This is a genomic window from Fluviispira sanaruensis (assembly GCF_004295685.1).
GTDB classification, from domain to species: Bacteria; Bdellovibrionota_B; Oligoflexia; order Silvanigrellales; family Silvanigrellaceae; genus Silvanigrella; species Silvanigrella sanaruensis.
Genome location: NZ_AP019368.1, coordinates 1,930,732 through 1,988,402 on the forward strand (window position 1 = coordinate 1,930,732; position 57,671 = coordinate 1,988,402).

At 36.5% G+C, this 57,671-nt stretch carries 50 protein-coding genes (2 of these 50 only partly in view); 27 read left to right on the forward strand and 23 right to left on the reverse strand.

The window, feature by feature from the left end:
* A protein-coding gene (locus EZS29_RS08115) for a FliG C-terminal domain-containing protein (RefSeq protein WP_130608634.1) crosses the window boundary here: on the forward strand, positions 1-546 show its 3' portion. Its footprint begins 438 nt before the window's first position; the window shows 546 of its 984 coding nt (coding positions 439-984); its start codon lies beyond the left edge, outside the window; its stop codon occupies positions 544-546.
* 47 nt (positions 547-593) lie between these two features.
* Complete coding sequence (locus EZS29_RS08120) at positions 594-1,568, forward strand: CobW family GTP-binding protein (RefSeq protein ID WP_216678654.1); 975 nt, start codon at positions 594-596, stop codon at positions 1,566-1,568.
* An 11-nt stretch (positions 1,569-1,579) separates the two neighbouring features.
* Here the strand turns inward: EZS29_RS08120 and EZS29_RS08125 are convergent, their stop codons facing one another.
* Positions 1,580-2,680: a hypothetical protein gene (locus tag EZS29_RS08125; RefSeq protein WP_130608641.1), complete on the reverse strand. Its 1,101-nt coding sequence runs from the start codon at positions 2,678-2,680 to the stop codon at positions 1,580-1,582.
* Positions 2,681-2,920: 240 nt separating this feature from the next.
* Between EZS29_RS08125 and EZS29_RS08130 the strand changes: the two genes are divergently transcribed.
* Together EZS29_RS08130 and EZS29_RS08135 are read left to right on the forward strand one after the other, a co-directional pair.
* Positions 2,921-3,475, forward strand: coding sequence for an SOUL family heme-binding protein (locus tag EZS29_RS08130; protein ID WP_130608644.1), 555 nt, complete (start codon positions 2,921-2,923; stop codon positions 3,473-3,475).
* Positions 3,476-3,665: 190 nt separating this feature from the next.
* Positions 3,666-4,751, forward strand: a complete 1,086-nt coding sequence (locus EZS29_RS08135; RefSeq protein WP_130608647.1) for a hypothetical protein — start codon at positions 3,666-3,668, stop codon at positions 4,749-4,751.
* Positions 4,752-5,093: 342 nt separating this feature from the next.
* Here the strand turns inward: EZS29_RS08135 and EZS29_RS08140 are convergent, their stop codons facing one another.
* Together EZS29_RS08140 and EZS29_RS08145 are read right to left on the reverse strand one after the other, a co-directional pair.
* On the reverse strand, positions 5,094-5,741 hold the full coding sequence (locus tag EZS29_RS08140) for an EcsC family protein (protein WP_130608650.1): 648 nt from the start codon (positions 5,739-5,741) through the stop codon (positions 5,094-5,096).
* Between the two features lie 111 nt (positions 5,742-5,852).
* The gene (locus EZS29_RS08145; protein ID WP_130608653.1) at positions 5,853-6,584 is read right to left on the reverse strand and encodes an MIP/aquaporin family protein; all 732 of its coding nucleotides are present in this window, start codon (positions 6,582-6,584) and stop codon (positions 5,853-5,855) included.
* 283 nt (positions 6,585-6,867) lie between these two features.
* Between EZS29_RS08145 and ruvA the strand changes: the two genes are divergently transcribed.
* Positions 6,868-7,569: a Holliday junction branch migration protein RuvA gene (ruvA, locus tag EZS29_RS08150; RefSeq protein WP_130608656.1), complete on the forward strand. Its 702-nt coding sequence runs from the start codon at positions 6,868-6,870 to the stop codon at positions 7,567-7,569.
* Between the two features lie 11 nt (positions 7,570-7,580).
* Positions 7,581-8,597, forward strand: coding sequence for a Holliday junction branch migration DNA helicase RuvB (gene ruvB, locus EZS29_RS08155; RefSeq protein ID WP_216678655.1), 1,017 nt, complete (start codon positions 7,581-7,583; stop codon positions 8,595-8,597).
* On the opposite strand, the gene EZS29_RS08160 is transcribed toward ruvB, so the two are convergent.
* Positions 8,590-9,345, reverse strand: coding sequence for a substrate-binding periplasmic protein (locus tag EZS29_RS08160; RefSeq protein WP_130608659.1), 756 nt, complete (start codon positions 9,343-9,345; stop codon positions 8,590-8,592). The genes ruvB and EZS29_RS08160 overlap by 8 nt on opposite strands.
* Before the next feature lie 76 nt (positions 9,346-9,421).
* The gene (locus EZS29_RS08165) at positions 9,422-9,943 is read right to left on the reverse strand and encodes a hypothetical protein (protein ID WP_172603848.1); all 522 of its coding nucleotides are present in this window, start codon (positions 9,941-9,943) and stop codon (positions 9,422-9,424) included.
* Between the two features lie 122 nt (positions 9,944-10,065).
* Between EZS29_RS08165 and lepA the strand changes: the two genes are divergently transcribed.
* From lepA to EZS29_RS08180, 3 genes are all read left to right on the forward strand, one after another.
* Positions 10,066-11,886, forward strand: coding sequence for a translation elongation factor 4 (gene lepA / locus EZS29_RS08170; RefSeq protein ID WP_130608665.1), 1,821 nt, complete (start codon positions 10,066-10,068; stop codon positions 11,884-11,886).
* Positions 11,883-13,076, forward strand: a complete 1,194-nt coding sequence (locus EZS29_RS08175; protein ID WP_130608668.1) for an MFS transporter — start codon at positions 11,883-11,885, stop codon at positions 13,074-13,076. The genes lepA and EZS29_RS08175 overlap by 4 nt, the downstream gene beginning before the upstream one ends.
* 79 nt (positions 13,077-13,155) lie before the next feature.
* Positions 13,156-14,139, forward strand: coding sequence for a DUF7986 domain-containing protein (locus tag EZS29_RS08180; protein ID WP_130608671.1), 984 nt, complete (start codon positions 13,156-13,158; stop codon positions 14,137-14,139).
* Between the two features lie 47 nt (positions 14,140-14,186).
* Here the strand turns inward: EZS29_RS08180 and EZS29_RS08185 are convergent, their stop codons facing one another.
* Entirely contained in the window at positions 14,187-15,050 is an 864-nt protein-coding gene (locus tag EZS29_RS08185) for a metallophosphoesterase (RefSeq protein WP_216678656.1), read from the reverse strand.
* A gap of 356 nt (positions 15,051-15,406) precedes the next feature.
* Positions 15,407-16,399 carry an extracellular solute-binding protein gene (locus EZS29_RS08190; protein ID WP_172603851.1) on the reverse strand — a complete coding sequence of 331 codons (993 nt, stop codon included), beginning with the start codon at positions 16,397-16,399 and terminating at the stop codon, positions 15,407-15,409.
* Positions 16,400-16,508: 109 nt separating this feature from the next.
* On the opposite strand from EZS29_RS08190, the gene EZS29_RS08195 reads away from it, so the two are divergent.
* The 3 genes from EZS29_RS08195 to sppA all read left to right on the forward strand — a co-directional run bounded on the left by EZS29_RS08195 (position 16,509) and on the right by sppA (position 20,851).
* On the forward strand, positions 16,509-17,810 hold the full coding sequence (locus tag EZS29_RS08195; protein ID WP_130608681.1) for a 30S ribosomal protein S1: 1,302 nt from the start codon (positions 16,509-16,511) through the stop codon (positions 17,808-17,810).
* Between the two features lie 159 nt (positions 17,811-17,969).
* On the forward strand, positions 17,970-19,733 hold the full coding sequence (locus EZS29_RS08200; protein ID WP_130608684.1) for a 30S ribosomal protein S1: 1,764 nt from the start codon (positions 17,970-17,972) through the stop codon (positions 19,731-19,733).
* A 113-nt stretch (positions 19,734-19,846) separates the two neighbouring features.
* Positions 19,847-20,851, forward strand: a complete 1,005-nt coding sequence (gene sppA / locus EZS29_RS08205; RefSeq protein ID WP_130608687.1) for a signal peptide peptidase SppA — start codon at positions 19,847-19,849, stop codon at positions 20,849-20,851.
* 34 nt (positions 20,852-20,885) lie between these two features.
* On the opposite strand, the gene EZS29_RS08210 is transcribed toward sppA, so the two are convergent.
* Positions 20,886-21,185: a YggT family protein gene (locus tag EZS29_RS08210; protein WP_130608690.1), complete on the reverse strand. Its 300-nt coding sequence runs from the start codon at positions 21,183-21,185 to the stop codon at positions 20,886-20,888.
* A gap of 154 nt (positions 21,186-21,339) precedes the next feature.
* Here EZS29_RS08210 and EZS29_RS08215 point away from each other — a divergent pair, with 154 nt between their 5' ends.
* The 4 genes from EZS29_RS08215 (at position 21,340) to EZS29_RS08230 (ending at position 25,614) form a co-directional block, all read left to right on the forward strand.
* Entirely contained in the window at positions 21,340-22,377 is a 1,038-nt protein-coding gene (locus tag EZS29_RS08215) for a cyclic nucleotide-binding domain-containing protein (protein WP_172603852.1), read from the forward strand.
* A gap of 60 nt (positions 22,378-22,437) precedes the next feature.
* Entirely contained in the window at positions 22,438-23,451 is a 1,014-nt protein-coding gene (locus tag EZS29_RS08220) for a chemotaxis protein (RefSeq protein ID WP_130608696.1), read from the forward strand.
* A complete protein-coding gene (locus EZS29_RS08225) occupies positions 23,448-24,407 on the forward strand; it encodes a Crp/Fnr family transcriptional regulator (protein WP_130608699.1) in 960 nt (319 codons plus the stop codon). Before EZS29_RS08220 ends, EZS29_RS08225 begins: the two co-directional genes overlap by 4 nt.
* A 121-nt stretch (positions 24,408-24,528) precedes the next feature.
* Positions 24,529-25,614 carry a trypsin-like serine protease gene (locus EZS29_RS08230; protein ID WP_130608702.1) on the forward strand — a complete coding sequence of 362 codons (1,086 nt, stop codon included), beginning with the start codon at positions 24,529-24,531 and terminating at the stop codon, positions 25,612-25,614.
* Here EZS29_RS08230 and pstB read toward each other — a convergent pair.
* Genes pstB through pstS form a run of 4 tightly spaced genes read right to left on the reverse strand, consistent with a single transcriptional unit; the run spans position 25,611 to position 29,397 of the window.
* A complete protein-coding gene (gene pstB, locus EZS29_RS08235; RefSeq protein ID WP_130608704.1) occupies positions 25,611-26,471 on the reverse strand; it encodes a phosphate ABC transporter ATP-binding protein PstB in 861 nt (286 codons plus the stop codon). The two genes, EZS29_RS08230 and pstB, sit on opposite strands and share 4 nt — an antisense overlap.
* Positions 26,468-27,316, reverse strand: a complete 849-nt coding sequence (gene pstA, locus EZS29_RS08240; protein WP_130608707.1) for a phosphate ABC transporter permease PstA — start codon at positions 27,314-27,316, stop codon at positions 26,468-26,470. The genes pstB and pstA overlap by 4 nt, the downstream gene beginning before the upstream one ends.
* A gap of 2 nt (positions 27,317-27,318) precedes the next feature.
* Positions 27,319-28,236, reverse strand: coding sequence for a phosphate ABC transporter permease subunit PstC (pstC, locus tag EZS29_RS08245; RefSeq protein ID WP_216678657.1), 918 nt, complete (start codon positions 28,234-28,236; stop codon positions 27,319-27,321).
* Between the two features lie 51 nt (positions 28,237-28,287).
* Positions 28,288-29,397, reverse strand: a complete 1,110-nt coding sequence (gene pstS, locus EZS29_RS08250; protein ID WP_425460367.1) for a phosphate ABC transporter substrate-binding protein PstS — start codon at positions 29,395-29,397, stop codon at positions 28,288-28,290.
* Positions 29,398-29,703: 306 nt separating this feature from the next.
* On the opposite strand from pstS, the gene EZS29_RS08255 reads away from it, so the two are divergent.
* Both EZS29_RS08255 and EZS29_RS08260 read left to right on the forward strand, forming a co-directional pair.
* Positions 29,704-30,366, forward strand: a complete 663-nt coding sequence (locus tag EZS29_RS08255) for a Dph6-related ATP pyrophosphatase (RefSeq protein WP_130608716.1) — start codon at positions 29,704-29,706, stop codon at positions 30,364-30,366.
* A gap of 89 nt (positions 30,367-30,455) precedes the next feature.
* Positions 30,456-32,291, forward strand: coding sequence for a M3 family oligoendopeptidase (locus EZS29_RS08260; RefSeq protein WP_130608719.1), 1,836 nt, complete (start codon positions 30,456-30,458; stop codon positions 32,289-32,291).
* A 10-nt stretch (positions 32,292-32,301) separates the two neighbouring features.
* Here the strand turns inward: EZS29_RS08260 and EZS29_RS08265 are convergent, their stop codons facing one another.
* Positions 32,302-33,303, reverse strand: a complete 1,002-nt coding sequence (locus tag EZS29_RS08265; RefSeq protein ID WP_130608723.1) for an ABC transporter substrate-binding protein — start codon at positions 33,301-33,303, stop codon at positions 32,302-32,304.
* A gap of 342 nt (positions 33,304-33,645) precedes the next feature.
* Here EZS29_RS08265 and EZS29_RS08270 point away from each other — a divergent pair, with 342 nt between their 5' ends.
* The 5 genes from EZS29_RS08270 (at position 33,646) to EZS29_RS16215 (ending at position 39,035) form a co-directional block, all read left to right on the forward strand.
* Positions 33,646-34,419, forward strand: a complete 774-nt coding sequence (locus EZS29_RS08270) for an amino acid ABC transporter ATP-binding protein (RefSeq protein WP_130608726.1) — start codon at positions 33,646-33,648, stop codon at positions 34,417-34,419.
* A 21-nt stretch (positions 34,420-34,440) separates the two neighbouring features.
* Complete coding sequence (locus EZS29_RS08275) at positions 34,441-35,967, forward strand: ABC transporter substrate-binding protein/permease (protein WP_130608729.1); 1,527 nt, start codon at positions 34,441-34,443, stop codon at positions 35,965-35,967.
* Positions 35,968-35,979: 12 nt separating this feature from the next.
* The gene (locus EZS29_RS08280; RefSeq protein ID WP_130608732.1) at positions 35,980-37,476 is read left to right on the forward strand and encodes a M17 family metallopeptidase; all 1,497 of its coding nucleotides are present in this window, start codon (positions 35,980-35,982) and stop codon (positions 37,474-37,476) included.
* A gap of 144 nt (positions 37,477-37,620) precedes the next feature.
* On the forward strand, positions 37,621-38,772 hold the full coding sequence (locus EZS29_RS08285; RefSeq protein ID WP_130608735.1) for a hypothetical protein: 1,152 nt from the start codon (positions 37,621-37,623) through the stop codon (positions 38,770-38,772).
* Between the two features lie 131 nt (positions 38,773-38,903).
* On the forward strand, positions 38,904-39,035 hold the full coding sequence (locus EZS29_RS16215) for a hypothetical protein (protein ID WP_281276247.1): 132 nt from the start codon (positions 38,904-38,906) through the stop codon (positions 39,033-39,035).
* Between the two features lie 249 nt (positions 39,036-39,284).
* On the opposite strand, the gene EZS29_RS08290 is transcribed toward EZS29_RS16215, so the two are convergent.
* Both EZS29_RS08290 and EZS29_RS08295 read right to left on the reverse strand, forming a co-directional pair.
* On the reverse strand, positions 39,285-40,655 hold the full coding sequence (locus EZS29_RS08290) for an NHL repeat-containing protein (RefSeq protein WP_130608738.1): 1,371 nt from the start codon (positions 40,653-40,655) through the stop codon (positions 39,285-39,287).
* 134 nt (positions 40,656-40,789) lie between these two features.
* Positions 40,790-41,095 (reverse strand): hypothetical protein, encoded by a 306-nt coding sequence (locus tag EZS29_RS08295; protein ID WP_130608741.1) that lies wholly within the window; start codon positions 41,093-41,095, stop codon positions 40,790-40,792.
* A gap of 248 nt (positions 41,096-41,343) precedes the next feature.
* Between EZS29_RS08295 and gltX the strand changes: the two genes are divergently transcribed.
* Genes gltX through EZS29_RS08310 form a run of 3 tightly spaced genes read left to right on the forward strand, consistent with a single transcriptional unit; the run spans position 41,344 to position 47,039 of the window.
* Complete coding sequence (gene gltX / locus EZS29_RS08300) at positions 41,344-42,795, forward strand: glutamate--tRNA ligase (protein WP_130608744.1); 1,452 nt, start codon at positions 41,344-41,346, stop codon at positions 42,793-42,795.
* Positions 42,796-42,804: 9 nt separating this feature from the next.
* The gene (locus EZS29_RS08305; RefSeq protein WP_130608747.1) at positions 42,805-45,558 is read left to right on the forward strand and encodes a M16 family metallopeptidase; all 2,754 of its coding nucleotides are present in this window, start codon (positions 42,805-42,807) and stop codon (positions 45,556-45,558) included.
* A gap of 8 nt (positions 45,559-45,566) precedes the next feature.
* On the forward strand, positions 45,567-47,039 hold the full coding sequence (locus EZS29_RS08310) for a PAS domain-containing sensor histidine kinase (RefSeq protein ID WP_130608750.1): 1,473 nt from the start codon (positions 45,567-45,569) through the stop codon (positions 47,037-47,039).
* Here EZS29_RS08310 and EZS29_RS08315 read toward each other — a convergent pair.
* The 7 genes from EZS29_RS08315 to crcB form a co-directional block, all read right to left on the reverse strand.
* Complete coding sequence (locus tag EZS29_RS08315) at positions 47,034-47,648, reverse strand: 3'-5' exonuclease family protein (RefSeq protein WP_130608753.1); 615 nt, start codon at positions 47,646-47,648, stop codon at positions 47,034-47,036. The two genes, EZS29_RS08310 and EZS29_RS08315, sit on opposite strands and share 6 nt — an antisense overlap.
* Before the next feature lie 3 nt (positions 47,649-47,651).
* Positions 47,652-49,274: a beta-ketoacyl synthase N-terminal-like domain-containing protein gene (locus EZS29_RS08320; RefSeq protein ID WP_130608756.1), complete on the reverse strand. Its 1,623-nt coding sequence runs from the start codon at positions 49,272-49,274 to the stop codon at positions 47,652-47,654.
* Positions 49,275-49,546: 272 nt separating this feature from the next.
* On the reverse strand, positions 49,547-50,578 hold the full coding sequence (locus tag EZS29_RS08325) for a L,D-transpeptidase family protein (RefSeq protein ID WP_130608759.1): 1,032 nt from the start codon (positions 50,576-50,578) through the stop codon (positions 49,547-49,549).
* Between the two features lie 31 nt (positions 50,579-50,609).
* Entirely contained in the window at positions 50,610-51,629 is a 1,020-nt protein-coding gene (locus EZS29_RS08330; RefSeq protein WP_130608762.1) for an adenosine kinase, read from the reverse strand.
* 68 nt (positions 51,630-51,697) lie between these two features.
* Complete coding sequence (locus EZS29_RS08335; protein ID WP_130608765.1) at positions 51,698-52,681, reverse strand: hypothetical protein; 984 nt, start codon at positions 52,679-52,681, stop codon at positions 51,698-51,700.
* Between the two features lie 55 nt (positions 52,682-52,736).
* Positions 52,737-55,172 (reverse strand): TonB-dependent receptor, encoded by a 2,436-nt coding sequence (locus tag EZS29_RS08340; protein WP_130608768.1) that lies wholly within the window; start codon positions 55,170-55,172, stop codon positions 52,737-52,739.
* A gap of 98 nt (positions 55,173-55,270) precedes the next feature.
* On the reverse strand, positions 55,271-55,654 hold the full coding sequence (gene crcB, locus EZS29_RS08345; RefSeq protein ID WP_172603853.1) for a fluoride efflux transporter CrcB: 384 nt from the start codon (positions 55,652-55,654) through the stop codon (positions 55,271-55,273).
* A gap of 338 nt (positions 55,655-55,992) precedes the next feature.
* Here crcB and EZS29_RS08350 point away from each other — a divergent pair, with 338 nt between their 5' ends.
* The gene (locus tag EZS29_RS08350) at positions 55,993-57,507 is read left to right on the forward strand and encodes an ArnT family glycosyltransferase (RefSeq protein ID WP_172603854.1); all 1,515 of its coding nucleotides are present in this window, start codon (positions 55,993-55,995) and stop codon (positions 57,505-57,507) included.
* A 34-nt stretch (positions 57,508-57,541) separates the two neighbouring features.
* Here the strand turns inward: EZS29_RS08350 and EZS29_RS08355 are convergent, their stop codons facing one another.
* Positions 57,542-57,671 carry the end of a hypothetical protein gene (locus EZS29_RS08355; protein ID WP_130608779.1) on the reverse strand. 275 nt of this gene lie beyond the right edge of the window, so the window shows 130 of its 405 coding nt (coding positions 276-405); its start codon lies beyond the right edge, outside the window; the stop codon is at positions 57,542-57,544.

Here is a 57,671-nt window from a genome sequence, read left to right on the forward strand (position 1 = left end):
ATGCCTGAATCCATCCGTTCTGAACTTATATTACGCATCAGTCAGATGAACCATGTCGATACTTTAGAGCTTGAAAATCTCCATGAAGAACTCGAAAAGTTAAACAAAAATTTTAAAACGGTCATCACCTCGGCAGGTGGGTTCGAAAAAATTTTGGCTGTACTCCAGGCTTCACCTGTTGAGCAGAGGCAAAAACTGCTAGAAGGAATCACCCTCAAGGATCCCGACCTTGCCCAAAAACTACAATTTGAACTTATTTCAGTTGCAAAAATTTCCGAACTGGACCCTAAGCATTTAGGGGTATTGTGCAGCAGTCTCTCCGATAAAGTCTTAAATTTGGCTCTAAGACTTGAATCTTTTGATATTAAAGAGAAATATCTACGTGCCGTGTCCAAGAAGAGACGGCATTTATTAGAAGAGAGTCTCAATGAAGGAAAAGTGAGCAAAAAAGAGGCTGAAGAGTCTGCCTCTTTGCTCGTAAAAAAAGCATTATCTTTGAAAGATGAGGGTAAAATAGTGTTTCCATGGGAAGAGACTTTGATATAAAAGAGCATTGCTGCTTGATGCACTTATATTAATTGATGGAGAACACTATGAGTCACAAAGAATATCCAGTCACCGTTGTCACTGGATTCCTCGGTTCAGGAAAAACAACCCTTCTCAACCGAATGCTATCTGAAAATCACGGAAAAAAAATTGCGGTGATTTTAAATGAAATTGGTGACGTCAATTTAGATTCAGAATTAGTTGTGCAAAGTATTGGTGAAGAACTTAAAATTATGAATAACGGCTGCGTATGCTGCACTGTCCGTGGAGATCTCACTAAAATATGTCTCGATCTCATTGCTAAAAAAATAGATTTTGACCATCTTGTCATTGAAACAACAGGTATGGCCGATCCAAGCCCCGTTGCACAAACATTTTTTATGGATGAAAATCTGCGCAAACATTTTTTTCTAGATGCCGTTGTAACTGTTGTGGATGCAAAACACATCGATCAAAATTTATCCGAAATTAAAGAAACACAGGATCAAATCGGTTTTGCCGATGTTATTTTATTAAATAAAATAGACACGATTAAAGAAACAGAAATTGCTGTAGTCGAGAAAAAAATAAAACAAATTAACTCAATCGCTCGCATTTTTAAAACAATTAATTCTAATATTCAAATACCAGAAGTGCTCGGTATAAATGCATTTGATTTGCAAGCAAGAGCAGAGCTTAATCCAGACATCACTAAAGAATATCATGAGCACAATCATGATGATGCCATTCAAAGTATTTATCTCGAAGAAACACGTCCCCTCGACATGGAGCGTTTAAATAGATTTATGCAGCTCGTTATTGCTGAACTTGGCAATCAAGTCTTACGTTATAAAGGGGTCTTAAACGTAAAAGACGAACCAAACCGCATTGTCTTCCAAGGCGTACATACAACGATGGGAAGTAATGAAGACAGACCTTGGGGAGCGAGCGAAGAGAGAAAAACAAGAATGGTCTTTATTGGTAGACACCTACCAAAAGAAGTTTTAGAAGAAGGTTTATCACTCTGTGTTGCTAAACAATAAAGTCTAAAAAATCATTGACTTTCTGAGGATTTGAATTGAACGATATTATAAATAGCTTCATTGGCTTTCTTATAATATTGAAATCCATCTATTTGTGTTGGTTTTACATATCTATCATCGTCATTGATTATGAAAACATTTTGTTTGTTTATTATGGTTAAACCTTCTGATTTATTATTAAACTTTAAAGGAACAGAATTATGTGAGACAAGTTGTGGTGCATTTCCTTGAATGATATCTTCTCGATTGAGTGTCCACAAATAAGCACCAATACTCCCACTTTTTGACTCAAAACTTGTTAATAATAAAAGTCTATTATTGAATTTATCCCACTCAATACTTGATAAACTAATTTCTTCATTGACAAATTTCTTTGTATCATTAAATTCGTAAACTATTTTAAAATCATCATTTAAATAAATTTCGGCATTCTTTTCTCCGTAACTCACAGAGATAAATTTAATGGTATAATTAAAATCTTTATAACTGTTACCTTGCTCTCTCACGCCGATTAAAAATTGATTGTCTGGCATAATAGCTAAACCTTCAATTTTAAAATATTTTGGACTGCCAAGTGCATCGGAGATATATTTACGAAGATCTTTTGTTGGACCTTCTGTTGCTTTTATTTGCATATAATTTACTTTGTTAAAATCATTCGAACGCCAATAAATAAGAGTGCCATTTGTATCGAATTCTTCTTTTTTCTGATAATCAAACGCTGTAATAGCGAAAAGATACTTCTCATCAAAAGATATTGTTATATCTTCGATTTTTCTTGGTTGAGTAAAATGACTCTGTGTGTGGTATGTAACTTTTTGCTTTTTTGTATGTCCAATAGAATTATAATCAATTGAAAAAACAGGTGAAAATGGAGGATTTAAGGGTTTATCATTGCCAAAAACCAATTTGTTATTATAAAAGGAGACAGCAGAAGCTTCACAGTGAGCTATTTTATGGTCGGCGGTTCTTGTTCCTTCTGGAAAACACGTGATGATGCCACTTTTTGAAATTATAGCTTGATCATTTACAATTCTTTGCTGATTATTATTATTTATTGAAATACAAGAAACAAAAGTTAATAAAGAAAAAAAAATGAATTGAATCCTCATGCTCTCTCCGAAAATAATTTTTTAATTGAAAATGATGGCTCAATATAAGTTCCAAATAAACTTATATAAATTTGCAGCTCAAAGATTGCGTCAATATAATAAAAATTGCAAACCTCAAAACAACAAGTTCAGATACCCCCCGTATAGTTCCTATTTGCCAGTTAGTCAAAAATCCTCTGAGGATTTTCAATTGAATGTTTATCCTATTCCATTTATTCTTTCTGTGTATTGGGGGTTTCCATGGCAAAAAGCGAAGAAGCAAAGTATAAAGTCACAATCTCTGATGGTGCCTTTGAAATCCGTGATTATGCAGAAATGATCGTGGCACAAGTTGAAACTTCGGGCGAACAAAAAGATGCATTACAGGAAGGTTTTTTTCTACTAGCGAATTACATTTTTGGGAATAACACAACCCAGAAAAAAATTCCAATGACGGCTCCCATCAGCCGCCGAAGTGAAAAAATTCCAATGTCCGTTCCTGTCATTCAAAAAAGATCGGGTGATTTCAATTGGCAAATTGAATTTATAATGCCCGCATTTTTTAATTTAGATAACATTCCATCGCCTAACAACTCGCGGGTACAATTGTTTGAGAGAGACATAAAAAAATTTCTCGTTGTCAGATACAAAGGAAGAAATACTAAAAAAAATATACAAATTCATTTAGATAAAATTATATTATATGCACAAGAAAAAAATATTAAAATAAAAGGTCCATTTTTATTAGCATATTACAATCCTCCATGGACCCTTCCCTTTTTTCGCAGAAATGAAATCATGTTCGAAATTGTATAGTTCGTATTGATTCATCTATAGAATGAATGCTTAATTTGGCAAAATTCTCAAATTTGAGACTCTAATTTTGACATGGCTTTGACGCTTTTTAAAATATAAACCTTGACCATTTCGCAAAATAAATAATTCATATATGCTCAATAATAAGTCTCTAAAATTTTTTGTAAAGCACCAATAAATCGAGGTTAAAATGTTTGCATCAATTAATAAGATTAAAGTTGCTTTTTTATTCGTCACTTTAATTAGTTTTTCAACTTTTTCTTGCAAAAATCATACAGAAAATGCAATTGATACAAGACAAGCTAAAAAAATTGCATATTTGATAAATACTAATAATGGAGATTTAGTATTCTGCGATATAAATATTGATGAGTTTAATAACTGTAATTTTTTAAACAGTGGGAACAGTGCCGTAGATAAAAAACTAAAAGAAATATTTACTGACTATGTAAGTACAGTATATTATAATGAGCATATATATGTTATTAATGAGAAATCGGATACAGGTGACATTACAGAAGAAAATAAGTTTTATGCTTTAAGTATAGAAAAAAATTCTAGAAATTTACAAATAAAAAAACAATTTAGTCAATTTAAAAATCCTTTAGGTCTAACAATACACAACAATCAATTATTTGTAGCACATAATCCATTAGAAATTGGTAATATTATTTCATATATTAATTTAGAAAACATCGAAGATAATCCTAAACCTATAAAAGTTAAAGGCTTAGATTCTTATAATAATTATCCACATGATGGTATATATTTTTATCAAAATAAAATATATTTAATAAATCGATATAGCAACTCTTCAACAAATAATGCTAAAAAAAATACTGAAAATACATATAAATTTATTGTTTCATGTGATTTCGATGATAAGTCAAATATAGCTATAAATTGTAAAGATTTTAATAACAAAGTTAAATATGAAAATATAAATGGGAAGTCAGCTTTATTAAATTTAGATAAAATCGTAATAAATAAAAACCATATTTATTCAATAGCTACTTTGGGTGGAAATAAAGGATTTGTTTCAAATATTAAAACAAATGAAGCTAACTTTATATTCTCATCATATGAGAAAGAATACGAACCAACTGATATAGCTTTTATCAACGAAAATACATATGTGTTAAATGGAAAAGATCCTATGTTAAAATGTAAAGCAAATGAAGGTAGCGGAATTTTAGAAAAATGTGAAAAAATATATTTTTACAATACTAAAATATCAGGCAAAATTTTTAACAAAATAATTTTTGTAGATATTTGATCTTGATGTGCTATTCAGATCGCTTATAATCCCAATTTCAGATATAGAAGATAAAAACCACAAGAAAAAGCGACCGATCCCATTCCCGTCTATAGATATCTTACGAAACCCCAATCATAAGTTTCATAAATACTCTTTGGAATTATCCATTCGTAATAGTAAAGCTATTTGAAATATTATCATATGTAGGAGCTGCTGAAAATATTAAGACTAAATAAAGATTTTTTCATTCCATCTATAGTATCTCATTAAATGATCACCTAAACTTTCTTAAATGATTTTTTAATTTTATGCGAAAGTTTTATAAAAATTTTAAATAAAAATATATTTGACTTTGATTCATTATGAAATGATTTCAGGATCTACGTTTAAAAAAGCTTTTTTTGCAACTTCACCAATAATATTCGTCGTCACAGCATCGAATGTTCCACCAATAACAGCACCGATTAATGGAACGGCTTTTCCTATATTGACCGCGCTTTTTTCACCAAATTTAGTCAAAAGACGAAAACCAACCGCTTTGTTAATTTGCTGAATAGTTTCTAAACTCAATTTATGAATTACTGTATGTAATAATTTTGAACCAATGTCGATCCCAACATTTTTTAAAATATCACCACCCGCGGATCCGCACATACAGGCAAAGATCATAGTTTTTACTCTGTCGTCTTTTACATCATATCCATTCATAATTGCTATGGCAGCTATCATCCGCACTTGGACAAACATCACGCTGGCTAAATTAACAGGGATGGCTACAGGCACAGTGACAAATCCACCTAAACCTGAAGCAAAGCCAAAAGCAGCAGCCTTCGTGTTCTGCCAACGGATTAAGGAATCTACTTTTTCTGCGAGCGTCCCTTTTTCTTTTAAATAATCTTCTGCAAGTGAATATGCACTGTCTAAACCTGGCAAGGATTGAGTAATAGCTTTGCTATAAGCCCAATCGAGTGCCTTCATAATAAGAGATTCATTTAACTTTTTTGACATAAACTCACTTTCTCAATCACTGCAAAGATTTACAGCATTTCCAAACTCAGGAAAATAAATGCTCGATACCACACTCAATGCAGAAAAAGCAGTTTAGCTCAATTTAGCAAATTACAAAAATGCTCGCCAAAGCAAAGCTCCAAAAATGCCGCCGACAATAGGACCTAATACAGGAATCCAAGCATAACTCCAATCTGAATTCCCTTTTCCTGAAATGGGCAATAGTGAATGAGCTATACGCGGAGCTAAATCCCGTGCAGGATTGATCGCACAACCTGTTGCTCCCCCTAAAGATAGAATCACTGCCCAAACGAGTAAACCGACGAAATAAGGCCCCATAGCCGGTGAAATCTCCCCATTGTTTGTAGCTTTACCAAAAATGGCGCCAATGCCAAAAACAAGGACACAAGTGCCAATCACTTCATTTATAAAATTTGCTCCTGAGCTACGAATGGCAGGTCCTGTTGAAAAAACGGCTAAAATAGTAGAAGGATCCTTAGTTTCTTTCCAGTGGGAGTAATAGGCAAGCCAAACAATAACAGATCCAACAAAACAACCAAGAAATTGTGCGAGAATAATAGGAGTGAGTTGCCCTAAAGTATAAATACCACCTAACAAATACTTTGCGAGAGTCACAGCTGGGTTGAGATCGGCTTGGGCGGAACCAGTGGATTTAGCAACAAAAACAGCACCCATAACTGCAAAACCCCAGCCGATCGCGATTGCCAACCAACCTGCATTTAAACCCTTTGACTTAGTTAAAACACAATTAGCGACGACACCTCCACCAAAAAGCATTAAAAAAATGCATCCTAAAAACTCACCCAGTACGATATCTTCCATGATATGAGCCTCCTGCTGTCTTAAAAAAGAAATATGCCAATGAATTCAAATAGAAACACCTTTATTACATGATTTAAAATTCATGAGTGTTTCTAAAAAACACTATTTTAATTTATTTGTCCATAACACATTTAAAAAATTAATCTTTCCATCACATACTTTACACATACCAAATACAAGAGTTAATACAAAATTGATTGCTTTATGTATGATGAATGCTGAAGAATCTTATTCAGCATTGTATGAATGAGAAATCATTGTAATACAAGAAAGGAACAAATAAATGATAGGTTCTTTGCGTGGAATATTAATTAACAAAAATCCAGAAAGTATTCTTTTAGATGTGAATGGAGTTGGCTATGAATTAGAAGTTCCTGCATCAACCTTATGTTTACTTCCACCCTCAAACCAAGAAACCTATATCTATGTATTAACACACGTGAGAGAAGATGCTATTCGTTTATTTGGATTTATTACTCAATTCGACAAAAAAGTCTTCCAAGAACTTATTTCTGTTTCAGGAGTCGGACCTAAAGCAGCGCTTGCTCTTTTAGGCTCTATGGATGGACACGATCTTTGTGAAATCATCAACTGTGGTCAAATTGCGAAATTAACTGCTACCCCCGGAATTGGCCCAAAAACAGCAGAACGCCTTATTCTCGAGCTTAAAACAAAAGTGCAAAAATTATTGGCACGACATAAAGATGATGTGGAGATACAAAAATCAATTATCACAAAAAATATTGCTGGATCTATAGTAACAGAAAATAAAATCACACAGAAAATTGAACAAAAAATAATTCGCAGACAAATTGTAGAAGATCTAAAAAGCGGACTGACAAATTTAGGCTATAAAGATAAACAATTTACTGAAGTTGTAAATAGTTTTGAACAGCGTATGCAGCTTGGTGAAGAAATAACATTAGAAGTTGCATTAAAAGAAGCGCTTTGTAAACTCTCTGAAAGAATTCTCCAAAAAAACTAAGGTAACAAACAATGGAAACGAGTGTTCATGCAAATTTGGAAAATACACTTACTATGCAAGAACTTGCTAAAGAAATCATTGAACCACATATCAACTTAAGACCGAAAAGTTTCGAGGATTACCCTGGACAAGAGCGGATCTGTGAAAATTTAAAAATATATACCAAAGCCGCTAAAATGCGGGGCAAAATGCTTGATCACTGTCTTTTTCATGGCCCACCCGGTCTCGGCAAAACAACTCTGGCAGGTATAATTGCAGAAAATATGGAATGTCAGATAAAAATAACTTCTGGGCCTGTCATAGAACGGGCTGCCGATCTTATGGGAATTCTTGCGAGTCTTGAAAGCAAAACAATTTTATTTATCGATGAAATCCATCGTCTACCTGCAAATGTCGAAGAAATTTTATATTCTGCAATGGAAGACATGCGTTTAGATATTTTAATCGGACAAGGGCCAACGGCGCGGACTGTGAAGTTTGATCTCCCACCTTTTTGTTTAATAGGCGCTACTACACGTGCAGGTTCTATATCTGCTCCTTTAAGGGATCGCTTTGGTATACAAGAACATCTAGATTATTATTCCGATGAGTCTCTTTGCAAAATTATTATGCGGAGCGCACGAATAATGAATACAATAATAGAAGAAAATGCGGCCCAATGTTTAGCAAAAAGATGTCGAGGAACACCTCGCATTGCCAACCAACTATTACGCAGAGTGCTTGATTTTGCTTTAGTTGCCAATAAAGCGACCATCGATGTTGAGATTATTGATAGAGCGCTCGAGCGATTGGGAGTAGATTGCGAAGGGCTTTCGCATATGGATAGAGATTTTCTCAGAATAATGCATGAACGATATAATGGGGGGCCTGTTGGTTTAGAAGCTATTTCTTCTGCGCTCAATGAAGAAAAAAGCACTTTAGAAGATGTATATGAGCCATATTTAGTTTATCGTGGATTTATCTTGAGAACAGCAAGAGGGCGTTTACTTTCTCCCACAGGAAAAGAACATTTATTAAAATTTATTTGATTTTTAATTTTGTGTACTTATCTATGATATCTTTATATTCTTGGCTATTAATTACGCTTTTCAACCCTTGTTGAAAAACGATTGATTTATTCAAATTTTTCTTAGAAAAAGCAACGTAACGAGGGACTTTTTTAATAGAACTAGGTAAAAAACGAACTTTATTAAATACCTCATGTTCCTTTGCTTCAAAAGTTAGGGTAGCAAGATCTCCAATAATTACGTCTACATCTTTTTCTAACAATTTATGTATAAGTTTGTGGTTATTTGTGAATTCAACTTTGTTTAGATTTTTATTTTGATCAAATTCTTTTGTATAGTTAAAGCCTTTTACCACTCCGATTTTTTGTAATTTAAAGTCCTCTAATTTTTTCCAATCCATCAAGTTTGATTCTGTTCTCACCATAAAGACCATAATTCCTTCGCGAATTGGTCCTACAAGAATAAATTTATTCCTTCTCTCTTTGGTCTCTACCATTTGCCAAACAAAATCGATGTCGTTATCTTCTAAATAATTGACCACTGTTTGCCACGGATAAGTTTCTTTAGTGTATTTTACTCCAATATTATGCATAATTAAATCTACAATTTCTGTATCCATTCCAACCATTTTACCATCCTCAAAATAATTGTATGGAGGAAAATTCGCTTCACATGCACCTTTCCAAACTTCTTCGGAGTAAACAGGGATAAAGCTAATAAAACATAAAATTAAAATATTTTTTATTAATTTAATTAAACAATCAAGCATATCACCCTCAGACAGGCTCAACAGCTTTTCCAATCTGATTTAATTCCCCATCGCTATCGGAATTATAATTAAATTATTAATTTTTTATAATTTTTAAGCAAATGACGTTGCCAAGAACAAACCAAGGGCGTTTTGGACTTTCGACTATTTCAAAATCTTCTTTAGGCACCCCTACGTATTGCATATTATTAACAATTCTCGCTATGGCACGAAACTCTCCGCCTCCACAGGTTGGGAGGAGATCGATGAAATCTTCCGCTTTTGCCACGGAGCTAAAAGGCAGATAAACGTCCGTGTTACGAAAAGCCACTCTATCGGCTTTATTAAAAGTAAACGGTAAAGATTCACTTGGATTGGGGTTGTCTAAAACGACTATTTCTACGGGCATAAAATCCATATACCAGATAGCTGCAAGGGAACGTAATTTTTTTCCATCAATATATTCAACCTCTTGAACAACAAAACGCCATTTTTCCAAATCATAATATTCAAACCAAGTGCGTTTTAAAGGAATAAATATCGGTTGAATAAAATTGTTTCTTCCTGTATTTACTTGGTTTTTTGTGGATTGGCACGAAATAAAAAATGAGAGTAGCATATAAGTCAAAAATTTTGCTAATGATGGATGGTATCGTATGCACATAGTACCTTTGTGATGACCTCGCTTGGGAAACCTTTTGCGCTATCGGATTGAAACGAATTTAATTAAGGCAGAACAGAATGAGCAAAACAGCAAATGCAGAACCGAGTTTAATAAGAAATTTTTGTATAATTGCGCATATTGACCACGGTAAATCAACCCTCGCAGACCGCTTACTCGAAATGACTGGTGCGGTCGCTGATAGAGAAAAACAAGCTCAAATTCTCGATAGTATGGATCTCGAACGCGAGAGAGGTATAACCATTAAAGCACAGACGGCAACTGTAGATTACAAAGCAAAAGATGGACAAATATACACATTAAATCTTATCGATACCCCCGGTCACGTGGATTTTACTTATGAAGTGAGCCGCAGTTTAACAGCCTGTGAAGGTGCTCTGCTCGTCGTAGATGCCACTCAAGGGGTTGAAGCACAAACGGTTGCTAATGTTTATTTAGCTGCTGATAACAAAGTAGAGGTTCTTCCTGTCATTAACAAAGCAGACTTACCGAGCGCTGATTATGAAAGAGTTTGCCTACAGATAGAAGAGGAACTTGCAATAGATACAACAAATGCAATAAAATGCAGTGCAAAAACAGGCATGGGCGTTCCAGACATACTTGAAGCCATTATTCATAATATACCCGCCCCAGAAGACACCCGTGAAAAACCTTTGCGAGCACTGATATTTGATAGCTGGTTTGATACCTATCAAGGAGTAATTGTGCTTGTCCGTGTTGTAGATGGACAAGTCAAAATCGGCGACCAAATAAAAATGATGCACTCAGGTAAAAACTTTGAGGTGCAAAAACTCGGAATTATGTGCGTCAAAGCCTTTCCAAGAGAAAGCCTCAGTTCAGGTGAAGTGGGATATATTATCGCCAACGTTAAAGACGTAAAAGATTCTCGCGTTGGTGATACAATCTGTCATGCCAATGACCAAGTCGATGCTTTACCTGGTTTTAAAAAAGCAAAGCAAATGGTGTTTGCAGGAATTTTCCCTGTTGAAACCAATCAATATGAATCTTTAAAAGATGCCCTCGCTAAGTTAACCCTCAACGACAGTTCTTTAAGTTATGAACCGGAAACCTCTGTAGCTTTGGGTTTTGGCTTCCGCTGTGGTTTTCTGGGACTTCTCCATATGGAAATCATTCAAGAACGCCTTGAACGTGAGTACAATATGAACGTTATTTTCACAGCACCAACCTGTGTTTACATTGTGGAAACAACAAAAGGGGAAGAATTAAAAGTCGATAACCCTGCAAATTTACCACCACCAACAAACATTGCTAAATTTTCTGAACCCGTTGTAAAAGCCACTTTCCATATGCCGCAAGAGCATTTAGGCGCAGTTATGTCCCTACTCGTAGAGCGCAGAGGCGTGCAGACAAAAATGGAATATTTGACCCAAAGTCGCGTTATGCTTCAATATGAACTGCCTTTAAATGAAATGGTCTTTGACTTTTTTGACCGCTTAAAAAGTATTTCCCGTGGTTATGCCAGCATGGACTATGAATTCCTCTGCTATAAAGAGAGTGAACTTGTGAAACTTGATATTCTTGTCAATGGAGAAGCCCTCGATGCCCTTTCTTGTATCGTTCACCGCAGCAACTCTTTTGAACGGGGCCGCTTGCTCGTTAAAAAATTAAGAGGAGTGATTCCACGTCAACAGTTTGAAGTGGCTTTACAAGCAGCTATAGGTTCGAAGGTGATCGCCCGAGAAACATTGAGTGCAATGCGTAAAGACGTCACTGCAAAATGCTATGGTGGAGATATTTCACGTAAGCGCAAATTGCTCGATAAGCAAAAAGAGGGCAAAAAGCGTATGAAACAAGTTGGTAGTGTCGAAATTCCACAAGAAGCATTTATGGCAATACTTAACCTATCAGATGTGGAATGATGAAACAGAACAGCAAAAAAATTTTCTTTCTTATTTATTTAGTATTGTTTGAGTTTGCTGTTTATTTATCTAACGATATGATCCTTCCTGCGTTGACCATCGTAGTGAAGGATTTCAACGCACCTACGAGTCTGATCCCCCTTTCTCTTGGAATTTTTTTAGTAGGATCCCTCTCTATCCAACTCATTGTAGGCCCTTTTTCTGACCGATACGGCAGAAGACCCACAATGTTTTTTGGTGGCTTAATTGTATTAATTGGTAATATTCTTGGAGCAGTTGCGCCAAATATGCCCCTCTTTTTTGTTGCCCGTATTATGCAAGGCATGGGTCCATGTTTTATCGGTGTGGCAGGTTATGCTTGCGTGCATGAACTGTATGAAGAAAAAGAAGCTGTGCATGTGATATCCTGGATGGCATCCGTTGCCTTATTAGCACCCATGATGGGTCCTATTTTAGGCAGCCTAATCATGATATTTGAAGGCTGGCGGATGATATTTTTCACCACATTTATTTTATGTTTCATAGGCCTTTTGGGACTTTGGTTTTATATGCCAGAAACCTTAAATAAAACAAAAGCAAGACCTATTCATCTCATGAGTATTCTTAAAAACTATATTGAAATAATAAAAGTAAAAAGATTTTTATATGGCAGTTTAAGCTATGGATTTTTATTTGGTGCATTGATGATTTGGATATCGAGCTCTCCGCTTATTTTACAAGATATGCTAGGACTTAATGCCATTGAATTTAGTTTGGTGCAAATTCCAATCTTTTTATCTTTTATTATGGGGACTTTTATTCTTCGTTACCTTACGAATTTACTGACTATCGAAAGATGTATGTTTATTGGATTGATAATATGTTCTTTTGGTTTCTTAACCTTAATTGGTATGACTTTCTTATATCCTACAAGCATATTGCTTCTCATTATTTCTATCGCAATATTTGACTTCGGTTATGGTATTCTTGCTGCCCCACTCAATCGGATTGTGCTTGACTCAACACATCATTCGAAAGGAATTGCATCGGCTCTATTTTATTTTATTTCCTTTGCAATTGGTTCATCGACATGTGCTATTTATGGTGAAATTTATAACGGAAAAATGTTTTCATTTACATTTTTTATCTGTGTCGTAATGCTCATTTCATTCGGACTTCTGTTAAAGATGAGAAGAGAAAAACCAGAATGATCTAAGCATTCTTTGCCCCTTTCTTTGCTTCCGCATATCGCTTACTATGAGCTATAAACCCGTAAGAATGAGGTTGAATATGTCCGCTTTGCGTTGCCAAGAAATTCTTCGCATATTATCAGAATACTCATTAAAAGCTGAATTTCAACACGAAAGACAGATCGCTCGCGAACTCTATTCGATTGCCACAGGTAAAGTAAACGATGATGATCCCTTTTTTGAACAAAGAATGTCTTCTTTTCAAGAATTTTTTATTTTTGAATACAGACTTTCAGAAGGATTTTCTGGCTCAACCGTTTTCGAAACATTTTTATACAATGGACAATCCTGTTTTAATCTTGATGATATTATTAAATATGAACAACTGAGAACTTTCCGCCACTCCTTGTTTCAAGTGGAGTCACATAAAGATGAATCACTTATCGTAACAGATTTACTTGCTGACCGTGTTGATGTCGTATATCCATTGCCAGAATATTCCTTTGCGGGCTTTGATATCAAACAGATATTTGAAGGCCGCTTAATAACTTTTGACAATGTTAATTATTTTACCAAAGCTTTTATTCTTCATTCTAAACTGGTAAAACATATTATAGAGAAAAATATAAATGAATTCTTAAAAGGAACGAGTTTTTGTCAAGCAAAAAATAGAATAGATTGGCGCGAAGAGCTCGGTAGAAGAAATGGATTACTTTATTCTGTAACAGAACAAAAGTTACAAATTCAAAATGCAGAAAGAAAAAAATCGATCGATTTATTAAACGTAACAAAAAAATTAGCCGAAATGCCACGTATAATTAGTTCGCGCAACCTTGTCATGGCATTGGGAACCCAAGAAGAAATCTCGCCTTTTGTTCCAGAGACTCCATTTTATGATGTTTTACCTCTTTTGCATGGACTCGCTTACTGCGAAATAAGAAGTTATCGTTACAAACACATCGACCCAATAAAAGTTTATGAAATGGGTACAGATAAATCTCTTGATATCCCCGGAATACCTAAAGTAACTAAACCTGCGATAGATGACGATGATGTCGGAAAATACAGTCTTAAAACTCTGTAATTTTGTGAAATATGAATTAAAGATTTATCTTTCACAAAATTAAATATTTAAGCCCGCTCAAAAGAAATATGAGTGATTTCTGAATCGGCATCCAAGCGCACCGGCGGCCCCCAATACCCTGTCCCTCTACTGACATAGACCCACATTTTCTGATACATTGTCAAACCTGGATGAAAAGGTTGAATAAGATGAATCAACCAAGTTCCCGGCCAAAGCTGTCCACCATGGGTATGGCCTGATAATTGTAAGTTGTAGTAATCAAGATCAGCGGAATCATACGCTGTGATAGGCTGATGCGCTAATAAAACCTTCAAATCCGCAAGTTTTGGTGCACCAATGATCGACTTTTTCGGACTGCATTTTTGTGCACGATTAAAACGCTCTGCATGCAGATCGGTGACTCCACCAATAACAACAAGAGAGCGCCCTATTTTTATCAAGCGATGTTCATTTTCTAAAAATGTAAACCCGATTTCTTCCATATATCGTGCCCAACCATTTGCTCCCCAGTAGTATTCATGGTTGCCATTGACATAAAAGAGGCCTCTCTTTGCTTTTAAACGTTCAAGTGGTGAAACCCAATCCTTCAATTTGGAGACATAGCCATCAATAAGATCACCTGTTATTACAATAATATCGGCATTTAATTCATTTACTTTTTCGACCACCCGCTCAACATATTCTTTATCAATAGTAATGCCAATATGAAAGTCGGTTAATTGTACAATGCTAAAAGATTTTAAATCGGGATGAAGTTTCTCAATTGGGACTATAACATTTTTTACATTTGGTGTGCGACGGGCATTAGTATATGCTCGCCCAAATAAACAAAATGCAACAACGGAAGCCATTGTAAATAAAAAACGCCTTCTCCCATTATGAATGTTTTCATCATCACTTTGCTTTTTCAATTCATCTATATAATTTTTTCTTTTAAAAAAATATATTATTCGTCTTATAATTAAAAGACTGTCTGCAATGAAAAATAGGGTCACTAATACTAATAATAAACCCAAGAGGAAATAACTCATCCACTCTAGTTGTGAAAAATTATCAGGTAAAGTTATTTTTTGCATTCTCGTTAAGCGATTACCGAAAAATCCTGACACAATTAAAATCATATAAAAAAACACGCTAGACCAAACGATGAATTTATTTTTTGGCTTAAAAATGAGAAGAAAACAGCGAACCAAATAAAAAAATGTAAGAATAAAAAATACAGAAACAAGCAAAAGAAAAATTGTTATTTGCATGATCGAACCTTTAATTATTTTTTATAAAAATCATTGAGAATATTTTCAATTCTTCTCGGCAGAGGAAAATCATCGTCATATAAAACCCAATTCTTGGCAGTTGAACCTTCAAAGCTTTGTGTCTTATAACTCAAATAGTTATCATTTGAAATCAAATAATCACGTTTTATTTTTAAATATTTAATAAAACTTTGTGCTAAATTATCTTGCACAGTATCTGCTACGACGGCTGCACCAATGCGATCATAAAATGTGATTTGCTTTGGTATTATAAACTTTAGGTCAGGCACCACTTTTTTATACTTTAAATAATCCGATCTAAAGACAGCTGCTGCTTCTATTTTATTGCCTAAAAATGCTAATTCTAATGGATAATCAATATTTGCACTTTGCAATTTTAAACTCTGCAGCCATTTAAGACTTGCTTCTGGAATAAACCAAGACGTACTTGTAATTTCTTTACCAGTTGCAAGTAATGCAAGTAAAAGTTGATGTTTCGGTGAGTTTGCCACAAAAACTCTTTGCCGCCAGAAAGGATTTTCATCTTGATTTATCAACATATCCCAACTTAAGTCATTCCCTTTTAATGTTATTGATTTTCGATTGTAAGCAATTCCCATGGGATCAATAAGCAGAGTTAAATAGGATCGTCCATCAGCATTTAATTTGGATCGCTGATCGAGTGGGTACTGTGACTTCACCGCAACTATACTTTCATCAGTCAAAGAACGGAGAAGACGCTGAAGAAATAGCCTTTGGAGAATTCTTTCATCCGCAATGACCACGTCGTAGTTTCTTAAGCCTGCTTTGAGTCTGGAATCATATTCAAACCGACTTCCAATAAATTCCATACGCACATTTGAGTGGCTCTCTTCTTCAAATTGCGCTATAATCTTGGGAGTTAAAACTCCAATTGGAGCCAGCACATTGAGAACAGGTTTATAAGCAACTGCCCAGCTCATATTTCCAACAAAGCATAAAACTGCAATGAAATATAAACGAAACAAAATATCTTCTCCTTTCATCTGCAATTGATCTTACTGTGACATTATGGCACAAAAGCACTCTTGATGCTTGATGAACAGGTTAAAGCAACCAACAAGGATAAATTGAGAAATGGCAAAGTTTAGATATATCGATGCAGAAGAAAATAGCCGTGATCCTTTCGCAAGTGAAAGCGACACAGCCAATGAATTCGAAGAATTGCTTAAAGATGACAAAAACATTCCAACAGCCCGTCGCTACCGTATGGGCGAGTCTGTAACAGGCGCAGTAATTTCAGCAAGTTCTGAATTTATATTTGTCGACCTTGGCGGGAAAAGCTCTGGCTCCCTCTCAACCGAAGAGTTTACAAGCGCTGGTCTATCCACTCCAAAAGTGGGTGAAAGCATTTCCGCTTTTGTTCGCTCCGACAATGGATCCGAGATTTTATTGACGCGCACACTCCGCCGCAATGAAGCGGATGACTCCCTTTTAAGAAATGCTTACGAAGCACGTATTCCAGTGGAAGCAAAAGTGGAAAAAGCTATCAAAGGAGGTTTTGAAGCGACTATTGGGGCAAAACGTTGCTTTATCCCACTTGGACAAATGGATATTGTGCATTTTGACAATCCTGAAGTCTATGTTGGCAATACCTTCAAATTTTTAATTTCGGAATTCAAAGGCCGTAATGTTGTTTTGACCCGCAAAGCAATTTTACGCGAAGAGATGGACGGCAAAATTCAATCCGTTCTCCAAGGTCTTGAAATTGGTCAAAGCCACGTTGCAACGGTCACACGTCTAGTCGATTTTGGTGCCTTTGCATCCATCGATGGGGTTGAAGGCCTCATACCATTAAGTGAACTAGGCTGGAAACGTGTAAAAAAAGCCGATGAAGTCGTTCGTTTAGGTGAACAAGTTACAGTTAAAATCATACAAATTGAGCGCAGTCCAAAATTAAAAATTGCATTCAGTCTCAAGGATGCTGGTGAAGATCCTTGGATTGCCAACGCCACACGCCTCCACCCAGGCGAAGTTTTACAAGGGACAGTCGTGCGTATGATCGACGGTGGTGCTTTTGTCAATGTGGCTGAAGGTGTGGACGGACTCGTTCCAATTAGCCAAATTACTTGGGAAAAAAGGATTAACCACCCTAAAGACATTTTGCAAGTTGGCCAAGCTGTCAAAGTGCATGTTCTCACAGCGGACTTGGGAGCTCACCGTTTAAGCCTATCTATCAAAGGCCCAATGCCTGAAGAACTTGCAAATAAATTCAAAGGCAAAAAGCGCGATGAATCTTCACTCAGTGAAGAAGAAAAAAATCTTATGAAACAGTGGGAAGATTATAGAGCAAACGAAGCAAAAGTCTTTACACCTGCGAATAGAGAAGATACAAGTATTTTTGCTGCTGCTTTCAACAAAGCAAGCAAGAAAAAGTAACAAATCCTATACAGTTTTACATAAACATGCTAGGTTTGTGCGGGTTCGAAACTCGCACAGTTTTTTATTATTTAACATAGCCAAATTATTGGCTTTTCCCGTAGAATTGAACGTTTCAAACTTCAGTTTGTACGGCCCATAGAAAGGTATTTTGCTCATATGGCAAGTCTTCACTCCGACGTCTCAAAGAAAAAAGTTAATTACAACTCCCTCGAATGGCTTGACGAAGACGTAGATTTCTTATCTCAAGAAGAAATTCCTGATGGTTTTGCAGCTCTTTTTAAAGCACAAGAAGAGTCACAAAATGTTGTTAAAGAAGGCCAAGTTGTTAAAGGCCGTATTATCGAAATCAAAGACGAAAATGTTGTTATCGACATTGGTCACAAATCTGCAGGCGAAATCCCAAAGAGCGAATTCACAGCAGAAAACTCTGTTTTCTCACTCAAAGTTGGTGATGTTGTAGACGTTTTTGTAGACGTTTTTGAAGACGACGAAGGTGAGCTTGTTCTTTCTAAAGACAAAGCAGATATGCTTAAAGCTTGGGATCGTATCTCTGAAGCATTTGAAAAAGACGAACTCGTTGAAGGCAAAATCGTTGGTCGCGTTAAAGGTGGTCTTTCTGTCGATATCGGCGTGAAGGCATTCCTTCCTGGCTCCCAAGTTGACCTTCGCCCTGTACGCAACCTTGAAAAACTTCTTGGTCAAGTTCTTCAATTCAAAATCATTAAATTTAACAAAAAACGTGGAAACATCGTTCTCTCCCGTCGCGTTCTCCTTGAACAAGACCGTGAACGCATGAGAAGCGAAACACTCAAAGGTCTTCAAGTTGGGTCCTCTATGATCGGTATTGTTAAAAACATTACAGATTACGGTGCATTTATTGACCTCGGTGGAATCGACGGACTCCTTCATATCACAGATATGTCTTGGGGACGCCTCAACAGTCCATCTGAAATCCTTAACGTTGGTGACGAAATCAACGTTAAAGTTCTCAGCTTTGACCCAGGCAGCAACCGCGTTTCTCTCGGCTTAAAACAATTACAAAATGATCCATGGGTTTCTGTTGCTGAAAAATATGCTTCCGCACAACGCCTTCGTGGAAAAGTTGTCAGCTTAACTGATTACGGCGCATTTGTTGAACTCGAGCCAGGCGTTGAAGGTCTTATCCACGTTACAGAAATGACTTGGAATCGTCGTATCAAACACCCAAGCAAAATCGTTAACATCGGTGACGAAGTTGATGTTGTTGTTTTAGCTGTTGATCTCGAAAACCACCGCATTTCTCTTGGCATGAAACAAACTGAACCAAATCCTTGGGAAATCGTGACACAAAAATACCAAGTCAATGACGTTATTCGCGGCAAAATCCGCAACATCACTGATTTCGGAATCTTTGTTGGTATCGAAGAAGGTGTTGATGGCCTTATCCATGTTTCTGACATCAGCTACACAGAGCGCATTAAGCACCCACAAGACCTTTATAAAAAAGGCGACGAAGTGGAAGCTAAAGTTCTCCAAATCGACGTTGAAAACATGCGCTTCTCCCTTGGAATCAAACAACTTGGCGAAGATCCATACGAATTGGCTGCTAAGAAATTTGTTCCAGGCACAAAAGGCAAAGGCAAAATCACACGCATCGCTGAATTCGGCGCATTTGTTGAAATTGCTCCAGGCGTAGAAGGTCTCATTCACACAAGTGAACTTGAAAACCCAAATGCAACTGTTGACACTGAAATCGACTATGTTGTTCTCAGCGTAGACTTTGCAGAACGCCGTTTTGAACTTTCGCAAAAAGCTGCGACACGCGGCCTAGACGAAACTCACAACAAGGCAATTCAAGCTGCTCTTAACAACGAAGCTGCTCCACAAAACAGCTTTGCAGAAGCATTTGCTCGCGCAAAGGCAACTAAAGACAGCAACTAAAAAGTTTGCCTGTTCCAGTCTTTAAAGCTCTCACATGATTGTGCTATGTTCACATGATTGTGAGAGCTTTTTTTTAAGCTTTTTATTTTAAATCAAGAATAGAAAGAACGAGTATGGATGAGAACCAAATCAATAAACGCCCTCGAATTATTTTAACAGTTTTAGCGACAATTGGCTCTATTTCGATTATTTTTGTTATTTTATTTTTTTCAATGATAGCATATACAATTCATTCTATTTCCGGTGGAATGAAAAATTTATCGAGTTCTTTTAATAACCCTTCAACAAGTTCGGGTGCGAATTTTACCGTTCCCGCAGGATCATCAGAATATATCGCTGGGGTAAAACTCACTGGCGAAATCTCCGCAGAAACAGCCAATGAAGTGCTCGAAAAACTCAACACTGCCAAAGAAGACAAGAATGTTGTGGGCGTGTTATTTGAAGTGAGCAGTCCTGGCGGCGCTGTGGTCGCAAGTCAAGAAATGTATGACGCAATAAGTGAAGTGCGCAGCAAAAAACCTGTGGTTGTTTATGTTCGCGATATGGCAGCTAGCGGTTCCTATTATTCCAGCGCTTCAGCAGATAAAATAATTGCAAATAGAGGGAGTTTAATCGGCAGTATTGGGGTGATTCTCAGCAATATAGAAACAGATAAACTTATTTCATTCCTTAAATTAAATCCAGTGACTTTAAAAACGGGCGCACTCAAAGATGCAGGCTCCCCTCTTCGCCCCATGAATGAAAACGATAAAAAATACTTACAATCCTTGATAGAAAATATGCGTTCACAGTTTGTTGCCGACGTAAAAGCAGGGCGTAAATTGCCCGACTCCACTCTCAGTTATATGTCCGATGGACGGGTTGTACTCGCAACTGAAGCTTTAAAATTAAAATTAATCGATGGGATAGGCACAAAACAAACTGCACTTGAGGAAATTACAAAAATTGCTCAACTCAAAAAGACCCCTAATTTATTTTATTATGAAAATATTCAACCCTTTTCAGAATTATTTTCGCAAAAATTTATTGGTGGAACTTCTAAAATTCTAAGTGAAACAGCCAAAAATCTCATTATAAACACGGAAAAAAATACAGAATTGCCAAAAGCTCAATTTTAAATAAAGAATCTGGTGTTAAAAACAGCTCTCAATTTTAAATATAAAACCCGAGCGAACTTCCTACAGTTTGAATCACAATCATTAAGCAACCAACAGCAAGGATGAGGACCATAGGCGATAGATCGTAATAACCTTGCTGGTTTCTCACTAAAAGTTTAGGAAATTTTTTGACCAAAGCCCGGCAGGGAGGAGCTGTTATTGCATTGAGAAAACCGACGATCGGGTTAGAAGGATTTGCACCCACTAAACTCAACACACCTGTAATAACTAAACAAAGCATATAAAAATAGAGCAAATAATAAGCTATTTTAAAAATAATTTCGATTAAAAGCATAATTTCTCCACAATAAAGCGCAATCAAAAAAATTATAATTAGTTTTAAAGACAATGAAAAACTTTTAGAGTCAAATTCTTCTCAATTTAGAATTAATCGATAACTCCGAAAAGCAATTTAGATCATAGTCACTTAAAGAATGGACTCAATAAAAGTGAAAACAGCAAGTATTGTATTACCACCCAAAACAACTGTAGTTCAAGAAGGAGACGAGACAAAAGGTATTTATGTGATCCAAGAAGGAAAAGTTGAGCTAATCAAAACAGTTGAAGGTTTTGAAATCAGTTTAGGGGAAATATCACGTGGTGATATTATCGGGATGAACACGCTCATGAGCCGTGAGAGGCACGTCTTGACAGCACGGACAATCGTTCAAACAGTCGCTCTTTTTTATTCTACAGATTCCATTATTCCGTTTTTTAATGACGCAAATCCAATTGTGAGTACATTCATTAAAGCAATTTGTGAACGAGTCAATTATTTAAGTGACTTGGCAATTGAAGGAAAAATGAATGAAAAAAAACTCGAAAAAAACTCGGGCACAGCTCATCAACATGCCGCACAACTCGCTCATTTACTTGCTGCTTTTGTAAGACAAGGGACTATAGAACATGATGATAATAAAATTTACCCACTCAAATCATTTTTAATTAATGGTGAAATCATTCTCTTTAGAAAGTTTGATTATTTGGAAAAAATTTTTACAGCCTTCTCAACAAGTGGATTGATTAAAGTTGTATTCGATAAAAAATATGGAAATATTATACTAAAACCCAATGTGCAATTGATCGAAGATTTCGCCATATTCTCAACAAATGTAGGAAAAAAAGGCATTGCTGCATTTGTCCCTATCAAATGCCATAATTGGATGAGTGGACTCATACGCATTCACAAACGAAATAAAGATAACAATGGTGCTTTTCCGAAGAAAGATTTTCCAAATATGATCAATCGTGAACTTGGTCGCCAGGATGGCGAAGAGATAATGCATAAATTAATGGGTTATAAGCTCTTAACAGAAAAAGGGGCAGATGAGGGGAGCAAACGTATTTTCTATAATGCCATTCAATTACAGAAAAGAATTATCTTCGAAAGCATTTCACGAGCCGTCAACGACCTCGACAGCGGCAAAGCTGCTGAGAAAAAAGAAGGAGGAAAAACCGAGGAGAAAAAAGGTTCTACTCGGAGTTGAGTGAAGATTACCTGAAGAATCCCGATAGGAATTGAAAAGTGAAACATTTAGGGAGTTGAAGTGGTAAATATCGGCAGACCCATGTTTCAAGTGGGTAGCAACATTTTTGAACTTATTGAATTCACTGCGACGAAGACGGGTGTCCCCGGGGCTTCGGACCGCAAGACACCGATATTGTATGGTGTCAATGTTGCTAAAGTGAGAGAAGTGATTCGACTCCCCACAATCGTCCCCTGCTTGACCAATGCACCTGAAGTGCTTGGTGTCTTTAATCTTAGAGGACTACCCATCCCCGCAATTCATCTGGCAAAAGCCCTTGGGTATGATGAAGAACCCGTGACCCCCACTAGCCAAGTTATAGTGACAGAATTTTCAAGCCGCCGTGCTGGTTTCGTGGTAGCTGGTACTCGAAGAATTCGGCGGGTGAGCTGGGATAAGGTTTTACCTCCCTCGAGCGATGCTTTTAATACGATCACAGGGATGATGTTGATCGAGAATCAAGACTTTATTTTTATTCTCGATTTTGAACGCATCCTTTTAGACATTGAAGGCCGGAGCACTGGCCAAGGATCTTCTGGTTACAGTGCAAACGAAGGCATGATCCAACCTGCAGGAGGAGGATCACAAGCTCCACCCGCTCAGCAAGGAGGAGCACCGGCAGGAAAAGGAACAAAACCACTTATCCTTGTTGTGGATGACTCACCTACCGCTCGGCGCGCGATTTGTGATATGCTGCGGGGTATGCAGCTCGATATAATAGAATATACAAATGGTGAAAGTGCTTGGAAAGACTTACTCAATGCAGAAGAAGGTTCGGATCTGAGCAAAGTGCAGCTTATTGTCAGTGATGTGGAAATGCCAAAACTCGATGGCTATTCGTTAGTGAAACGTATCCGTGGCAACGAAAAACTGAAGAAAATGCCAATCATACTTCATTCCAGTTTAACAGGAGATGTAAACCGGGATCGTGCGAAGCAAGCAGGAGCAGATGCTTATGTTGGTAAACTCAATCGCAAAGAAATTGTGGAAGCCCTCAAAGCAGCACTCCCACCCACTTGGACTGGCGCAGCATGAAACCAGATACCTTAACCTTTGCCCCTCAACAAATTATATTCAATGAAGGTGAAGAAAGTAATGGTATTTACCTAATTCAAGAAGGGATTGTCGAAATTTTTCGTGTGCGTGAAGGAACAGAAGTTAATTTAGGCACTCTTAAGCAAAATGATGTTTTAGGTACACTCACTGTTTTGTCAAAAGAACCAAGAACAGCGTCTGCACGAGCGACAGCAAAATGTACAGTGCTTTTTTTTCAAAGCCAAGGTCTTAAGGAATCTTTTAAAGAAATTCCTCTTTGGAGCCAAGCAGTTATAAAAGATGCCATTGGGCGAGTTAAACATGTCAATGAATTACTTATAGAAGCAAAATTAAATGAAAAGAAACTGTTACGCACAGTAGGATCTTCTCATCACCATTCCGCACAGCTTGCTTATTTATTAGCTTCTTTAGTGCGCAAAGGAGCTATTTTAAATGATACTCAAGTTTCAATTTTCCCAACCAAAGATTTTATAACTTGTGCCGAATTAATATTAATGAAAAAATACAATTATCTGGAACAAATATTTAAAGCTTTTAATGAATGTGGTTTGATAAAAGAAATGGATGATAAAAAATATGGCAAGATATTAATGAAACCAAACCCTGGATTAATGGAAGAATTTGCAGCATTTTCACTTAATATTGCAAAAAAAGGCTCACTTACCTTTCTCTCACAAAAATTTTATCCCTGGATGAGTGCTGTCGCAAGAATCAGCAAAAAAAATAACAATCAAGAAAATTTTAAACGCGCTGATTTAGCTCTATTATTACAAACTGAGCTTGGACGTGAAGATGGTGAGTTTATCGTTTCAGAGTTAATACAACACGGAATATTAAGTGAAAAAGACAATATTGTGAATTTCTCTACCAATAAATTACAAAAAACAGTTGTTTTCGAAAGTCTTTCAAGGATTTTAAAAGATATTACACTTTAGTTTTATGATTTTTTCAATTCTATCTCACTTGCTTTTTTATAATTAAATATTTAGATTAACTTCTCAAAAAATAATTTTTGAGGAATAGATTTACTCTCATTTATATAATATAAGGTAACACATGAAACATCAAATAAAATTAATTACGTTTGCTTCAATTGTTTCTGTTTCTCTTGTTGGCTGTGGAAAAATATTGTATAAATTACGTACAGAAAAAAAATGCGACCCAAATAATATAGAAAAAGGTATCTATGGTGGTTGTGAAATCACTCCAGAAGTCGAAAATAAACTACTCGAATTAAATTCAAGCGTTTTGATTAATACAAGTTTTTATGGTGCGAGTTTTGGTAACACATGCACAGGCAATTTTATTTCAGAAAATATAATATTAACAGCTGGCCATTGCATTACAAAAAAAGACAAAGCAGATAATAATTTACCAATTATGCAAATAGCAATCGAAAATGAAAAAAAAGTTCATACTCATTATATGGAAAAAACGATAAAAAATCCTACTTACGTAGTTCATCCGCATTACAAAGCCAATGCTAAATACGTCGAAGAGACTAAAAGTGATAAAAATACTGCGCAATCAAAAAATGTAGAAGAAAAAGGAAACCCATTTTCATCAGATGATTTTGCAGACTTAGCTCTTATTTATTCTCCCATCAGTGCGACTGAATTAAATGCAAAAATTATCCGTCTAAGTGAATCCACAAAAAAAATTGAAAGAGTGTACTTCGTTGGATATGGTCAATTGTCTAATATAGATGATTTATCAAATATAAAAGAAAAAAGATGGGGAACAGCATTCATAACACAATCCGTAAATAAAGATCTAAATTCAACGATATTTAAGGATCAAAATAAGAAAGTTTGGCATATAAATGATTTTTGGTATACATATTTCGCTAACAAATACATATCAGGTCAATATAAAACAAAAACTCCCGCAGAGAGCTTTCTTGTTACCATAGGGCTGCAAAATGAAGAAGGAGTATGCAGTGGTGATTCCGGCGGAGTTATTTTTATCAAACGGGATAATGAATTCCTCGGCGCAGGAGTGGTGCATGCGTCTTCGGGAAAATGCTCTGACAAAGTGAGCTACAATATGAAAATTGGTGCTTACAAAGATTGGATTTTGAGTGAAAGTGCTGAGATAGGTCAGTTAAAAAATAATCTTCAGAAGATAAATTTCGTTCCTTAACCAAATTTACCGTGAACATAATCCAAAGATTTTTTGTCTTTTGGATTTGAAAAAAATGTTTTGGTATCTGAAGCTTCTACTATTTCCCCACCAATCATAAAAACAGTGTCATCACTGGAACGCATAGCTTGCTGCATATTGTGTGTTACCATAACGATGGTAAAATCTTTTTTGAGTTCTGCAAGCAGCTGTTCAATCTTTTGTGTCGAAATAGGATCGAGTGCGGAGCAAGGTTCATCGAGTAAAAGGATATCAGGTTTAACTGCAATTGTACGCGCAATGCACAAACGTTGTTGCTGACCTCCGGAAAGTCCAAGACCAGAAGTGTGTAAGTGATCTTTTACTTCATCCCACAATGCGGCTGCACGCAATGCCCATTCCACTCTCTTTGCCAGATCTTTTTTATTTAATTTCTCATGCATTTTAATTGCAAAAGAAATGTTTTCAAAAATAGTCATTGGAAATGGAGTTGGTTTTTGAAACACCATGCCCACTTTTGTTCTCAGCTCAATCAGATCGACTTTTGGATCAAGTATATTTTTGCCATTGATAAGGATAGTTCCGTAAGCTTTCTGTTCTGGATATAGGCTATAAATACGATTTATTGTCCGCAATAAAGTGGATTTACCCGAGCCAGAAGGACCAATCAGTGCTGTGATTTTATTTTTCTTAAAAGCTATATTTATATTTTTTAAACGGTGTTTGTTACCATAATAAAAGTTAACATCTTGAAGTGAAATATGAGCACTGTCGCGTAAAACGACAATATTGTCTAAGTCTGAAGGTGAGTTTGTTAGAGCAGAACTGGCTTGCCCAGCAAATTCTAATTGTTTCGACTTTCGAGAAAAAATACTCATGAACGATTTCCCCCAGGTTTTGCAAAATAGCGTGTTAAGATATTTAAAAATAAAACTATGACAGTAATAAGGAGCGCCCCACCCCATGCGAGCTCTTGCCAATTGCTATATGGACTCATGGCAAATTGATAAATTGTCACTGGTAAATTTGCGATGGGTTGAACAAGACTCGTGCTCCAAAACTGGTTATTCAAGGAGGTAAAGAGCAGAGGTGCTGTTTCTCCAGAAATACGGGCAACAGCAAGCAAAATCCCTGTTAAAATCCCTTGTTTTGATGCCTTCCAAGCAATGTGGATAATGACACGCCATTTTGGTAGGCCAAGAGCAATTGCAGCTTCACGCAGTTCATTGGGAACGAGATTGAGCATATCTTCGGTGCTTCGAGTGATGATGGGGCATGCAATCATTGCGAGGGAAATAGCCCCCGCAAGTGCAGAGTAATTGCCCATAGGATGGACAAAAACTGTATAAACAAATAATCCAACTATAATAGATGGAGCGCTTAACCAAACATCATTTACAAAACGAATTGTTGATGCAATTTTTTTACCACGCACATACTCGGATAAATAGGTTGCGGCAAAAATACCAACAGGAGTTGCTACTGCCACAGCTAAAACTGTGATTATAAAGCTTCCCACAATGGCATTGCGCAATCCCCCTCCTGTGTGTTCAGGTGGTGGGGTATCCATCACAAAGAAATTCCAATTCAGCGCTGGTAAACCTTTCATCAACAAAGCATAAAAAATAGAACTTAATATTGTAATACCAAAGAGCACTGCTAAAACACATAAAAACGTAAAAGTATTATTTTTTATTTTTCTTAAAACCTGAATTCTTTTCATATTTACGCTCCCGCACTTTTTTTATTAATTTTTAATAAAAAAAGCCTAGCAAAGCCTAAGATAAGACAAGATAAAATAAAAAGAATAACTCCAAGTTCAAGTAGCGATGCTGGGTACAAACGACCCGTTGCTTCATTAAATTCATTGGCAATAGAAGCTGAGATTGTAGTACCTGGCATGAATAAAGAAGCAGTTAATTGCTTTGCGTTACCGATTACAAACGTAACAGCCATCGTTTCACCGAGAGCTCTGCCTAGACCAAGCATAAGACTCCCAATCATTCCTTTTCGCACGTAAGGAAAAATAACTTTGCGGACAACCTCAAAGCGGGTTGCACCTATGCCATAAGCAGCCTCTTTCAGAACAGGTGGCACGGAGCGGAACATTTCAATAAGAGTTGAAGAAATATAGGGGATGATCATGATGGCTAAAATAAGACCCGCTGTGAAAATACCAATGCCGAGCGGAGGTCCTCCAAACAAAATATTAATATATGGAATATCTTGCACGAAATCACTGACTTGAGGTTGAATATAATCGGCTAAAAAGGGTGCTAGAACTAAAAGGCCCCACATACCATAGATAATGCTTGGAATACCTGCCATGAGGTCAATCAGCGTTCTCACGATTTTAGCTATTTTCCCTTTGGAAATTTCTGAAATAAACACTGCGATACCAATACTTAAAGGCACTCCGATGAACATAGCAATAATAGAAGTCATGAGGGTGCCACTGATGGCACTCAGAGCCCCGAAATCTCCATTTACGGGATCCCAGGAATCGCTGATCAGAAATTGAAAGCCAAAGGCATGCAAAGCAGGAGCACTTGCAACTATCAAGGATAAAAAAACACAAATTAACAACAAAAACGCGAGCCAAGAAAAAGCTTTTGTTAAGTTAGAGAAAACCAGATCGCCCAATTTCAATCTCCATTTTTATAACGCAAAAAGACAACAAGTATTGAACTTGAATTAAGTTCCTTGCTTTACCCAAATAGGTGATTTGTCTTTACTCGCTTTTATCTCTTCAGACCATTTTTTTTCAATAAATTTGTAAGTCTTTTCAGGAATAGGTATATAGTCTAATAATTCTGCTGATTTCGACCCATGATAAAAGACATAATGAAAGAATTTTAATACATCTTTGCCCGTTTCCACATTGTCTTGATCTTTATGGAGAAGTACAAATGTGGAAGCTGTAATAGGCCAAGAGTGCTCACCTTTTTGATTGGCAAGCAAAATATACATTCCAGGGGTTGTTTCCCATTCAGCATTGAGAGCCGCAGCTTGAAAAGATTTCTTAAAGGCTTCGCTTACTTTAGCAGAATTCTCGAGATCGCTCGTTTCGATCTGTGGAACAACTTTTCCAGCTGCATTCTTTAGGCGAACCCATGCAAGTTTGTTTTGCAAAGCATAAGCATATTCAACATAGCCAATAGAGCCAGGCGCTCTTTTCACCATAGAGGTTACGCCTTCATTGCCTTTACCACCGAAGCCTGTTACGCCAGCGGGCCATGATACAGCTGTCCCTGTACCTGCTTTCCACTCACCTTCGCTTGCTTTATCAAGAAAATAAGTGAAGTTAAAAGTTGTACCGGAGGCATCGGATCGATACACAACTGTAATGGCTTTATTGGATAATTTAACGTTGGGGTTGAGATCTTGAATGCGTTTATCATCCCATTTTTTAATTTTGCCACTGTAAATTTCTGCTAAGGTTTTTGCGTCGAGAACCAATTTGCCTTTTGTTATACCGTCAATATTTACTACAGGAACAATACCACCAATAACTGCAGGAAATTGCAATAAGTTTTTCTTTTCAAGTTCTTCATTTTTGAGAGGCATGTCAGAAGCACCAAAATCTACTATTTTTGCTTCGATTTGTTTGAGTCCGGCGCCTGATCCAGTGGATTGATAATTTATCTTTATTTTTGTTTCTTTATTGTATTCAGATGACCATTTATATAAAACTGGGGCAATAAAAGTTGAACCAGCTCCGGTAACAAGATTTGTAGCATGTGCTAAGAATCCGCTCGAACAAGCTACTGTCAATGCAATTAAACGTGTTACATTAGAAAAAATAGGTCTCATAAAAACTAAACCTCACAAAAAATGAATGAGCTTGTTTGAGAGTATTAAACTCAAGCGCCTTACCATTTAAGAGATAGTATAAATTTATCGGAATTTATATTTATTTGTTGTTAAAAGAATTTGGCTAAAATGTGCCAATTTATAAAATGTGAAACAAAAAAGACACACAAATGTCACAGAAAAAGTGGTATTTTTCAGCAAAATCCCAATGATTGTCAAAATTAAAATTTTTGCTATATTTAATTTGCTTTTTTCGATTTTTCTTTTTTCACATTGTCTTTTAAAGGAAATACCGTTTTGGAACAAAAAAACCTTTTTTGTATGTGGTCTGGAGGCCATGACAGCTGTTTAGCACTTTATTATGCACAAAAAACAAATCATGTTAAATGTATAATTACACCCATTATGGAAACTAACGTTGGCTATCGATCTCAAGGTTTGTCTCCGCATATTTTACGGGCGCAAGCAGATCTACTCGAAATTCCTTTGCTCATTTTTAATACATCTTTTCAAGAGTTTGAAAAAAATTACGAAATGACAATCGCTTCCTTAAAAAAACATAAAATTGAAGGTGGATTTTATAGCGAAATAACTCAAGAAGAGCGCAAACATTTAAATGAAATTATTTGCGAGCGACAAAATATGAAAGGTTTTTTCCCTTTGTGGCAAAAAAGCAAAGAAGCAGCCCTCTCGGAATTACTTGAATTGGGCTTTAAAGCAAAGATCATTGCCATCAATGAAAAAAATTTAACGAGAGATTTTCTCGGCAAGAATTTAGACAAAGATATAATTGAAGAATTTCGCAATCGAAAAATAGATATTTGGGGAGAAAACGGAGAATTTCAAACAATTTTACATGAAGCACCTTTCTTTAAAGAAAATCTTATATTAAAAGAAGGTGATATCAATTTACGCAACGGATATTGGGCATTGGATATTTCTATAGTAAATGCAAATTAATTTCTTGCATTTATTGCATGCATTTTTCCAATGTCTTATAAAGAAAAATACAAGTTTTAATTCGGGCAATTATAATTGGAGTGCAAACAATGATTCAAGGACCAAGTTGGGATAACTCACAAGAATATCCTGCAATTACGAGTAAAGAATTTGATCATGATCTTCAGACTGTTCTGCAAGCAATCACGCAGATTGAAGAGTTATCGAAAACGATTTCCGAGCATATAAAAGATATCGAAAAAATCTCCCTAGAAAAATCAAAAGAAATTATCAAAAATGCCCAAGAAATATACAAAATATATGACATGGCCAATAAACTGGCAATGAATTTGTCTACATATACGCATTGTATTTTATCTGTAAATGGTAAGGATGAACTCGCTAAACAAATGATGGTAAAATGCCAAGGGCTGCATGCACATCTTGCTCAGGCTTACAAACCTTTAGCTCTTTTTCTTATTTTAGCACCTGATAATTTGATCGAAGAGTATTTAAAAAATGAGAAAACTAAAGAACAAAAATTTCAAATTGAACATGAAAGAAAAACAAAAGAAACTCTTTTAAGTCTCGAAGAAGAAACTCTGATCACTTCACTTGCCACCGATGGACACACTGCATGGGATAATTTGTATAATAATATATCTACTCTCATTGAATGCGATGTTCATTTTCCTACAGGCAACGAAAAAATGGGTGTGGCCAAAGCCAACGCATTGTTACAAGACGCAGATAATAAAGTGAGAAGAGCAGCTTACAATGCCATCCAACATGGGTGGGAAAAAAATGCTGAAGTCTGTGCACAGGCACTCAATTCCCTTGCGGGCTGGCGGCACACCTTGTGCAAAAAACGTTCTACTAAAGTCCCACAAAACTTTCTCAGCACCCCACTTCACGACAACAGAATGAGTGCTGAAACCCTCGACACAATGTTCTCAGTCATTCACGAAGGCAAGGAATTAGGGCAGAAAGCCTTGCGCCTGAAAGCCAAAGCAGCAGGACTAAAGCAGCTACACCCAAGCGATCTTTTTGCCCCGCCCCCCAAATATGGCATTGCAGAAGCGCAGACAAAATTTACGTTTGAGGAAGGTCTGCAAATCGTCATCGATGCTTTTGCAGATGTCGACCCCAAAATGGGCGAATTTGCTGAAATGATGCATAAAAATAAATGGATTGAAGGCCGTGTGGGTAACAACAAATGCCCAGGGGCTTACTGTACAACCTTTGAAAAATCGACAACGCCGCGGGTTTATATGACCTATATGGGTGGTCTGGGTGATATCTCGACCCTTGCCCATGAACTGGGCCATGCATTTCATAGCTGGGTGATGCGTGATTTGCCACAGGTACAAACAGCTTATCCAATGAATCTTGCAGAAACTGCAAGTCTTTTTGCAGAAACAGTCGTCAGCAACGCTCTGATGAAAAAAGCCAAAACCAAGGAAGAGCAATTTCCCATTGCCTTCAATAATGCTGAAAATGCAGCTTCTTTTTTACTCAATATCCCAGCACGTTTCCGTTTTGAAAAAGAATTTTATGAAATGCGTCTCAATCAGAACTTAAGTGTTGATGATTTTAAGCAATTGATGGAAAAATCTTGGAAGTTTTATTATGGCGACACTCTCAGCGAAATGAATACGTATTTTTGGGCAAGTAAATTGCATTTTTATATATCAGATTTAAGCTTTTATAATTTCCCTTATTCATTTGGTTATTTGTTTAGCTTAGGTGTTTATGCTCAAAGAGAAAAGCTTACCAAGGATTTTTATAAAAATTATATAAATTTATTGCGAGATACTGCTCGTATGACAACAGAAGATTTGGTTAAAACCCACCTGAATGAAGACATTAAAAAACCTGAATTCTGGCGAGGCAGCTTAAAAATAATTGAAAATCAAATTGCGCATTTAGAAAAAATATTAAATTAAAAATTATTTTTTAAGGTAAAAATTTATTATTGATATAGCTTTCTGTTTTTGGGATCTCTTTTATAAGTTCGACATCTTGCATCCATTTAGCATAAAGATTGAACTTTTTCATATCTTGCGTTCCCCATTTATCAGCATTTGCTTTATATAAATTCGCTAAAAATTCTGCCGATTTTTTTACTAAATTAGGGTCGAGCTCTGGCACGGCTTGCAAAAAATCAGCTGCGGCTTCGCTTGGCTTTTCAATAGCAATATTAAATCCTTCAGCAGTGGCTTGGAGAAAAGCCCTTACTTTTTCTGGATTTTCTTTTATCATTTTTTCGCTAGTGATTATGAGTGGAGATGGTTTATCGAACACAGGAAATTGATCGGCAGGACAATATGTCTCTATTTCTACATTTTTTAATTGGGCTGCAAGGATATTCCAACCTAAATACTCCCAGGTAAAATCAACATTTTTTACAGTCGCTTGCAGAAAATCCTGCGTCCCTGTCGTGAGCATTTGCACTTTTGAAAAATCAGCGCCGTTATTTTCCATTACATATTTTAATGTTGCATTTTCTTCGGGGCTTCCCCAACCTCCATACCTTTTCCCTTCAAACCCTTTAATATCCGAAATATTCGCTGATTTTCTCCAAACAAAGCAGGAAGTATTCGCTTGAATAATAGCAGCAATTGATACGACTGGAACGCCCATATTTCGCGCATAAATTATATCATTTGCATAACTAATGCCAAAATCGGCTTTGCCTGTTCCAACCAATGTCGTCGCTGTCGTTTGGGTTGGATTTAAAATTTTTAGATCAATCCCCAATTTCTCATAAAAACCCCTTATTTTTCCAACATAAAATCCAGTATGATTTGTATTGGGCATCCAATCCAACAGCAAAGTAACAGACTGAGACCCTAGCTCCACACTTGCACTAGGCTTTTTATTCTTAATGAAAATAAAAAACAGAACAAACAAAATGACACTGGCGCAAGCAATAATTAGGATATATCTTTTTGACATTAATCCTCCACTTATTCATATTATATAATAATTTCTAGACATAATTAAAACTTCCAATAGCTTATTGGAAAGCACATTATAAAGGATATAGATACACTGATTTCAGAAAAAATATAAGTCCTCATGCGCATTAAAATTCAAAGGTATTTTGCTTCTCAGAGAAAATGCTTTGTCAATCGATTCACTCGCCAGACAAAAAAAATGAGGCCAACCCTTAATTTTATCATTCTTTCATTTCCAAATCTGATTATTATATGTTACCTGCATGCTCGGCAATTGATGCCTTCCTATTGTTACCTTTACTTCGTTCGTCTTTTAGATTTTAGGGGGTGCTATACCATCATGATAAGTGCAACTGGCGCATATATTTCAGTAAAAAATCTGAAAAAAAAACATGGTGATCTTGATGTGTTGTGTGGAATCGATCTCGAAGTCACACCTGGAGAACTTACTGTTTTAATTGGTCCTTCTGGATGTGGTAAATCCACTTTGCTCCGATGTCTAAACGGGCTCGAGACGCTTGACTCTGGGTCCATAGTAATAAATGGCGTTGCACTTGAACGAAGTGAAAATACAAAATCCAATATGAGAGATTTTGATAAAAAAGCTCGTGCTATTCGTGAAAATGTTGGAATGGTTTTTCAAAGTTTTAACCTCTTTCCACATCTCACTTTATTAGAAAATATTACAAAAGCTCCTGTCGTTGTAAAGAAAATGAATGTTGATATGGCTCGCAAAAGAGCAAAAGAACTCCTAATCAAAGTGGGTTTAGAACGTCATGCCGATCATTATCCTTGTCAACTTTCCGGTGGTCAGCAACAAAGAGCAGCTATAGCGAGAGCATTAGCTATGTCGCCAAAGGCCATACTTTATGATGAACCTACATCTGCACTTGATCCCGATCTTGTCCATGAAGTTCTTCAAGTTATGCGCACATTAGATGACGAAGGGATGACACAGATTGTGGTCACCCATGAAATGCGTTTTGCGCGCGATGTTGCAGACCATATTGTCCATATGCAAGAAGGTCGCATCGTTGAAATGGGGACCCCTGAAGAGATTTTTTCATCGCCCAAAGATGAAAGAACCCGTCGTTTTCTAAGAAATTTCCTTTAAAAGAAAGGTGATTAAACGCACATGCTGAAAAATCGAAACTTTGTTGTTACTTTATTTTGTTTATTCTTTTCGCTTCAAGCATTTTGTACTGAAAAAGAAATTCTTCGCTGGGGAAGCGATGCAAATAGCGGCGCCCCGTATGTGTTTCGTGATGCTAAAAACCCTGAAAAAATAATTGGACTTGACGTTGATATTATTGAAGCAGTTGCTAAAAAACTCAATATGAAACCAGTCTTTGTGCAAAATCTATGGGATGGACTCATTCCTGGTCTCAATGCGGGAAATTACGATTTGGTGATTGACGGTCTCGAAATAATCGATGAGAGAAAACAATCTATCAGCTTTTCACTTCCTTATTATATCACTTACGAACAGCTTGTCGTCAATAAAAACAATCACGAGATTACAGAATTAAATGACTTAAAAGGAAAAAGAGTCGCCACTCTCCCTGCATCTTTAGCTTATAAAATTCTTGAAGACGTTGGCGGGGTTAACATTAAAAAATACGGTGAAGAGGTTAACGCTTATGCAGATCTTGCAGCAGGTGATCGTCTCGATGCTGTTTTACTCGATGCACCCATTGCGAAGTATTATGCAAAACACAATGCAATGCTCAAGTTTGTAGGTCCTCCAATCGGTTATATGAAATATGGAATTGCCTTTAAAAAAGATAATATTGTTTTAAAAAACAAAGTGAATAAAGCATTAGATGCACTTATTAAAGAAGGTAAAATTCAAAGCATTCTTGAAAAATGGGGACTTTGGAATTCAAAAATAGCAGAAGCTTGGGGAGCAGATCCTGAAGCAAAAAGTGAAGATATAGGTTATAAAGAATATCTTAGAAGTATGAATCTTGAGCGTACATTTATCGATAAAGTAAAACTCTATATTGATTTTCTCCCATTGCTCGCAAAAGGTGCTGTACGTACTTTAGAAATTTCAATATTAGCCATGGTCGTTGCAGTCGTTTTTGGTCTTTTTATAGCGCTCATAAGACTGTATGCACATCCTATTCTTTCAAAAATAGCCTTAACTTATGTTGAAATCATAAGAGGAACCCCTCTCTTAATTCAGCTTTACCTTATATTTTATGGTTTACCAAACCTAGGTATTAAATTAGATCCTTTCTTTGCAGCTGTCATAGGGCTTGGTATGAATTACGCGGCAAGCGAAGCGGAAAATTATCGTGCCGGTATTTCTTCAATCCCACATAGCCAAATGGACGCAGCCTTTGCCCTTGGCATGTCGCGCTTAGAATCTCTCCGTCATATCGTCATACCGCAAGCAATGCGTGTGGTTATCCCTCCTGTAACCAATGACTTCATTGCACTGATCAAAGATTCATCCCTGGTCTCTGTCATCACATTGGTTGAGCTCACTACAGTGTATGGACAACTTGCATCAACTTATTTCGATTATTTGGGAATTGGACTTCTCACAGCAGCTATGTATTTTTTAATTGGTTTGCCTTTTGCACGCCTTTCCAGAATGGCAGAAAAATACTACTCTGTGAATTATAAAAAACAGCTCAAGGGTGTTCAGTCTTAAGGAAGAGCAATTATGAAGACAAGAGTGACTATCGATTTATTAAATAAAATACCTGATAACTGCGATACGATTTTTAATATTTTTTGTGAAGAAAGCGAAAGTGATACAGATTCTAGAAAAATAATTGAGAAATACAGAGAAGCGCATTTCGTTGGAAAAGTAGGAGATAAAAAAACTTTATCTCAAGACAATCAAACATATATTTCATTTGGTGCAGGTTCTTCAGCTAAAAATGATAATTTATCTGGTTTTCGCAAAGCGATTGGTAAAGTCATTGGAGAAGCAAAAGAACAAAATTTGCACGAAATTATTGTTGAAATCACTCCGAGTAGAAATTCAGATATAAATTATATAGCTTATGTTTTTGCTGAAACCGTTACTTTGACTCTTTATTCATTTGAACATATTTATTCTAATCAATCATTTCCACAAAAGAAAATGATTTCCGTTGAAAATATTAAGTTAAAATTTTCAATTAAAAACATTGAGCATATAATTGTTTCTAATTCAATTATAAAAGGTATTCACCGAGGACAAAGTTTAAATTTCGCAAGATATTTAAGTGACCTTCCTGCCAATCAACTGCGACCAAAAGAATTGGTGCATTTAACCAGTGAACAGCTCTTAAAATTTAAAAATATTCAGACCACTTTATTAGATAAATCTGAACTTGAAAAGCAAGGATTTGGTGGAATTATTGCTGTTGGCAAAGGCAGTATTCATGATCCTTATTTAGCCATTTTTGATTACAATCCACCCAACGCAAAGAAAACCGTTGTGGTGATTGGCAAAGGCGTTACTTTTGACACAGGTGGATATTCTATCAAAGGTAAAAAGCATCACAATGAAATGAAATATGACATGTCGGGTGCTGCCAACGTTTTCTCAGCCGCATATACCGCCGCTGCTGAAGAAATTCCTATCCGTGTGATCAGTATGATCGTCTGTGTCGAAAATGCGATTGGCGATCATGCGCAAAGACCGAGCGATGTATACAAAGCTTGGAATGGTAAACTTGTTGATGTCTTTAACACGGACGCTGAAGGGCGATTGATTTTAGCCGATGCCATTGCTTTTTCTGCTTCCTTTTCACCAAGTTTAATTATTGATATTGCTACATTAACTGGAGGTGCGAGCCAAATAGCTGGCAATTTAGCAGCTATAGTTTGCTCAAACAATGAACAAATGATTCGCCAAGTGAAAGAAGCATCAGCCCTAGCTGGAGAAAAGTTTGTCCAGCTCGAAATTTTACCGGAAGCAATTGACAATATTAAAGGCACAGTGTCCGATTTCACAAATATGAATAACAAATGGAGCGAAGGCGCAGCCACTATGCATGCGGCTGCATTTTTGCAAGCATTTGTCCCAAATAATACGGATTGGGTTCATTTTGACATTGCCAATGTTTCCGAGAACTCAAAAGATAACGGTTATTTAGCCTTAAACTCTTCTGCAGCCTATGGTGCACGGACAATTGTAAATCTTTTAGAAAAGCTTGCCGAAAATTAGAAAATATTTTCAAATGTTATGTCAACTTTTATAATTTTTAAAATTGATTCTTCAAGAAAAAATTTCTAACATATAATAAAATACACATAAATATTTGTAATTTCTATTTTTTATAACAATAAAAGATGTTTTTTTAGGACTAAAATGCTAATTTATTTTAAATTTATAACATTATTTTATTTCATGTTTTCAACACAATACACTTTTGCTATTTATTATGCATCGGATAGATATACAAACAGTGGTGATCCAGAATATATTGGACTAGCAGGTGCTTCATCTGCATCAAGAGATGTCAGTTTTACTTATTACAACAATCCTTCCATTTTAGGTTTAAAAACCGATGCTGTCGATCCAACATTTATTTTTTATCAAGGGGATGACAACCTACCTGTTGTGCACAACTCTATTCCAAATGGATCTAATAACATATATGGTGTTGGTTTGGGCATATCGGCGAAATTCACCGATCGTTTTGGTATGTCCATTTCATATTTTTCTGAAAATGAAGGCTATTCGAGCAATCTTAATTTTGATACCGTTACCATTAGTACAGGTTTTTTAAATTTAAATGCAGGGTATAAAATCATTGACAATTTGAGTCTTGGCTTTGGTTTTTCAAAAGTTGATAAAACACTAAATAGAGAAAATAATCTAGGTGAATTTATATCATCTTACGAATCATATCGAATTATATCCTCGCTTATTTGGAATGTTTATGATGATTTACTTATTAATGTTATTTATACCCCCGACTTAATTTTAAGAAAAAAAAATTTTAGTAACAATTTAAATCCAAATGAAGACATTTCTTTTATTGAACCTGGAAAACTGCAGATTGGTGGATTGTATTCACCAAATATGGATTATTTTTATTTTTCAAAGATGGATATAATGACTCAATTGCAAATCTATTATTATAATACGGAAATTACCATTTTTTCACCATACTCTTTATTAAATGAAAATACATTAAATACTCAACTGCTTTCAACAACATTGTCTGAAAATAATTCTCGTTATTCGCATACCCCCCGCTTCGTACCAAAAATTGGCATACGGATGCTAAAAGAATATTCCAAACATTATAATTACAAACTTCTTGTCGGCACTTATCTTGAACCTGCAACCCAAGATAATACACTTTCACGCCCTCACTTGACTTTTGGGGTTCTTAACAAACTGAAATACATCAATCTTGGTTTTTCGACTGATTTTGGTTATTCAAATCATGATTTTAGTAATTATTTTATTTTTTGCTTATCTTTTGGACTTAATTTCGATGAAATTTTTTAATTCATCTTTAAATCATTTTATAAATCACTCTCCATTCTCTGCATCTCCGACAAAATAAACCAATTCACACCTGGATATCCTCTAGAAGAAATCGTATTCGATGGGACATATTGCGCATAAGGGGCAACCTAATGAATTCTTTTGGATACAATACTCAAGTTTCTAAGAGAGCGACAATCAGCGTTGCTGCTGCCAATAATGTAAGAATCACAATAAATGGGATTAACGCGCAGGGGGTTGATTCCAATAGTCAGCCTATATGAGAATATTCAATTTCATCCAACGCTTTAAGCCTATCGATGAATTCAAGGACTGGAGTAAAAACAATGACCAGCGGTACCCTAACTACAACCCATTGCGGTTCATAAACAGGCACAGAGGCCATGACATTTACTTTTGATTGCGGTGTTGTTACCTGAGTAAAGAGTGGTAAAACTAGGAAAATTCAATGAACTGATGTTTATTGTTTATTTTTTGGTGTTTTTTAATTTTAATTAATGTCTATTTATTAATCATTTATATCGAGCAAGCGCAAAAGCAACACGTCCCAATTTTTCTGCATAGCCACTTGCAACGACTGTTCCATCCTTTTGTAAAGATAAACTCTGTAAATAAGAATAATTGCCTATTTTAGTTTGTACCATTCCGTTGATACCAAAATTACTGTTCACGTTTCCATTAAGATCATATTTATACATAGTAAAAACAGAAGATATATCGGGCCCTGTAGCATAACCTCCTGCTAAAATTGCCCCTTCTGGTAAAATTATTACTGAGCATGTGTAGGCAGAACGATTTGTGTTTGGGGTTATTTGATTTAAAATTAAACCATTGTCACCAAAGTTAGATTGTAAATTCCCCCTAAAATCAAACTTAGCAATCGTAAAGAAACTAATACGCGCAACACCTTCTGAATATCCTCCCGCAATGAGTGCTCCATCAGCAGTAGCCGCTAAAGAGAGCACATATGAAGACATTCCAATTGGAGTTAAGGACATACCATTCGTGCCAAAACTAGAGTCAAGTTGCCCTAAGGAAGTATATTTTGCGAGGGCATATACTTTAGTAAAAGGATCAACATTGACATAGCCGCCAGCAACAATAGAATTATCTGGCAAAGTGATAGCAGTGAAAAATTGGCTTGAAATACCTGCTTGAGTGAGAACAATTCCTTCATCGCCAAACTCTTCGACTAAAGTTCCATATCCATTGTATTTTGCTAAGGTCATTAATGGTAATTTTTCGTCCTGCAGAGAATATCCCGCTGCTAAAATATTTCCATCATTTAAGACTGTCAGACTGCGAATCATGGATGAAGAATTGCCAATTAAAGTTTGTACAATACCGCGTGAACCAAAAGCATGATTAACTCTCCCATCCGGTTTGTATTTAACTAATGTAAATAAAGAATTATTTGCACAGTTTTTAGAATACCCACCTGCAATGATAGAACCATCCGGAGTAACAACGAGTGCATTGATGGCGGCCTCTCCACCGATGGGAGTTTGCACAACACCACCTGTGCCAAATCCGCTATTTAAAGTACCATCTTTATTATATTTAGCTAAGGTAAATACACTCGTTCCATTGCTTAATATTGAAAATCCACCTGTTATCACTGAGCCATCAGCTAACACCACATGTGAAGAGATTTGTGATTTTGTATTGATCGTTGTTTGTACATAGCCTTTTTTTGCAAAAGTCTTATCTAATATTCCATTAAATATAGAAAAATCTAAATTATCTTTATTCAAAAAACTATAACGTGCTGAATATATATCTTTATTGATATTCTGAAAGATATTATCATTCTGTCCACAACTCGAAAGAAAAAAACAAATACTCAAGAAAGCAAAAGAAATTTTTGTATAAAATTCTTTCATAATTTTTCCTTTATTTTTTTTTAAATCAATATCTTATTATCTTATTTTAAATCTTAATTAAGAAAAAAAACACCTTATGTCATTTTTTTGACTATCGATGTTTGAACGGAGATGCAATATTTAGAAAAAAATGCTTAACTTTTATGATTATCTCTTAAATATGCAGGTATTTCAGTTTCGAGTTCCTGAACCAATTCCGTTTTATATTTACATTCATAATTATAAATGCCTTTTAATATAAATTCACAATCAAGCTCAGAAACTTTTTTTAGACTGTGGACTTGGTCGGTTTCTTGGCAATAGGCTTCGGTATAGATTTCAGCTGCTTGCTGAGAGTTTAAGGCAAAAACGACAGCTTCTTTGAGCCACAGATCTCTTTTAAAAAAATCCTGCTTTAAAATTAAAAAATAGTGTCCCGTTTTTATTTTCTGATAACCCATAAATACAATACTCAAATTCACTTTAATTCATTATAATTTCGCATAATCGTATGCAGGAAATGAATTTAGATGTACTCAAAAGCTTCATGTTCCAATTGCAGTATAAGGAGAGCTTCTTATTTTGCAACTTAATTATTTCTGAGCTCCTTTTCAAACCATTTATTTAAGTCGTTGCCAAAAGAACTCAACATGTTGTAAAGCCATATGGAACAGGGACACATTTTTCCCACGTATACAGGAGTTCTTTCATGACACAAGCGCACAAAGAAGTGCGGGTTCGCATTGCACCTAGCCCAACTGGAGATCCGCATATTGGGACTGCTTATATAGCATTATTTAATTATGTTTTTACTAAAAAGCACAACGGAAAATTCATTATCCGAATAGAAGATACCGATCAAAAACGCTATCGTGCTGACAGTGAAGCCATGATCCTCAGTGCCCTCAAATGGGTAGGTATCCAATGGGATGAAGGTCCTGACATTGGTGGACCTTACGCACCTTATAAGCAAAGTGAAAGAAAAGACAGCTACAGAGAATATGCCGAAGTTTTAGTCAATAAAGGCCATGCTTATCGCTGTTTTTGTACGCCTCAACGCCTTGACGAATTGCGGAAAGCACAACAAGCGCAAAAATTACCTCCTGGTTATGACAGACTTTGTCGTGATTTACCTAAAGAAGATGCTGATAAAAAACTTGCACAAAACATCCCACATGTTATTCGCATGAAAATGCCAATGACAGGTAAAACTATTTTTAAAGACACATTACGCGGAAATATCGAGTTTGAAAACGATGGTGTAGATGATCAAGTCCTTTTAAAAACCGATGGTTTTCCAACTTACCATCTTGCCGTTGTTGTCGACGACCACCAGATGAAAATCACCCATGTTATTCGTGGTGAAGAGTGGATATCTTCAACTCCTAAGCATGTTATGTTGTATGAAATGTTTGGTTGGGAACAGCCTGAATTTTGTCATTTACCGCTGTTAAGAAACTCCGACAAATCAAAAATTTCGAAGCGGAAAAACCCTACGTCGATCAATTATTACCGCCGCAAAGGGATTCTTCCTTCTGCTCTGCGCAATTTCCTTGCGCTTATGGGTTGGAATTTTGGTGACAACCGCGAAATGTTCAGCACAAATGAAATGATTGAAGGCTTTACCTGGGACAGAATGACCCTGGGCGGACCCGTGTTTGACCTTAAAAAACTAGCTTGGTTAAATGGACAGTATTTAAAACAAGATAGCAATGAGAAATGGCTTGCAAACCTGAAAGAAGTTGTCTTTAATGACGAATATTTATTAAAAATAATTCCACTTATTAAAGAGCGAGTTGAAAAATTCGAAGATTTTATCGACAACACAGCTTTTTTCTTTCAAGGTGATCTCAGTTATAACAATGCGCCTCTTATTCCTAAAGGTCGGACTGCAAGCGAAGTCATGGGCTATTTAAACGACCTTGTGTTAAAACTTGATGTCTGTGAAAACTGGAAACATGATGAAATACACAACATATTCAACGAATATCTTTCTGAAAAAGGCTTAAAACCAAAAGATGTTTTTATGCCAATGCGTGTTGCTGTGACGGGTAGTAAAGAAACACCACCTTTGTTTGAATGCATTGAAGTCTTAGGCAAAGATATTGTCCAAAGAAGAACTCGACTCGCAATTGATTATTTAAAAACAATAAAAGAATAACGAGGAAAAATGCTCAATTCAAAAAACAAGATCATTCACCGCTATTTATCCAACGGGATGGAAATTTACCTCCATCCTTCGGATTTTGCTCCCATCGTTTCTATACAAGTGCTCGTCAAAACAGGCTCATTGGATGAAGAAGAGTTTGAAGGTGGTGTAGCGCATGTTCTTGAGCATATGTTATTTAAAGGAACAAAAAAATTTCCTGAAACTGGTCAAATCGCATCCACCGTTGAATTTGAAGGTGGAGATATCAATGCTTATACCACATTCGATCACACAAATTACCACCTCACAGCACCTGCCACTTTTGCTAAAAAAGGTGCTGAACTTCTTCTCGATGTCGTGCAAAATAGCCTTCTTGATAAAGATGAACTGGCTCGTGAACTCGAAGTTGTCGTCGAAGAAATCAGAAGAAGCAGGGACAACCCCAATGCCATCGTGTCCCACAATTTATTTTCCCTCTTTTATGAGGGTACCAATATGGCAAGACCGGTTATCGGCTACCAAGAAGTTGTTGAAAAATTCTCCCGAGATATTGTCCATAATTTTTATAAAAAATGGTACACACCCAATAACATGATTTTTATTGCTTCGGGTGATTTTGATGCGCAAGATATGTACAATCATCTTGAAAAACTCAGTGAAGAATTCCCACCTAAAACTGTGCCACAACGCTCACGACAAGCACAGTTAAACCTCACGCAAAAAAAGAATCCTACGGCAAAAATAGAACGAGGCCCTTGGCAAGAAGCACGCTTACAATTGGCAACTTTAGCTCCTAACTTAGAACACTTTGACATGCCAAGTTGGGATGTTTTCGCTTCAATATTAGGCGAATCCGACTCCTCTCGTTTAATCCGTATGTTGCGTGAAGAAACCCAGCTTGTCACAAGTATTGATTGCTCCTGTTACACACCAAAATACCCCAGTGGTCTTTTGGGAGTTGGCTTTTTTGGGATGGCTCACAACTGCTTAGCAGCCTTAAAAACGATCGTACAGGAAATACGCCGCTTAGCTGAAGTCCCACCAACCCATGAAGAGCTTAACCGCGTACTCAATACTCTCAAAGCACAACGTATTTATTCGCGAGAAAGTATGGATGGAATTTCACGAAGTGCTGGTATGAGTTTACAAACTTCACAAAAAATGGAATTTGAAAACTTTTATATGAATTCTGTGTCGAAAATCACGACAAAAAACATCCAAGAAATAGCACAAAAAGTTGTCAATCAATTAGAAGCGGGACATTTTCATATTTCTGTCGCATTGGGCAATGAAACTCTTCCAGAAGTCACTGAAAAAGATTTTATTCAAACTGTGACACATGCAGTTAATATGACACACCACAATACGGAACCCATTGAAACAAGCTTACAAAAGAGCAACAGTCCCGACTTCAGTAAAGAAGACTGGATAGACACTTATGACTTAAAAGTGTCAAAATTAAACTCGAATGTAAAGCAAATTGAAATTCCATTGCCCTTTGGGAAAATTCTCAAAATCAATTATCGCGAGTCTAAACGATTGCCCATCACAAGCGCCATGCTGGTACTTAAAGGTGGACTTGTATATGAACCGCAAAACAAAAATGGCGTTGGCGGTTTGACCGCAAGCATGTTGACGCGCGGGACAAAAAGACAAAACTATCGAAAATTTATCGACGAACTCGAAGACAATGCTTCGAGCATCAGTGCGTTTTCTTCCCGTGATCTCTTTGGCATGCGCTTTGATTCCATCAGTGAAAACAGCCTCCGCACTGCGCAAATGATGCTCGATTGTCTCTTCCGCCCAGAATTTTCTGCAAACGAATGGCAGCGCATCCACAAAGAAACTCTCGAAATTCTTGTAGCACAAAAAGACAGTCCATCTGCCCGTTTGGCACGTATTTCTCAACCTCTTTTATTTCCAAATCATCCTTATGCATTATCAGGAATGGGAACAGAGAAGTCGTTAAATAATGTCAATTGCGAAGATGCACAGGAATTTTGGGCAAATCTATTTCACGCCAAGGAATTTGTCTTTTCAATTTCGGGTGATTTCGATCTCCGCTCTTTTGTTAACTTAATTGAGTCTGAATTTAAAACCTTCTTCGACTTAAATTATGTTGAAAAAAGTAGGCCTGAACCTGTTTTTGCCCCACATCCTAAAGAGACAGCTGAACAAGTTGGTTTTGACGAATTGAAAAGAGAACAAGCACACATTATGTTGTCCTTCCGCTCTTTTTCTCTGTCCGACTCAAAACGCACAGCACTAGAACTTGCCGCTAATATTTTAGCTGGACAAGGGGGGAGGCTCTTTTTAGATCTACGTGACAAACGATCCCTCGCGTATGCCGTCAGTGCGTCACAATCACCCAACCTTCTTGCGGGCGTTTTTACGACTTATATTGCAACTTCTGCTCACAAAGCCCAAGAGGCCATTGAAGGTTTAAAGGAACACATTGAAAAACTTGCCTGTGAACCTCCTAGCCAAGAAGAACTACTTCGTGCACAACATTCTGTTTTAGGCTCACAAAGCATCGAATCACAACACTATAACTATCAAACGTCGCAACTTGCGATGAGTGATGTTTATGGTTTGACATTCGATAACTTTTTGCGCTTTGCTGAACGTGTCAATGCTGTCACTCCTGAAATGGTGAGTGACGTGCTAAAATCTTTAATATGTGAAAATCTACCAATCATAAGCATTGTGGGGCCAAAAGAAACTTGGATTCCACAAAAATCCGACAAAGTCCTGCAATGGAATTTAACCCGATGAGGTAAGGAATGGGTCATGCACTGACATTTGATAACTCAAATCAGAGTGACCTGAATTTCTTTTATTTTTTTCAAACCTCAAAATATCCTCTTTTTATTTTAAAAAAAAATGGCATTATCTTAAAAGCAAATGTAGCCGCTAATAAATATAATTTAAAAGAAAATACAGATTTATTTGCAATTGTTATTGATATAGAAGCAGAAAAAGCAAAAGATCAATTAAAAAAGATTGAAAATGAAGAACCACTCAGTCAAACTGTACAAGTTAATTTCTCATCCTTTCCCAATTTTTTGCTACACACTTCTTGGAGCGTAACACTTTTAGATAAAGAACACTTCGCTTTTGCCTGCGAAGAACTGCATCAATATTCTCCAGAAGATTTCCTTTTACACAAAGGACTCATGCGCATTATTTTTGACAGTGATCCCAATTTAATTGGAATTGTAAATCGTGTGGGAAACTATTTATTTGTTAACAAAGCTATCTATGAATTTGCTGGGAAAAACAATGAAAATAAAATTGAGAAACTCAATAAATTAATAGAAGAAGGAGAAATTTCCTTACCTGGTAACGATGTGCACGATAAAGAATTTGTGCAAAATCCTATTTCAGAAATAGAGCTCACCACAGATCACTGTGGCAATCCAGTTTGGTTTGAAAACACCAAAGTTCCGATTCAATTACCTTTTGGTGAGCAGGTGCAATTGATTATCTCTAAAAATCTAACGAAATGGAAATTAACAGAAAAGAAACTCGAAGATATACATGAAGCTCTCGATTATTTTAGAAAAACCGCTTATTTAGGAGAGCTACTTGCTAAAACGGCTATCGATCTTCGGAATCCATTGACTTTAATATTGAACTTTATGAACAATGTGCGACAAAATAAATATGAAATCAACACGCTAGAACTCGATACTATGCAGATATCATTACAAACCTTAGATAGTTTCATCGAAAAAATAGAAAAATCGTACAGAGTTATGCGCAGTATTTCCAAAAGCAATGTTTCTATGCGAGTTGAAAATGTAAAAATCGCTGATCTCATCTCATATACTCTCGATATTTTATATGATAAAATTAAAGCATTTGACATAAAACTACAGATTAATTATACAGGTCACGAAGAACTCGAAATTTCATGTCAGCCACTTAATTTTAATATTGCCTTTCGCTTTTTATTTTTAAATAGCATTGATTCTATCATTATTAGCCAAACAAATGAGAGTAGACTTATAGAAATAAATGTCACAAAAAAAGAAAAAAGATTATGCATAGATTTATCTAACAATGGAGCACAAATTTTAGATGAATATAAAAGTAAAGTTTTCGAACCATTTTTTACGACAAAACCCGCAGGTAAGGGCAGTGGTCTCAGTTTAAATATTGCAAAAAATATAATTGAACAAATGAATGGCACTTTAACATTTCAATCAAATGAGAAAAAAACAACTTTTACAATTGAACTGCCCTACTTATAAAGTAACATAACGACTGACAGAAGATATAAAAACATCCACACCATGCTTAGTAATCATCGACTCTGCTAAATATAAAGTCATAATTACATCATCAAGAGCCCTATGCTCTTTCCCTACGTAATTCACACCATATTGCTTTGCCAATTCATGCAATTTACCTTTATTGGTTTTATTTATTTTCTTATGCAGTTCATATAAATCGAGGGCATTTTGAAATTGTGGTAAGGGAAATTTATATCTTTTATTTTGAATTTGCGCCGCTGGGAGATCAGAACTTAAAATATTATAGCCAAGAACAACACAGCCATTGGCAATTTCGATAAATTCTTTGGCCCAATTATCTCCCCATGTGGGAAATTTCTCTAACTTTTCTGGAACCACTCCCGTTAATTTCTTAACAAAATCTGTTATCTCAGATTCTGGATTCACATAAGAAGAATGGATTGTTACGTTACCATTCAGATCGACTCTTGCTATTGCAACTTCGAAAATCCCCCCAAAAGTTGAAGTTGGATGGGTTGAAGTTTCGAAGTCAATCACAGCTAAAGGCTTTTCAAACAAACAGGCCAAAAAACCAAGTTCGGGAAAGTATTCTGTGTGTGCTTGCATATATTATTTGACTCGAGCAATTACACAACTTGAAGTTCCCCCCAGACCCATACTCAATTTGCCGCAATAAACTCCCTGACTTTCTGAGGCTAATTTGACTACTTTATCGAGTAAGAGATTGCGCTCGAGAGAAGCAATTTTCGGATTTACTTTTGCGGGGTCGATCCCAGAAGGCATAACATTATAAGTTTGCGCACCTGTTTTCACCGTACCTAAAAGTTGGGCTGTCAATTCCCAGCCCCCCCCAACACACATCCCGTGGCCAAAGATCCCTTTTCTTGCAGAAATATACGCTTTTTTTGGAACAAATTCTTCAATCAAACAAAACTCATTCCAATCACCTGGAGTTCCAGTTGCATGCATGTCCCAAAGTTGGATTTGGTTAGGCTCAATTTGAGCCTGTGCGAAAGCTCTGCGAATGGCAAGTTTTGGTCCTTCTTTGGACGGAGTAATAATGTGCTCTGCATCGCTGCTTACGCCTGCACCTAAGATTTCAACGGGCATAGGTTCTATTTCAAATTTTTTCATGGCATCTTCAGCAGCAATAATCCAAGTACAAGCTCCCCCAGAGATATGCGTGCCTCTTAAATCGCAAAATGGTACGCCATGACTATCACCTAAAACGGCAAGCCGGCCTGCATAAAAAGCGGAAACCAGTTCATTGGTCGGGTTTGCATCAACCGCACCGATAATAGCGAGGTCTGTACGCCCACTTTGAATTTCGAGCATAGCATTGTCTATCAAAGCTCCGAACGAAGCACAGGCGGCGCTTGAGCCACTTGATGTGCCATGTAAATTTAACAGCATAGAGACCTGTGAAGCTGCTACATTGGGAATATTCCAAAGTAAATTTGGCGATATACTTTCCCATGGAGGAGTAGGATATTTATATTTTTCATGTAATTCTTTCCGGGCTTTAGTTTTGCCGCGGATCAATCCCAATTTGGCGCTTTCAATATCGTTGCCAACGACAGGTTGTTTTTCAATTGCTTTTAATTCTGTTAAATATTCTTCTAATAGACTCGATTTTTTGCACCAATATGCATTCCAAATTTTTAATGCAGAAATTCGCTCGTAGGAGTCATGTGCAAAAGACTCTGGACTTTCTGGAGCATGGGGATCAATTGTTTTTTTATTTAAATGCTCAGAACAGGCTTGATTGCGTTTAGGATCTGCCCAAAAAGAATTCCACTTAAAAAGGCCTTCGTCAAATTCACGGGCCGCTTGAAAGTTAACAGGAAGATCAGCGAGCCCAGTCGCATATTGAATTGTTACTTTTGGATCGAGAATTTTAATTGCTTTTTCTAATGCAGGTTTTGCTGAAATTGCATCGATTAAACTGCCGACCCCATATTTAACTAAATCACCGCTTTTTTCATTTAATAAGGAATATCTTTTCGGTCCATGTCTTTCTTCTAACCAATTCTTATAAACAGAGAAATCGAATTTGGGTGCACCGACTAAAAATGCATTGGATAATGATTCTTTTAATGACAGTACAGATTTTCCCTTGGCTATCATGTCAAGAAATTCATTCAAATTGGATGCTCCAGGAGCAACAACCGATGCAGCATAAAGAAAGACCTTTCTGCGAGCATTTTGAGCAGTACAAGAACTTTTAGACATGCGACAATTCCTTTTGAATTAGGGAACATGGGAAAGTAAATACTTACAATTTTATCCTAACTCTTTTTAAGAGTACAGCTTGTTGTAAATGAAACTCACCTTCAAAAATAGCCATTTAACAAAAAAAAGCAAAAACTCTAAGTGACGAATCTCGCCTCTTAAAGCTCATGTCCCCTCAATATCACTCAAAATAAAATGTGACAAAGAAAAGAGTGAAAATTCAAGTTCTCTGTAAAAAAATTTTTTGGTAAGTAAAATTTGAATCAAAAGAATTAATCTTGTCTTTTTTTCGTGTCATTGAGGACCGTGAGATCTGTCTTCCCTTTTTGCGAGTTGTACCATTTTTCAGCAATTATTTTAAATCCTTGATTTTCTTGACGTAAATAGAGGAACTTACGGCCAAAATCATCTCTTTCAGGAGAAGTATATCTTTGAAAAAATTCGACGAGCAATTGATTGCGGAAAGCCAGAATTTTAGGTTCGCTGATTTGTACCGTGATAGAGCCTTTACGCGTCTCAGAGAGTTTTGCTTTAAATTCGCGCCAATCTTCTTTGTTTTTACCAAGAGACTGAAAATGATCGGAGTAAAAGCTGATATATTTTGCAAAATCTGAGTTTTCCCAACTTTTTCGCCACGCTTCAACCATTTCGATCACATTTTGCCGTTGTTTTTGGATGGCTGCCATGCTGATCGTTTGCATCTCATCAACAATGACAACAGGTGTTTGAAATGCACTGACATATTGAGCAATATCAATTATATCTTCATTTTTTAAGGCCACACAACCTTCTGTATCAAAGGGACGAAGCATGCGTGCATCGCTGTCAACCCCATGAATCCATATCCCTGAACCTGTTTTACGCTGTCTTTTATCAAAAATATTTGGGTAGTCGAGCATAAAAGCACGTGGTCCATATTTTCGCGCGCCAGGCCCCATTTGCCGCAAGAGTTCTGAACTGTCTTTCTGACCGACGATAAAATAAATTCCCTCGGGCGTGCGATTGTCACCCCTTTGCTTTTTATCACCTTGTTCTTTTCCAGTTATGGCTAAATAAGTGCGAACCAATGTGTAATTGCCGTCTGGTAGTAGTTTAAATACGCTCAATCTATGAAAGTTTTTTTCAACAACCATGGCAAAGGTAGGATGGTATGCTCCCAAGCTTATAAAAGAGGAAGGAATGCCGTTGAGAGCTGTTACGGAAGTCTGGCCAAAAGGCTTTTCTGCAAAAGCAAAATTCCCTAAATATGTGCTAAAAAAAATGGCCATGATCTTGATAAACATATGATAGGATTTTGTCTTCACAATACACAAGCTCCCGTAAGATCAGATGTATTTACCTAAGCAGAGTTTCAACCCGAGAACGGATTCCCGATGAAAGCCGCACTCCCATATGTGAAACGGTGTCAGCAGCCAAAACTGTAGCAATTTGGCCAGCTTGCTCGAGTGTTAGGCCTTTGCACAGACCAAACATAAATCCACCCGCAAACATATCCCCTGCTCCTGTAGTATCGGCAACTTCTACTTTTAGTGCAGGTATAAATGTTAGATTTCCATCATGGGCAATATATGCTCCTTTTTCTCCATCCTTCACTATTGCAAGCTGAATGGTTTTAGCGAGTTCGAGCGCCGCTTTATCGGGACTCAAACCAACGAGCATTTTTGCTTCTTCTGCATTCAAAAAGACCAGATGGGTTTTTTCGAGCAGGTTCATTATTGTTTTTTGTCCATGCCGGGCAATCACAAAAGGATCAGCAACATCAAATGCAACTTTAACATTATTATTCAATGCATGATCGATTGCTGAGTGAAGGGCGTCAATTTGATTTTGCGTATCGAGCATATAGCCTGTGGTAAAGAAAATCTTCGTGTTTGCTATGTCATCATAAGGAACATGGCTGGTAGTATAGCTGCGGCACGCGCCCAAATAAGTATTGAGTGTCCGTTCGCTGTCGGGTGTGACCACCACGAGACAAGTTCCCGTGTGAACATTCTCGACAACTGTCAATCGATTGAGAATGCCAAGTTCATTCATACGACTGGCAAAAGCTTTGCCGTAGGAGTCGTTGCCAACGGAACTGCTATAACTCGTTTTTGCTCCTAAAACGGCCAACCCACGGATAGCATTGGAAGCACTTCCACCCAATTCAATTTCAGGCTTCGCATTGCCTAAGTTTTTCAAAACATTTTTTTGCGTATCTTCATCAACAAGCTGCATAACGCCTTTGGTCATGCCAAAGGATTTTAGGTCAGAATCATTAGCTCTCACAAGCATATCTATAAGTGCATTTTCAATTGCGACCACATCGTATCGATGATTAAACTGTTCTATTGAAAAAAAAGAGTTCTGAAGCATATCTTATAAATCCTATGTCTTTGCTAAAAAGCAGAATTAAGTAACACCAAAGAGTCATATGAAAACTTTTACTGGGTTGTAAAGGGGCCAAAAATTTTAAAATCAACACCACCCAACAAATCTCTTACAACAACGAGTCCACCCACAGAAGTTCCAGCTGTGGTTTCTGGATTCCAAGTTGTGATGGCTGCGGTATCGAGATCGAGAGAACCACTGGTCACATACCACTGAATGCGGGTGGACGCTTGAAAAAGTGAACTATTTGCGTCACGCCCTGTTGGAACATTTGGGATTGTTACAGGCGCAGAGATTGCATTGCCCGAGTTTGCATTGATGGTGCTGCTTGCTATTGGCGAGAGCGTGCCAAATTGGCTTGGACTGTTGGTCACTGCGAGGCCTGATGTAATTGAAGAAATTTTAGAACTCACAGAAGAAGTTACAGCTGCTGAAGACCACCATGAATCTGTTTTTAATGGTAAATAGTAAAATGTATAAAAACCTTGATCCGTGCTCACACCAGAAGTAACTGAATAATTTATCATAAATGCAGGAATGTCATTAACAGTTTCAAGATTTGTCGTTAAGTTTGCGTTATTAAAATTCACACATGCCGCTGTAAAAGTGAAAACGGTCAAGCGAAAAGGTGATGTCATAATTGTGGTTGTAGCTGGTGTTGCTGAAGAAAAGAAGGTTGTGAGTGGTAAACTTGTGCCTTTCGTACCGTTTGGCAAACCGCGCCCACCTCCCCCTTTAGCTAAATAATAATAACCTATTCCAGCTACTTTTAAACTATTTATAGTTAAAGTGGGAATTTCACTCGTTGGAGAAATCACCACGATATTGAATTCAGGTGCACCCGTGCATGTTTCATTTGGTCGCATAGGAAATTGCTGAGTACTCGTTCCATTTATAGTAGTTCCCGTTACAAGAGCAGAAGTTTGAAAAAGTGCTGCAACCACCCGCACTTGATTTATAGTGTAATAAGTTGAGTCGGGTTTCTTACAGCTAATAAAGAAAATTAAGAGAATAAATAGGGAAAAAATTCTTTTCATTTTATGAACCTCAATGACAAAAAGTACGCTTTATAAAGTGCAATAAAAATTCTTTTTAAAACTTAGCAATCACACCAACGGATGGCAGAATAGGCAATCCTGTTATATAAACTTGTTTCGAATAATCTCGATTGTATCCATTAAAAGACACGTTGCTACGATTGAATATATTTAAAATATCCAGATACGATGTCAGTGTCCAATCCGGAAAAAGAAAATCATATTCAGTTCTGAAGTCCACTTGAAAAGTATAAGGTAAACGTGCATCATTTTTGCTGATTAAATAGGTATTACCATCGCTCGCCGGTGAATATTTTCCCGTATTTTGATTGTAAGTCCCGCCTGCGACAGTTGAATAAGGTGTGCCCGTCATAAACTGAGCGCGGGCTCCTGCATTCCAGCGGCTGGTTATTTTTTGTCCATAGACGACATTGATAGAATGGGTTCTGTCATAATTCGTATACCGCCATGCACCGCTGCCTGGATCTCTTTCCTTGGCTTGACTCAAACCATAACTCAACCAACCATACCAAAAGCTAGAGGCTTTTTTCTTAAGAAAGAATTCCAAGCCTTGAGCCCTCAATTCTATACTATTTTCATATTTATTGGCCGCATTCATAACAGCAGGGCCAACCAAAGAATTGCTCGATTTCACCCATCCTTGCACATCCAAAAAGTAATCTTTCCAAAATTTAGCTTCATAGCCGAGAACATATTGTGTGCTGCGTTCGAGGGAAAGATTTGTATTGCCATAACCTTCTGCAATAAATTGGGGTTGTGGGTATTGGCTATAATAGCCTCCCCCTGCTTTGAGTGTGTGTCCTTCCATAAACTCATAGCGCACCCCAATGCGTGGATCGATGGCAAATTCATTTTTCTGCGAACCAACAAGCATATTTAAGCCTGGATTTATGATAAACTTTTTAAAAGGAGAGAAGGTGATATCAACAAATGCATCACCAAAAAAACTATCTAATTGCAAAGTCTTTTGCACAGTGGGTGCCAATTCTGTGTCAAATGATGTTGTTATACCCCCACCAGGTAGCTGAATGGCATCTATAGTCACTTCATAGTTTTGAAATTTGGGCCGCACGCCGACGGAAAAAGAAAAGCTGTCATTTACTTTCTTTTCTAAAATAAAACCGAGGGCATAATAATGACTTGCAATGTCGATTTTATTGCCAAAAATAGATTGATTTAAGACAAAATAACGTTGCTGTGCTGTGAAGCGAAAACCCAAGCCATTGCCCAAATTGAAACTGTATCTTAAGCCAGTCGTTTCCATATAATTTTTAAATTTAAAACTGTTTTGGCCTGTTGCTGATGTGCTATTTCCTACGGGCGCAGCTAGTGAAGCAGAATCATCTGCTCCCAATAAATACAATTGCCAAGTTCCCCGAGTGTGATTGCCATTTAAGATCAGCTGGTAATCCGTCGCTTGAGGGATTGCTACGAAATTTGTATTATTTGCTAATTTTTCTATAAGAGGTTTATATAACTCCAAATAAGTTCTGCGAAATCCTAAGCGATAGCCGATGGCATCGTTCGGATTGTCGCTGGCTTTATTTATGGCATTTTTGTTTTCACCTGTATTACTTTGCCCTGCTTTATTATCACTTCCGTTACCTTGATCATTTTGTGCGACTTTCCTTTCTGAAAAAATATTTCCCTGTTTTGCATCTTTATTATTCTCTTCGTTGCCAAACATATTTCCTTCTAAGAAAATCCCGCTTTGGAACAAACCCACTTCTATTTCGGCAGAGAGTCTGCTTGGCACGCTGCCAAAGCTACGCAATTGAATCACCCCTCCAATGGAATCCGAATAAAAAGCGCTGAATGCCCCAGGATAAAAGTCCATCGTTTCAATCATACGGGTCGGAACTATGGTTTGCACACCCCCAAAATGGAAGACAAAAGGTAACAATAAATCATCATAATAATAGGCGTTGTCCCCAGGCGCCCCCCCCCGCACAACGAGATCGGCACTGCCCGGGTTCGCAGGCAAAACGGATGGCAGGGTTTGCAATGCTTTTACTGCATCGCCGCCAGTGCCTGCGACATTCGCCATTTCTTCTTGCTCGAACGTATTTTGTGAAATTTCATTTTTTCGTCGCGCACGAATAATTCCAGTTCCACCATATTCTGCTGATGGTTCTAGCATAAATGGAGAAGACATTTTTAATTGTCCATTTTCAATAGGAATTTGCAAATCTTGAAAATTTTCTGCACGAATAAGAAGTCCTTTACAATTCATTGGAACTTTAATAGAAAACATCCCTTTTTTATCTGTTCGGACAAAATTCAATTTATTATCTGTATTTATAATAAGAGCATTTTCAATCGGCGATAAATTACCGAGCGGGCGCACCTGGCCTTTGAGAATGATTTCATTAGCATTCTTTTCTTTTTCGGAATTGATACTTTGTGAAAATACATTAAAATGATTTACGTTCATAAGCATAGCTATGATTAAAATCCAATATTTTTTCATAGAACTCTTCTCTTTGTGCTTGTTACAAAAATGATGTTCATATTAGCACAAAAATTTTTTTTTAAAGAATTCTAGTGAAAATTTTTTTAAAGCACTTGTTAATTTAAAATAATTAATTTTCTTGCAATTATTATTCCTAGAAAAGTAAGAATAACACCGACAAAAGGACTTAAAAAAAGATAGGAAAATGCATACATTAATTTCCCCTCTTCCAACAACTTGACTGCTTCTAAGGTATATGAGGAAAAAGTTGTAAATCCCCCTAAGAATCCAACCATAATACCCAAGCGTAATTCATGGGAAATATGAAGTTTTTCCACTGATAATACATAGAAAAAGCCGATTAAAAAGGAACCACTCACATTGATTAAAAATGTACTCATGGGAAAAGGCGATGAAAATATTTTATTTATTAAAAATCCTGAAAAATAGCGACAATAAACTCCAAGCATTCCAAAAACACCGATATAAAAAAAACTCACATGCACCTCCATTTACAAATGACATATTTTTAGGCATAGCCCAAATCAAGCATGTGCCAATTCTCCGAAGATTTTAAATTTAGCAATTTACAAATATGATAGGAGAGAATAAAAAACTTTACCCCTGCAGATCTTATTTTGTAGGATAACTTTATTGGATTTTAAAAAAATCCACAAACAAATAAACTAAGGTTACAATCATAATTATGCGACTCCCTGCAAAAGACTTTTTCTTTAATATAAACTTAGAACAAGAATTCCAGTTTAGAAGCAAATGGTTTATCAGCTCAATCCTTATTTTCTTTTGCTTAAGACTTTTTTGGATTGCGTTTTTCCCTATGAGCAATGATGAGGTTTATTATTGGGATTGGTCGCGTAACTTACAGCTGAGTTATCTCGATGCTCCTCCTTTCGTTGCTTGGATTTCCTATCTCGGATCACTGCTCTTTTCAGGGGCATTGGGTGCGCGCTTTCTATTACCTCTTATTCATGTTTTTTCAACCTTATTTTTAGTATTATCTGGGCAAAAATATGCCGAATTAACCGCGAAGAAATTTAGCAATGAAGCTGCACTTTCCATACTAATTTTATCACAACTTATTCCTGCTTTTAACTTGGAAGGAATTCTTCTTTTACCCGACGCTTCTTTATTATTAGGTATTTCAGGTGCTCTTTATTTTTTATTAAGTGCATTTAACAGTAAAGAAAATAAAAATAAAAATAAATTCCCACTCAAATATGCATTTTTATTTGGTCTCTTTTTAGGAATTTCGGCTTTATCCAAATACCATGCTCTGCCTATTGCAGTTGGTTTTTTTCTAGCGGCTGCCTATGTAAAATTTAAAATAAATAAAACTTTTGACTTTAGCTTTTGGAGCGTTGCAATTCTTGTTTCCATCTTTGTGGCAAGCCCAGTTTTTATCTGGAATTATCAAAATAATTTTGCTTCATTTCATTTTCAAAGCCAACACGGGTTTGCTGATTTCTCATTTAGTTATAAAAGTTTCTTGCGCTACTTAATAGGTATTATTATTTACTTGTTACCTTGGTTTTTTGTTCTTTTTTTCGCTTTTATAATTAAAATTCGTAAGGAACACACGCAAACCAAATCAATTTATCTTATCAGCATACTACCGTTTTTTATTTTAATCGGCATAATATCTTATTCTGCTCTTGGCAAAGATACCCTGCCTCACTGGACAATGCCCGGATTTTATCTGCTTATTCCAGCTGTTGCCCTCAATTGGCAGCCGTTTACGGGGTCTAATGCCCGCCGGTGGAAAATATATATTTCTATCTCACTTTTTATGTCCACTGTCCTGCCAACAGCACTCAGCATAAAAGAATTTAACAATCTTCTCATAAAATCATTTGTTTATTTTACTGGTAATGCTGATCCTTTGACTCAGGCATTTTTATGGCAAGACATGCAAGCAGAGCTGAAAAATCAGCTCAATATTAAACTCAAAACCCAAACTTATTCTACACAAACACAAATCGATTCCTGTGCAAATGGTTACAAAATAGCATCACTCAGATGGTACTGGACTGCACAGATGGCTTTTCATTTTACCGATCAACCCAAAATATATAATTTCGATTTCACTAGTTCTTCATTTTACACTTGGCGAGATGATCTGGCTCAATTAGCCGGTTGTAAATTTATTGTGCTCGGAAGTTTGAGTCATTATAATGAAAAGAAAATAGAAACGGTAATGAACATAGAATATTTTGAAAGTTTTTATTTGTCACCTTATGACAATACAAAAATAGTCTTGATTAAAGGAACAATGAAAAACAAAGAAATTCTTCAAGAGGTTTATGAAAAAAGCAAAAATGAAATCAACTTTTAAATCAATTAAATGACTCTAAAATTTATAGCATTTATCAATTAAATGATTTTAAAATTTGCAGAACATCATGCAGTGCACAGCGAACTATTTCAATTTCCCATGTGTGACCCTTGGCATATCGCTCTAAGTTTTCTATCCAAGCAATAATGGATCGAGTGACATCT

What these genes read in the sequence shown, in the direction of transcription:
- EZS29_RS08125 (WP_130608641.1), bottom strand. Translation starts at nt 2,680, where the DNA reads ATGAGGATTCAATTCATTTTTTTTTCTTTATTAACTTTTGTTTCTTGT.
- EZS29_RS08320 (WP_130608756.1), bottom strand. Translation starts at nt 49,274, where the DNA reads ATGTCTAAAAGTTCTTGTACTGCTCAAAATGCTCGCAGAAAGGTCTTT.
- EZS29_RS08310 (WP_130608750.1), top strand. Translation starts at nt 45,567, where the DNA reads ATGGGTCATGCACTGACATTTGATAACTCAAATCAGAGTGACCTGAAT.
- EZS29_RS08315 (WP_130608753.1), bottom strand. Translation starts at nt 47,648, where the DNA reads ATGCAAGCACACACAGAATACTTTCCCGAACTTGGTTTTTTGGCCTGT.
- EZS29_RS08145 (WP_130608653.1), bottom strand. Translation starts at nt 6,584, where the DNA reads ATGGAAGATATCGTACTGGGTGAGTTTTTAGGATGCATTTTTTTAATG.
- EZS29_RS16215 (WP_281276247.1), top strand. Translation starts at nt 38,904, where the DNA reads ATGAATTCTTTTGGATACAATACTCAAGTTTCTAAGAGAGCGACAATC.
- EZS29_RS08130 (WP_130608644.1), top strand. Translation starts at nt 2,921, where the DNA reads ATGGCAAAAAGCGAAGAAGCAAAGTATAAAGTCACAATCTCTGATGGT.
- lepA (WP_130608665.1), top strand. Translation starts at nt 10,066, where the DNA reads ATGAGCAAAACAGCAAATGCAGAACCGAGTTTAATAAGAAATTTTTGT.
- EZS29_RS08295 (WP_130608741.1), bottom strand. Translation starts at nt 41,095, where the DNA reads ATGGGTTATCAGAAAATAAAAACGGGACACTATTTTTTAATTTTAAAG.
- EZS29_RS08225 (WP_130608699.1), top strand. Translation starts at nt 23,448, where the DNA reads ATGAAACCAGATACCTTAACCTTTGCCCCTCAACAAATTATATTCAAT.
- EZS29_RS08270 (WP_130608726.1), top strand. Translation starts at nt 33,646, where the DNA reads ATGATAAGTGCAACTGGCGCATATATTTCAGTAAAAAATCTGAAAAAA.
- EZS29_RS08175 (WP_130608668.1), top strand. Translation starts at nt 11,883, where the DNA reads ATGATGAAACAGAACAGCAAAAAAATTTTCTTTCTTATTTATTTAGTA.
- EZS29_RS08290 (WP_130608738.1), bottom strand. Translation starts at nt 40,655, where the DNA reads ATGAAAGAATTTTATACAAAAATTTCTTTTGCTTTCTTGAGTATTTGT.
- EZS29_RS08265 (WP_130608723.1), bottom strand. Translation starts at nt 33,303, where the DNA reads ATGTCAAAAAGATATATCCTAATTATTGCTTGCGCCAGTGTCATTTTG.
- ruvB (WP_216678655.1), top strand. Translation starts at nt 7,581, where the DNA reads ATGGAAACGAGTGTTCATGCAAATTTGGAAAATACACTTACTATGCAA.
- EZS29_RS08350 (WP_172603854.1), top strand. Translation starts at nt 55,993, where the DNA reads ATGAGCAATGATGAGGTTTATTATTGGGATTGGTCGCGTAACTTACAG.
- EZS29_RS08165 (WP_172603848.1), bottom strand. Translation starts at nt 9,943, where the DNA reads ATGCTACTCTCATTTTTTATTTCGTGCCAATCCACAAAAAACCAAGTA.
- EZS29_RS08230 (WP_130608702.1), top strand. Translation starts at nt 24,529, where the DNA reads ATGAAACATCAAATAAAATTAATTACGTTTGCTTCAATTGTTTCTGTT.
- pstB (WP_130608704.1), bottom strand. Translation starts at nt 26,471, where the DNA reads ATGAGTATTTTTTCTCGAAAGTCGAAACAATTAGAATTTGCTGGGCAA.
- EZS29_RS08140 (WP_130608650.1), bottom strand. Translation starts at nt 5,741, where the DNA reads ATGTCAAAAAAGTTAAATGAATCTCTTATTATGAAGGCACTCGATTGG.
- EZS29_RS08210 (WP_130608690.1), bottom strand. Translation starts at nt 21,185, where the DNA reads ATGCTTTTAATCGAAATTATTTTTAAAATAGCTTATTATTTGCTCTAT.
- sppA (WP_130608687.1), top strand. Translation starts at nt 19,847, where the DNA reads ATGGATGAGAACCAAATCAATAAACGCCCTCGAATTATTTTAACAGTT.
- EZS29_RS08120 (WP_216678654.1), top strand. Translation starts at nt 594, where the DNA reads ATGAGTCACAAAGAATATCCAGTCACCGTTGTCACTGGATTCCTCGGT.
- pstA (WP_130608707.1), bottom strand. Translation starts at nt 27,316, where the DNA reads ATGAAAAGAATTCAGGTTTTAAGAAAAATAAAAAATAATACTTTTACG.
- EZS29_RS08275 (WP_130608729.1), top strand. Translation starts at nt 34,441, where the DNA reads ATGCTGAAAAATCGAAACTTTGTTGTTACTTTATTTTGTTTATTCTTT.
- EZS29_RS08340 (WP_130608768.1), bottom strand. Translation starts at nt 55,172, where the DNA reads ATGAAAAAATATTGGATTTTAATCATAGCTATGCTTATGAACGTAAAT.
- gltX (WP_130608744.1), top strand. Translation starts at nt 41,344, where the DNA reads ATGACACAAGCGCACAAAGAAGTGCGGGTTCGCATTGCACCTAGCCCA.
- EZS29_RS08195 (WP_130608681.1), top strand. Translation starts at nt 16,509, where the DNA reads ATGGCAAAGTTTAGATATATCGATGCAGAAGAAAATAGCCGTGATCCT.
- EZS29_RS08280 (WP_130608732.1), top strand. Translation starts at nt 35,980, where the DNA reads ATGAAGACAAGAGTGACTATCGATTTATTAAATAAAATACCTGATAAC.
- EZS29_RS08305 (WP_130608747.1), top strand. Translation starts at nt 42,805, where the DNA reads ATGCTCAATTCAAAAAACAAGATCATTCACCGCTATTTATCCAACGGG.
- ruvA (WP_130608656.1), top strand. Translation starts at nt 6,868, where the DNA reads ATGATAGGTTCTTTGCGTGGAATATTAATTAACAAAAATCCAGAAAGT.
- EZS29_RS08200 (WP_130608684.1), top strand. Translation starts at nt 17,970, where the DNA reads ATGGCAAGTCTTCACTCCGACGTCTCAAAGAAAAAAGTTAATTACAAC.
- EZS29_RS08285 (WP_130608735.1), top strand. Translation starts at nt 37,621, where the DNA reads ATGCTAATTTATTTTAAATTTATAACATTATTTTATTTCATGTTTTCA.
- EZS29_RS08335 (WP_130608765.1), bottom strand. Translation starts at nt 52,681, where the DNA reads ATGAAAAGAATTTTTTCCCTATTTATTCTCTTAATTTTCTTTATTAGC.
- EZS29_RS08180 (WP_130608671.1), top strand. Translation starts at nt 13,156, where the DNA reads ATGTCCGCTTTGCGTTGCCAAGAAATTCTTCGCATATTATCAGAATAC.
- EZS29_RS08260 (WP_130608719.1), top strand. Translation starts at nt 30,456, where the DNA reads ATGATTCAAGGACCAAGTTGGGATAACTCACAAGAATATCCTGCAATT.
- EZS29_RS08135 (WP_130608647.1), top strand. Translation starts at nt 3,666, where the DNA reads ATGTTTGCATCAATTAATAAGATTAAAGTTGCTTTTTTATTCGTCACT.
- EZS29_RS08160 (WP_130608659.1), bottom strand. Translation starts at nt 9,345, where the DNA reads ATGCTTGATTGTTTAATTAAATTAATAAAAAATATTTTAATTTTATGT.
- EZS29_RS08330 (WP_130608762.1), bottom strand. Translation starts at nt 51,629, where the DNA reads ATGCTTCAGAACTCTTTTTTTTCAATAGAACAGTTTAATCATCGATAC.